Source organism: Virgibacillus sp. GM2-2, from assembly GCF_055329585.1.
In genome coordinates this window covers 1-57,671 of record NZ_JBUZWC010000012.1, presented here as the reverse complement: position 1 = coordinate 57,671, position 57,671 = coordinate 1, and the positions used below count along the sequence as shown (strand labels likewise).

Below are 57,671 nucleotides of genomic sequence, written 5' to 3'. Positions count from 1 at the left end.
GATTTAAAAATTTGAAGCCTGGTAACCGTTATCTTCATTTATATGATGCTGCCGTTGCACGGTCTGAAGCGGATTGGTATGTAGGATTGAATGCGACACGAGCACTTACAACGAAATTCAACGCACAGCTTTCTGGTGGACGTGTTCAGACTCCAACACTTGCGATGGTTCAGGCACGTGAAGAAGAAATTAAAGCATTTAAACCGCAAAAGTTTTATGGAATACAAGCGACAATTGCAAATGGAGTCCGATTTACATGGCAAGATAGCAAAAACAATGCACGTATCTTTGATAAAGGTAAAGCAGATGCGATTTTACAAAACGTTAACAATCAGACGGCAACTATCGTATCTGTTGAAACGGCACATAAGAAAAAATACCCAGCACAGCTTTATGATTTAACCGAATTACAACGTGATGCTAACCGTATTTTCAACTTTTCTGGAAAACAAACATTGTCGATTATGCAAAAACTATATGAGCAGCACAAAGTGTTAACCTACCCACGAACTGACTCACGTGTTATTTCAACCGACATTGTTCCAACGCTAAAAGATCGAGTCAAAGCATGCGGTGTGGACCAATATGCACGAACTGCAAACAAGGTTTTAAACCGGGAATGGAAACTATCCAAAGCAGTGGTTGATAACGCAAAAGTTTCGGATCACCATGCTATTATTCCGACTGAACAATCGGTTGTGTTAGAGGATTTAGATGATAGGGAACGAAAAATTTATGACTTAGTCGTGAAGCGGTTCCTTGCTGTTTTATCCGATCCGCATGAATTCGAACAAACGACGGTTGAAGCAAAAATCGGCGATGAACGCTTTAATGCAAAAGGGAAGCGTGTCCTTAAACAAGGTTGGAAGGATATCTATGATAACCGATTTGACGACGATGATGATAAGTCTGATCAAACGTTGCCGAAATTTACAAAGGGGAATTCGTTCCAGAATGTCCGTGTTTCGTTAACGAATGGCGAAACAAAGCCACCGGAGCGTTTCACAGAAGGTGGACTATTACAAGCAATGGAAAACCCAGTCCGATATATGAGTTCCGATGAAAAGCATTTGGCTGGAAGTTTGACGAAAACAGGTGGTCTAGGTACTGTGGCAACCCGAGCTGACATCATCGAAAAGCTGTTCAACAGCCAGTATATGGACAAAAAAGGGAAACACATCTTCTTGACATCAAAAGGCAAGCAATTGCTTGAACTCGTGCCCGAAGACTTGCGTTCACCAGCATTGACCGCTGAGTGGGAACAAAAGCTTGGACTAATCGCTGAGGGTAAACTAAAGAAAAATGCGTTTATTTCTGAAATGAAAGGCTATACAAAAGAAGTCGTCCAAGTAATCAAGGGAAGCGATGAAACATTCAAGCATGATAATATGACAGGAACAAAATGTCCATCCTGCGGGAAATTAATGCTTGAAATTGATAATAAAAATGGTCGCATGCTAGTTTGTCAGGACCGTTCTTGTGGCCAGAAAAAAAATATCGCAAAACGAACCAACGCGAGATGTCCTAACTGCTATAAGCGACTTGAATTACGTGGAGAAGGCGAGGGACAAATGTTCACATGTAAATGTGGGCACCGTGAAAAGCTTTCAACATTTAATAAACGGAAACAACAAGAGAAAAAGCATAAAGTTTCTAAAAAAGATGTAAATAAGTATTTAAAGAAACAGGATGATGGGTTTAAAAATAATGCACTCGCGGATGCATTGGCGAAATTGAAGAAGTAGTTCGATGGAAGATTCTCTGTGTAGGCAGGGAATCTTTTTTTGCACAGATAATATGGAAACGTGACACGTTTGAACCTCATCCGGTGGTGTTAGAGAACTTTGGGTTGGTTGTTACGTAAAATAAGAGAGAGAACCTCTTTCCAAGTTTAGTAGGTTTTTCTGTAGATTTAATGTTGTAGAAATATGCGGAACTAAATGTGGTAAAAAACTATTAACTGTTTACTAGCCATGCCGTTGCCCCTTTAACTTAGCAATCTCTCTTTCGTTACGTACAACTTTAGCGGACGTGTAGTCTTGATCTGCTTCACTATTGTTAAATTTCCGCATGAAAGTTTCATAATGTCGTTCATTATCGGCGCGCATATTTTGTTGATCTTCTTTAATCGTAGTAATTTCAGAACGCATGATTTGTTGATCTTCTTTAATAGAAGCAATTTCACTGCGCATTGTTTTCATTTCAGAGCGCATGTCTTTCATTTCTTGACTAATAGAATCCACTTTTTCATTATTTTTTGCGACCATCCCGACCAACTGCGTAAGCATGTCTTCCATTCGTGTGAATTGTTGTTGTTGTTGTTCATTCATTTTGTCTCACCTCCTATCATAAATTATAACCATTTTTATAGAGGTAGTCTATTGTAGTTATAATAAATTTCAACTTCTCGTTGCGTGTAAAAATGAATTTCACCTTTTGGCAATATTGTGTTAAATTATATCTTAGGTTTGATAGATTCCCAGAGGGGTTGTTTAACATTATGAGGTATGTAAGCTTGCAGACGAAAATAATGGGACTAATTATTGCACTTATTTTATTGGTAACCATTTTTCTTACTGGAATTATAGCCTATCTGGAATCGAAAGAAACGAAAGAAAATATAGGTCAACGTGCATTACAGGTTGCAACTACTGTATCCTTTATGCCATCCATAAGGGAAGCATTTAAATTAGACAGACCGGAAGAAGTCATCCAACCAATTGCGGAAAAGATTAGAAAAAAAGTTGGAGCGGAATTCGTTGTTGTAGGAAATGCGAAGAGCATTCGATACTCACATCCAGATGAATGGAAATTAGGCAAACATATGGTAGGCGGTGATAACACAAGAGCGCTTTTTTACGGAAAATACTATACCTCACAGGCTGTTGGAAGCCTAGGTCCTTCTCTAAGAGGAAAAGCCCCAATTTTTGATGAGTATGGTAATATTATAGGAATTGTTTCGGTCGGTTTTTTAGTAGAGGATATTAAATCAATTGTTGTTGATAAACTAGTAAAAATTAGTAGTTTTTCTTTCATTATATTGATTTTTGGAATAATTGGTAGTGTTCTTTTGGCGCGAAATATTAGGAAAGATACATTAGGGCTGGAACCTTATGAAATCGCTTCTTTATACCGTGATCGAAATGCCATTTTACTTTCTATCAAGGAAGGTATCGTTGCTATCGATAAACAGGGAAATATCACCATGATGAATCCTTCAGCTCAAAATATATTAGGACTTTCCAATGATTATCGTCTGAAAAAGATAGAAGACGTGGTTCCAAATACAAAAATGTATGACGTATTCAATAGTGGTAGTGGTAATAAAAATGAAGAGATGGTCTTAAGAAATCGGACAGTCATTGTGAATCGGACAGCTATAACAGAAAACGATGAGGTTGTTGGGGTTGTAGCAAGTTTTCGTGATAAAACAGAAGTAAATGAAATGTTGAACGCATTGTCTGAGGTAAGAAGGTATTCTGAGGATCTGCGCGCACAAACACACGAATTTACCAATAAATTGTATGTATTATCTGGGTTGCTACAATTACAACACTACGATGAAGCAATTGAATTAATTCAAAAGGAATCTGCTTTTCATTTGAATCAGAATAAAGTAGTTTTTGAACGGATTAAAGACAAAACGGTACAAGCAATTTTGTTAGGAAAAATAAGCAAAGCATCTGAAAAGAAGGTAGACTTTCAAATTGATGAGAATACTTCATTAGATGTAGTTCCGAAACATATTGATATGACTAAACTGATCACTATATTAGGAAATCTAATTGATAATGCATTTGAAGCAGTTGAAAATAACAACGTAAAACAGGTTACTTTTTTTGCAACAGATTTAGGAACAGATATTATTTTTGACATTTCGGATAATGGGACTGGAATTAAAGAAGAATATATTGCTCATTTATTTGAAACAGGTTTTTCTACTAAACAGGCCATTGATCGTGGGTATGGATTGGCTTCTGTTAAAGATATTGTGGATGAGTTAAACGGTGGGATTGAAGTTTATAATCAAGATAGTGGTGGAGCCATTTTTTCTGTTTTTATTCCTAAACAGTTAATAGAGTAATAGGGGTGGTGAGCAAATGATTCATATTTTAATCGCAGAAGATGATTTCCGAGTTGGCAATATCCATGAAGAATTTTTAACTAAGATAACTGATGTGAAAGTAGTAGGTAAGGCATTGAATGGGAAAGAGACATTGAAATTAATAGAAAGTCTTTCAGTTGATTTAATACTACTAGATATTTTTATGCCAGATATATTGGGCACCGAACTAATTGGTAAAATTCGAGATATCAACCCAAATATAGACATGATCATGATCTCCGCCGCAACAGAAAAGTCGATGGTTGAAGATGCAATCAGAAACGGTGTATTTGACTATATCATTAAACCAGTTAAAATGGATCGTTTTATTGAGACAATTGAAAAGTATAAACGTACACGAAAAGCGTTGGATAACAAATTAGAGATTGATCAATCATTTTTAGATAATTATTTTGGACATCATAAGCAAGAAATTTCAACTAATAAGGATACGCCAAAGGGAATTGATCCGTTAACGTTAGAAAAGGTGCAAGAAATTATGGAAAGCAATCGATTGGGAATCACGGCGGAAGAAATGGGTGTAAAAATCGGTGCTTCACGAACAACAGCTAGGCGGTACCTAGAATATCTCATATCAATTGGAGTTTGTACGGCACAATTAGAATACGGTATTGTTGGCAGGCCAGAACGAAAATACCTGTTGGTAACAAAAACATCTTGATCGAGAATCTTGATGTTTTTTTATTTTCGTCTTGCCAGTTTCTTTTCTTTTTCTATGTTCTAGCCCACGCCCTTTTCTATCTGTGAACAAAATGAACAAAATACGCACAATAATCATTTTTCCCTTTATTTTGAAAACGGTTACATATCAGAAAAATTACATTACAGTGAAAATAGAATACCAATGATGATTGTCGTTGGAAAAACAAAGGGGGAATTTTGAAGTGAAGAAATTATTACCTGTATTAGTTTTTGCTCTTTTAATGATCTTTACAGTTGCATGTTCAGACAGTACAGAAACAAGCGGTAGCTCAGGCGGTGAATGGAAACCTGAGAAACCAATAGAAATCGTATCACCATCAGGGGCAGGTGGTGGTTGGGATACCACGGCAAGAATGGTTGGTAAAACATTTAACGATACCGGAATTATCGAACAAGATATCGGTGTTGTAAACAAGCCTGGTGGCGGTGGCGCTGTCGGATGGGCGTATGTTCATGGGAAAGAGGGAAGTGGAACAAACTTATTTGTTTCATCACCTCCAATCTTATTAGTGCCATTAAATGGTCAATCCAAATTCGGACATGAAGATTTCACACCTCTTGCAAATATGATTGCCGACTATGCAGCATTCGCTGTTGCAGCAGATGCAAAATGGGATAATTTGAATGATTTGTTTGCGGATATGAAAAAAGATCCTTCTAGTATTACCGTGATTGGAGCCTCTTCACCGGGTAGTATGGACCACATTCAGTTTGTTAAAATTGCTAAAGCAGCTGGCGTAGATGTAACGAAAATTAAGTATGTATCTGACCAAGATGGAGGAGCATTAACTGCATTGTTAAATGGAAGTGTAGATGTATTCTCCACTGGTGTTGCTGAAACGGTAGAACAAGTAAAAGCTGGAAAAATCAAGGTACTTGGTGTTACATCCGAAGAACGCTTAGAAGGTGAGGTCTTATCTACCTTCCCTACAGCAAAAGAACAAGGAATTGATGCTACATTTGTAAACTGGCGCGGATTCTTTGGTCCACCAAATATGGATGAAGCAGCAGTTAAATTCTACGAAGAAAAATTCAAAGCGTTAAGTGAATCAGAAGAATTCGCTGAAATCCGTAAGAAATATGGATGGAGTGAAATGTACATGAATAGTGAAGAATACAAAGCGTTTTTAGACAAAGAGAAGGAAGAAATTAAAGCCCTATTAGATGAATTAGGTCTTAGTAAATAAAGTTTTGAAAAGTGAGCCAATGATGATGGTCATTGGCTTTCCTTTTTATTTCATGAAGGTGGTGTACGTATGTTTCGAACGTTAAATAAAAAAATATCAATTCTATTTATCTTGTTAGCAGTTTTCTATCTTGTGCTTAGTTTTTCACTGCCGCCATATGCATATGTTCCGGTTGATGCAGATGTTGTTCCAATTTCACTTGGATTTATCTTGATAGGATTATCTGTGTTTCTGTATTTTACAAAAGATCAGGAGAAAAAAGAAAATGATGATCGTATTTCAAAAAGTGAGTTGCCGGTTATCTTTGGAATAATCGGTTTTATTATTCTTTATATCTTTCTTCTTGAAATAATTGGTTTTATTATTACGACCGTTTTATTTCTCTTTATTTGCTCACTATTTCTTGGATATAAAAGACACGTTGTTAATTCAATCGTATCGCTCAGTATTCCAATTTTAATCTATTTATTATTTGATTCATTTTTACAAATCAAACTACCTTCAGGAATACTACCATTTTAATAGGTTGGTTTGATACGCAAGATCAGAGGAGGTAACAACATGGATGTATTTAACGGACTCGCGCAGGGGTTTCAAGTTGCCCTTAGCTTTGATGGATTACTGTTTGTATTAATTGGCGTTATTGTTGGGACAGTTATTGGAATGATCCCAGGACTTGGACCGATTACTGCAATTGCTGTCATGATCCCAATTACGTATGGAATGGATCCGGCTATTGCATTGTTATTAATGGCTGGTGTATATTATGGTGCTGCATACGGAGGAGCAGCTTCATCCATTTTATTAAATGCTCCAGGGGTATCAGAAGCTGTTGCTACAACATTTGACGGGTATCCAATGGCAAAGCAAGGTAAAGCAGGAAAAGCACTTGCGATCGCCGCAATTGGATCGTTCGTCGGTGGAACGATCAGTATTATTTTTCTATCCTTTTTAGCACCTTTGCTTTCAAAAGTGGCTGTATCCTTTGGTCCACCGGAATATTTTGCGCTGATGCTAATGGGATTAACGGCCATAGCAAGTCTTTCAGAGGGATCAACTGTAAAGGCCTTAATTTCTGGAACAATTGGTTTAATTATTGCCACAATAGGGATCGATGCACAGACGGGGACAGCACGCTTTACATTTGGGAATCCCCACCTTTTAGAAGGAATTGACTTTCTTGTTATCGCTCTAGGTTTATTCGCACTAGCTGAAGTAACATCACTTATTAAAAACAGAAAAGAAAAAATGGATAATATGCATAGTGTGGGCAGCTTGAAGCTTTCCAAAAAAGACTATAAAGAACTAGTTCCTACGATGGGAAGGCAGTCTGTGCTTGGCTTTTTAGTAGGTATATTGCCAGGGGCAGGTGGTACAATTTCTTCGTTTCTTGGTTATATAAGTGAAAAAAAGTTCTCTAAAAACCAAGAGGAATTTGGTAAAGGAGCAATCAGAGGTGTTGCTGCTCCAGAAACAGCAAATAATGCCGCATCTACCGGTGCGTTTGTTCCGTTATTAAGCCTAGGAATTCCTGGTTCAGGAACCACGGCGGTAATGCTCGGAGCGTTAATTGTTCTTGGAATTCAGCCAGGTCCATTGTTAATGACCGATCACCCAGATGTTTTCTATGGTGTTATTGCAAGTATGTATATTGGGAACATTTTATTGCTAATTTTAAACTTACCGCTTATCCCGTACCTTGCTAAAATTTTGCTTGTACCGAGACAGTTACTAATTTCGTTGGTCATTGTGTTTTGTATAATCGGTGTTTATGCAATCAGTTTTAGCACGTTTGATTTATATCTTCTTTTAGCATTCGGTATCATCGGTTACTTAATGAGAATTATACAGTTTCCAGCAGCACCACTTTTACTTGCTTTTATTTTAGGTGGAATGATGGAACAAGCATTCAGACAATCACTAACTATTTCAAATGGAAATCTATCTATCTTTGTAACAAGTCCAATTGCGGCTGTCATGTTAGCTATTGCTTTTCTATCCTTTTTAGTTCCTCTCATTAAGGGGCGTAAAATGAATAAGCAAGAACAAGCTGAAAATAAAAGTGCTTAAGGGATCCGATTAAATGAAAGTAAAAATCTTTTACATTGTTCTATTTGTTACTATATCCATCTATGTAAAGGAAATGTTTTTAACTGATTTTAACACCGAACAGCAGTTAACATTAGCATTGTTGGCACTTGCTGTTTACTTATGGGTAGCAGCACCTATCCCAACTGGGGCTACGAGTATTCTGCTTTTGGCATCTATGATTATTTTAGGTTTGGTTGATGGTGTAGAAGAAGCTGTAGTGGGATTTTTATCTCCCGCCCTGTATTTTATTTTGATGCTATCATTAATTAGTTCCTCACTCGTTAAGGTTGGGGTAGACAAAATCATTGCACGATTTTTAATTAAAATGAGTAAGGGTGGACCAATTTTTGTTGTCATCACCCTTCCATTTTTTATCTTATTTCTCCCGATCATTCTACCGTCTGCTATCGCGCGCTTTAAGATGCTGTTACCTATTATAAAAAAATTAAATCAATATTATGGATTTCCAGAAAGAAGTTTATTTGAAAAATATTGCTTATATGCTATAGGTGTGCTCAACCAAAAAGCAACGATGATTATCTTTACCGGTGGTGGCTTTCCAATTCTAGCATCACAATTGTTAAGAGACTACAACGTTACTGAGATTGGATGGCTAGATTGGTTTTTGCATATTGGACCACCACTTTGGGTTAGTTCCATTATCGTTGCGATTTTTGTTTGGCTGTTTTTAAAGAAGATGTCTCCTAATGATGAATGGTTTAGCGAACCGAATCCAATTGATCTATCAAACGAGCAAATAGAACACATGCCACCAGCTTTCTGGGTAGTGATTGGTAGTTTTTTACTAATGATCGTGACGTGGATTGTAACCGATCAAAATAGTGTACCACTAGTCTTACCACCAATGATGTTAGTAGTATTCTATTCACTCCCAAAACATGGATTGATTACGAATAAAGAAATTCGTATGTATGATTGGGAAAATTTTTTATTACTTGGTTCATCTTTTTCATTAGGATTGTTAATGGCAGAGAATGGAACAGCTACCGAATTGGCAAAGCAATTTATAAGTCTCGTGTCTCCTGATGAGAGTATGATAGTAAAAATATTTGCTATTAGCGTACTAATCTTTTTGTTACGGTTTTTATTTGTCGTACCATCTTCGGCCATGATTGTTATTTTTCCAATTGTTCTTTCTTATTCAGCGTTAATCGGAATAGAACCTGAAAAACTAGCTTTTCTCGTTATTATGATTATTGGTGGAGTGGTGGTGCTACCAATCCACTCACCAACCGTATATATGGCTTATGAAACGGGTATTTTTACAAAAAAAGAACAATATATAATCGGAGTCTTTTCGAGTTTTACTATTATGGTCGCAGCAATCTTTGCATCGCTTTATTACTGGTAATAAGTATTTTCTTAAAGTTGTTGTTTGACCCAATTTACGTATACTGCGAACTAGTGAAAATTCAAGCAGCATCGACCGCTACGGAAAAACACTGCGCTTTCCGTGGGCAGCTGATGAGCCTCCTCGAGCTTACGCTCTGCGGGGTCTCATCTAGGCTTCTGCTCCCACAGGAGTCTCCGCGTTTTTCCTCCGCTAGATTTGTGCTGCATAACACATTATTATTAATCCTTGATGGAAAAAACATTCTATTTTGGCAATTGATTGGAGCGGAGGGCAGTCGACTCCTGCGGGAACAGCGCGAGCTGAAGACCCCGCAGAGTGATTTTCTCGAGGAGGCTGAAGCCGTGCCCGCGGAAAGCGACTGTCCGCAGCGGAAATCAACGTTTCTGTTACCATAGACTTAAATTTTCATAAGTTCGCACTTTACATCAATTACGCAAAACATTGTTATGAAGTTGGGTTTAGTTTTAAAGACATAACAAGGGAGGAAGAGCAATGGTAACAACTAAAACAAATACTGATCAACTACTTGAAGAAATAGCGGACTATGTAGTTGACGTAAAGATTGAAAGTGAAGTGGCGATGAAGACAGCGTCGCATGTATTGATGGACACCCTTGGATGTGGATTTTTGGCACTTCGATATCCTGCATGTACAAAGCATCTAGGACCTATAGTTCCTGGTACAGTCGTTCCAAATGGAAGTAGAGTTCCAGGAACACAATTTGAATTAGATCCTGTCCAAGCAGCTTTTAATATTGGAACAATGATTCGCTGGTTGGATTACAATGATACATGGCTAGCCGCTGAATGGGGGCATCCTTCCGATAATTTAGGTGGAATTTTAGCTGTAGCAGATTATGTCAGTCGGAAAAATATTGCGAATGGTGGTAAGCCTCTTCAAATGGAAGAAGTGCTAGACGCAATGGTAAAAGCTCATGAAATTCAAGGAATTTTAGCATTGGAAAATAGTTTAAACCGACAAGGCTTGGATCACGTACTATATGTAAAAGTAGCTACTACAGCTGTTGTGACAAAAATGCTTGGTGGAACAAAAGAAGAAGTTATTAATGCACTTTCAAATGCTTGGATTGATAATGCTAGCTTACGAACGTATCGCCATTTTCCTAATGCAGGCTCGCGAAAGTCTTGGGCTGCTGGTGATGCGACAAGCCGCGGCGTACGATTAGCTATGATGGCGATAAAAGGAGAAATGGGTTATAAAACTGCCCTATCCGCTAAGGGATGGGGATTTGAAGATGTGTTATTCTGCGGTAAGAAACTAGTATTAGCACAGCCACTTGGATCTTATGTAATGGAAAACATTCTCTTTAAGATTTCATATCCAGCAGAGTTCCATGCTCAAACCGCTGCAGAATGTGCGGTTACATTACACCAAAGTGTCAAAGACCGAGTGGATGAAATCGAAAAAATTGTCATCACAACCCATGAATCAGCTATTCGTATTATTGATAAAACAGGTCCCTTACACAATCCAGCTGACCGTGACCACTGTATCCAATACATTACAGCAATTGGGCTACTTTTTGGCGATATTACAGCTGATCATTATGAAGAAGAAACGGCATCGGACCCGCGTGTTGACCTATTGCGTGCTAAGATGAACGTAGTAGAAAATGAACAATATACGAATGATTACCTAGATCCCGAAAAACGATCGATTGCTAACGCTATTCAAGTATTTTTCAAGGACGGTTCTTCCACTGACCTAGTTGTAATGGAATATCCGCTAGGTCATCGGTTCCGTAGAGATGAAGGGATACCTAAGCTGTTAACAAAATTTAAAACAAATCTTGATACTAGATTCCCAGAAAAACAAGCAACAGAGATATTTTCTATGTTCCAAAGATATTCAAGACTAAAGGATATGGATGTTCACGAATTTATGAATAAGCTGATCATATAGAAAGGAAGACGTTATATGAGTTGGTTAACACAAGAACATGCTTCACAGAAAGAGTTAGCTACCAAATTTTTGAGATTGGTAGAAAGCAAATCTATTTTAAAAGTTCCTGGTGTACATGATGGGATGGCAGCATTAATCGCTAAACAAGTTGGATTTAAGGCATTGTATTTATCAGGCGCGGCTTATACAGCGAGTAAAGGATTGCCTGATTTAGGAATTGTAAATTCCGAAGAGATGGCATACAGGGCAAAGGAAATTATCCGAGCATCCAACCTGCCATTATTGGTAGACATTGATACAGGTTATGGCGGTGTTTTAAATACTGTGAAAACCGCCAAAGAAATGATGGAGGTAAATGTAGCTGCAGTGCAAATCGAGGATCAAGATTTGCCAAAAAAATGTGGGCATTTGAATGGGAAAAAATTAGTACCAAGTGAGACAATGGTGCAGAAGATTAAAGCGATTAAAGAGGTTGCGCCGTCGTTAGTTGTTGTAGCAAGAACCGACGCGCTCAGCGTAGAAGGACTAGACTGTGCAATTAACCGAGCGAATGACTACGTTAGAGCTGGTGCCGATGTGATTTTTTCTGAAGCACTGACGAAGAAAGAAGAGTTTCAACATTTTAAACAGAACGTTCAGGTGCCTTTACTTGCAAATATGACAGAGTTTGGAAAAACTCCTTATTATAATGCTTCGGAATTTGAAGCTTTTGGGTATAGTATGGTAATTTATCCTGTCACATCGTTACGCGTTGCTGCAAAAGCGTATGGGAATGTTTTTACCGAAATAGTAGAAAAAGGTACACAAAAGGATTACTTGCAACACATGCAAACCCGTGAAGAGTTATACGAGACGATCGATTACTATCGATACGAAGAACTTGATAATAAAATAGCCAAAACAGAATTGTGATAAAAGGAGGTTCTCTTGTAATGGAGAATCTCCTTTTTGTTTTCAGGGAAGACTGCTAAGCTGTCCTTGGAAAATTATCCTATTATTTCTGCAAATCTGTATTACACATTTTTACCATAATAAGATAAACTAGCATTATAATTTAAATAAGGAGAAGTATGCTTATGATCTGGTTTCTGACGAGAGTTTATCCAAAGCTAAACCAAGCAAATAATATAAGATTATTCATTTTAGTTATTTTTGTGTTGGTATTCAGTTCTTTTTTTATCCATTTTTTAGAACCTGAGACGTTTCCTACTGCATACGAAGGATTGTGGTGGGTGATGACGACGGTTACGACTGTCGGGTATGGCGATGTTTCACCAACGACAACTGCAGGAAAGTTTTTCGCTATGATTCTATTTGTAGTAGGTATTGGTCTGATGGGTGTTGTGATTGGGAAAATAGTAGAGATGTTCTCGCTATATCGTATATTGAAGGAGGAAGGTAAATTGCCGTTTACAAAAAGTGGTCATTATGTATTACTTGGTTGGAGCGAAAAAGCGAAAAGTACGTTAAAAGAGCTATTAAACGATGATGAAAAAAGAGATGTGGTGATCATAGCGGATTTACCTCAAACTCCTTTTAAACATGAATTAGTCACCTTTATACAAGGTCAGCCTGATAACCAAGAGTCGTTAGTTGATGCGAACGTTGCTAAAGCATCGTCTGTCCTCATTTTTTCCGATGATAGAATACAAGATTCTTCCTTATCAGATGGGAAAAGTTTGTTAATTGCTTCATCAATCGAAAAATTATCACTCGAGCTTGGAGTAGATATATATACCATCGTTGAAATTCAGAAGGAAAAACATATCGATAATTTTGTGCACTCAAAAGTTGATGAGTTTGTCATTTCAGACGAAACTTTTTCACGTATCATGGCAAAAGCTTCTCGTTACCATGGTTCAAGTACCATTTACACAAAGCTTACGAGTGACACGGAGGGCGAAAACATTTATAAAATTAAAATTGACCCAGCGTGGCGTACATACCGTGATGCATTTATTTCATTGTTAGACAAAGGTGCAACATTACTTGCTGATCGTAACGACATGGCGATTAATCAGCGATTAGATGAGCCCATTCCAAATGACGCAGAATTATTTGTTGTTTGTAGTGCGGAGACATATTCAAGAAATTGGAAATGAGTCAATAATTAAACATCCCCGAATGTTGATGAATTAACATAGAGGGGATGTTTTTAGTTTTGGGAAAATCATCCTCGTGAAGCATGTTTCGAAGTTTTTTAAATACCGTATTGATTTTTGAATTTAGCAAATTCGCGTTCATTGGTTACAGCCTTTTTCCAGATGTAATCCTGGTCAGCTGCCAATGAACTAAATCTTTCCATGATTTCTTTGTGCTGTTTGTCACTTTCCTCATTCATCTTAGCTTGTTCTAATTTGATATCTGTAATAGTGTCTTTCATCTCTGTTTGCTCTAACTTGATATCTGTAATAGTGTCTTTAATCTCTGTTTGCTCTTCACTCATTTTACCAATTGTATTTATTAATTGTGACAACATGTTCTCCATGCGTTCTAATCGTTTTTCACTCATTTTAACACCTCCCTTTGAAACTATTATAAGTTAACTTGTCTATATTTGCTAACATAAAAAACAAGAGATTCGAGAAAAGAATCCCTTGTTTTTTCTATAGATTATGCTTTTGTTGCTTTAACGTAGCCTTTTATCATATGTGTGTGTCCGTCATTCTGAGTGGTTTCAACCTCGACATAATGAGTATGGTAGCCACCAGGTAATGGAATTGGCGTACTCGTATAGGCTTCATAATAATGAATGTGTTCGTCATCAAAGGACGTATTGCCGAAGAAAATATGGACATGTCCCTCTGGGGTTTCGATTGGTGTGGTTGTTACTGCTGGATGTGTATGCGTGTGACCATCCACACACGTTGTTGCACCAATATGTCCATGTGTATGACCAGTATTTCTTTCCATTTCATCAGCGCCCGTTTGATCGTATTCCGAATGGGGATGTTGATTAGAATACATTTACACAACTCCTTTTCAATTTTTCCGTTTCTTCATAACCTATGTAAACGTATGCCTATAGTGTGCATGGACAATGTTAGAAAACTTGGTTTATCGCTAGGCTTTAGTTACCCTTATACTGATATCCATATGTGGGTTTCTTTTCCTTCCCCACTGAATGGTAGTTGAACAGAATCGGACCTTTACGGGAAGTTGTTCACCCTATTATCTTTCGTATTCTTTGTAATTTTGAAGGAGGATTTTTACTGCTCGTTAAGGCGGGATAAAACTTAGGTTCCTAGCAGTGTAAAAAAATAGAGCATCACTTGTCGTGACGCTCCGTTTCATTTTCCACTTTTATTGCTATTTTGCTTGCTAACCAGCGTTTGGCAACTTCTTCTTCAACATCATACTCTTTGCCAGCCCGAAGGATTTCTCCGTGATAAGCTGTTTGCACATTCATTCGCACTTTAGTCATTCTTGTCTACCCCTCTCAGCATAGGTCTTCTTTGCTCTATTTTACCGCAGTTTGACGGGCAGTAATACCCCCACTGAATGAAATTTCACTTTATCATCTCTGAAAAACTCTTTCACCTTTACTCCATGTTTCGATTACGTTTAGGGAATTTAATTCACTTGGTTGAATTTCCTTCGGATGTTCAGATAACAAAATTATATCTGCTTGTTGACCTACTTGGATTCTACCTTTCTCTGATTCACGAAACTCCAATTCTGCTGCGCTTTGGGAATACCCTTGAAAGCTTCGGTCGATGGATAATTTCTCATTTGGTATCCACCCTCCACTAGGGTTATGGTCGGTGTCTGTACGATTTACTGCAGCGAAAATTCCTGTTATCGGAGAGAGGGGACCAATTGGCGTGTCTGAGCTTAACGTAAAAGGAATCGCCATTTGGTCGACTGTGTTCCACGGGTTACAGAATCTTTCTTGTTCTTCGCCAACCCAATTAACCGTTTGATCGTATTCATTCATAATAAAACCGGGTTGCGTCTCAATATACGGTTTTACCTCTTGAAGTCGTTCTAATAAGTCTGGTGCTAAAACTTGTGCATGGATGATACGATGCCTAAGCGCGGTAGTGTCCACTTTTTCAAGTGCATTTAACGCTTGTTCCACTGTTCTGTCTCCAATTGCATGCATAGCTACTTGCATACCATTCTCGTGAGCGGTCTGGACAATAGTGTCAAGCTCATCTTGAGAATAAATTAACGTTCCACTTGTATCTGGTTTATCGTGATAGGCTTGGCGTAATGCAGATGTATGCAACCGTTGTGTGCCATCTAAGAAAATTTTAATTGCACCAATTTTTACTCGTTCACTACCGTTACCGGTTCGTTTGTCTGTTGCGCGAAGGAAATAATTTAGATCATCGATGTTAAAAATATAGTGGTGTAATCTTACATCAATCTTCAAATGCCCATCCTTTTCCAAATCGAGATAGGTTTTCCATAGTCGATCAAAATTTCCGACGAAGTTTAAATCATCGGTATGAACGGAAGTTATGCCTTGCTCTAGTAAATGTGGAACTGCATCTTGAACCGCTTCATAAATTTCTTCCTCATTTTTTTGGCGAAAATTAAACTTAATAAAGTGAACAGCAGTATCCTTAAAGCGTCCAGTCCAGTCCCCGTTCTCATTCATCTCAATAAATTGTTCATGATTTTTAAGTAGGGCAGGTTCTCGCTTTAAAATTTTCAATGCTTCATGATTCACCACGCATTCATGTCCATCATCATGAAGAAAAAAAGCAGGTTTGTCGTATTCCAATTCCTCGAGGTCATCAGCAGTTAATGGATGATCGATATCCGTAAGCTGGCTATCGATTAATCCTCTGCCGACAACCCACTCATGTTCCATCATTTTTTCTTCGTTGTATCGGTTTGATAGGAGTGATTTTATTTCACTGAAGGTAGTTACGCTGCGGAAATCAAGTTCTTTTTTCATTAATCCAAAACGAAGCAGGTGCATGTGCGAATCGTTAAAACTTGCCGTAGCAACGCGTTGATCACAATTAATTACATGCGATCCTGTTTCAGAAGTAAGTCCTTTATGAATTGAAGCAATTTTTTCTCCTTCAAGGACGATGTGAAATACCTCATCAGTTCCAGCGTTTTCAAATGGTCGATATAGTCGGACGTTGTTTAAAATTTTCATTCCTAATGCCTCCATTAAATAGTTTCCATAGTTTGTATACCCGTAACTGATAGGAAAAAACTTCTTGGTCTGTCTGATTGTCACAATAATGTCATACAACGAAACTACGGATAGCTTAATCATTGAATATAAATATTGGTTTCCATTACACTATATATAGGTATTTGTGCTAGTGACACGGAGGTAGTAAGTGATGAGCAAAATTTTAATGATGTATGCGAGTATTACAGGGAATACAGAAGAGATTGCAGTAGCGATTGCGGAAATGCTACAAGCCTATAATCATGAAGTTACGATAAAGACCTTTGATATGGATGCGATAGATGTTGAAGAATTAAACGCGTATGATGCGGTTCTGGTCGGAACGTATTCATGGGATGATGGGGCAATGCCGTACGAAGTTGAGGACTTTTACGAGGAACTAGAGGACGTTGATATAACTGGAAAATTGGTTGGAATCTTTGGTTCTGGTGACACATTTTATGCCACATTCGGTGGAGCGATTGACCTTATTGGAAAGCGGTTTGAAGAATTAGGTGCAGATGTCATGCCAGACTGGATTAAGGTAGATTTAGAACCTGATGCGAAGGATTTTGAACGATGCCAGAAATTAGTCGATGATTTAAATAAGAAGCTTCAGGAAAAGATTGAATCTGAGTAAGATAGGGGGGATTACATGGTAATGGGCGTTAATAAAATTTCGTTACATAAATTAAAAATGCGGCTAAGATTCCCCTTTCGAACGAGTTTTGGTACATTACAAGATAAAGAATTTTTTATTATAGAAGCGAAGGATGACGCTGGAAACAGTGGTTTTGGCGAATCAGTTGCATTTCCCAGTCCATGGTATACCGAAGAAACCACTGCTGCAAACGAGCATGTAATAAAAGATTTTCTGATTCCATTATTGCGAAAATCATCAATCAATCATCCCGATGAGATTTCCACCATATTTAAGCCAATCAAACGAAACAAAATGGCGAAAGCTGCGATTGAGGGAGCGATTTGGGATTTGTATGCAAAACAGCAAGGTATCACTCTATCGCAAGCCTTGGGTGGAACAGCAACGGAAATCAATGTTGGTGTCAGTTTGGGCATACAACCTACAATTGATGACTTACTTAATGACATTCATCAGCATGTAAAACAAGGCTTCAAACGAATAAAATTGAAGATTAAACCCGGCTGGGATGTGGATGTTTTAAAAGAAGTACGCCGCCAATTTCCAGATACTCCTTTCATGGCAGATGCGAATTCTGCTTATACATTACAGGATATCGGTCATTTAAAAAAGCTTGATGAGCTTCATTTAATGATGATTGAGCAGCCGCTTGCACATGATGATATTATTGATCATGCTAAACTTCAGCGCGAAATAAAAACACCCATTTGCTTGGACGAAAGTATTACCTCATTTGATGATGCCAGGTATGCAATTGAACTAGGTAGTTGCCAAATAATAAATGTGAAAATTGGCCGCGTTGGCGGATTAACAGAAGCGAAAAGGATTCATGATTTTTGTGAAGAAAAGGAGATTCCAGTATGGTGTGGTGGAATGCTCGAATCAGGTGTCGGGCGTGCACACAACATGGCAATAGCCACATTAGCTAATTTCAGCCTTCCAGGAGATATAGCAGGATCTGAGCGTTACTGGAATAAAGACATTATTAAGCCTGAAGTGGAAGTGAACGATGGGAAAATACGAATTCCGGATCAGCCCGGTATTGGATATGATATCGACTGGAATTCGCTTGAGAAATTTCGTGTTGGATATGAAGAATTTGAGGTGTTATAAATGTCAAAAAGGAGTCCAGGTACTCCTTTCTTTTCGTTAGCAGACAAAAAGAAATGGATTGTATGGCTGTTGATTCTGTTGATCACCATCATATGGGGATATGCGTGGGTTCTCATGAAAGCATCACTTGACTACATGGGGCCGTTCACGTTCTCGGCATTTAGGTTTGGCACGGGGACAGTAGTGCTTTTGCTCGTTGTATTCCTAATGAAGATGAAAGCTCCCCCGAAAGAAAAATGGGTGCATCTGATTATATTAGGTATTTTACAAACCGCCATTGTCTTTCTATTGGTCATGTACGGTCTTTCATTTGTAGGGGCAGGAAAGTCATCTGTTTTGCTCTACTCAATGCCAATATGGAGTAGTATGTTAGCTGTACAGTTTTTGAAAGAAAAAATCACGAAGGTTAAATTACTCGGACTTAGTTTAGGTATGGTAGGATTACTACTAATTCTAGGCTGGGATCTATGGGTTGGTCAAAATCCTAAAGCTATATTAGGGGAAATGTTAATAGTCATTGCGGCCATATCATGGGCAGCATCAAATGTTTATTATCGAATAAAATTTCCTGATATGCCAAAATTACAAGTTAATGCCTATCAAATGTTATTCGGTACGCTTGCCATCATTATATTTTCATTTTTTACCGAATGGGGAGAACCGATTAATCTAACTCCAGTTAGTATTTATTATATTTTATTTACGGGAGTACTAGCTTCGGCATTATGTTTTACCGTATGGTTTATCATTCTTAGTATGATCGACACTGTAACAGCAACTTTATCTACTTTACTCGTACCTGTATTTGGTCTGTTTTTAAGCTGGTTAATACTTGATGAAGCGTTGTCAATTGGTATCGTTTCAGGATCTGCTTGTATTATTGTTGGTATTGTTATTGCGCAGATAACGAAAAAATAGATTCCTCGCAATTTTAGTGGAGGAATCTATTTTTCTAAAAGGCTATTTTCTAAGTGATTGGTGTTTTTGACTCAAAATACGTAAACTGCGAACTGAGTAGGGGGCTAGCGACTGCTTGGTAACGGACTGAGGATTCCTTATTCACCTTTTTTGCCTTTATTTTGAGGGTTAACGGACACACGATCCCTTATTCAGCTAAAAAACATGATTTTCAACTGTTTTTTCCCAAATAAGGAATACTGAGTCCGATAACCACCGCATTTATCCTTATTTTACCCAAATAAGGGATCGTGTGTCCGCTAGCTGACTCCCTGCATGCAATTTTTCCAGTATGCTAGAAAATGTTCCTTCAATAGACTTGCCCGCAGCGGAAATCAACATCGCTATTACCCTTAGTATGAATTTTCACTAGTTCGCAGTTTACATTAACTAAGAAAAAATAAGGAGCAACGATTCCTTAAAAGAATAATAGACCAATGGATATTGGAATAAAGCTCCAAAGTAAGATGACGACACAGAATCCCATAATATCTCGTACTTTTAAACCTGCAATAGCAAGTAACGGCAGTGCCCAGAAAGGTTGAATCATGTTTGTCCATGCATCACCCCATGCGACTGCCATAGCGGTTTTGGCCGTACTAGCACTTAGCTCGAGTGCTGCTGGAATCATAATTGGACCTTGGATAGCCCATTGACCGCCACCAGATGGCACGAAGAAATTCACGATTCCTGCACTAATGAAGGTGAAAAATGGTAGTGTAAAGTCATTCGATACGTTGACGAACCATAATGACATCTGCTCGGATAAACCGGATGTTACCATCATACCCATAATCCCTGCATAGAACGGAAACTGAATGATGATACCGCCAACGTTTTTAACCGCATTCGATACACTGTTCAAAAATCTCCTCGGTGTCCGATGAAAAATGATTCCTAAGAAAAGGAAAATAAAGTTTACGATATTAATATTTAAGTCAAATCCATTTGTAGCAAAGTGATAAATGATATAGGCAAGTCCAAATGCCCCAATAATGAGTGAGATAATTTGGCTATTTTCCAAACGATCTGCTGGCGTATTGGATGCTTCCGTCTGCTCGCCCTCTTTTTCTTCTAATGAATCGGTTTCCCATAATGAAGCATCCGTGTTTTGTAATGGATCTCTTGAGTTCATTAAGAATCTATTGAGAATGGGTAGTGATACGAGCAATGCGAATACGATAAATAGATTAAAACTACTAAATAATGTTTCGGTTACTGGTATGATCCCCATCGTGTCTTCAAGGAAATGCCCGTCCGTTGCAATCAGGAGCGGAATTGAGCCAGAAAGACCGCCATGCCACAGTAAAAATCCACTATACGCACTTGCCATTAATAAACGATAATCAACACTAGGCACACGTTTTGCTACATGAATTGCAAGTAAAGCACCGACAACTAACCCAAATCCGTAGTTGATCAAACAAGCAATGGCAGCAACAAACGTTACAAGCATAATCGCTTGTCCTGGAGTTTTTGCTAGTTTACTTATCTTAGTTAATACATTTTTTACAATAGGTGTGCTCGCCAGTATGTAACCGGTTACAACAATGAGCGACATTTGCATGGCAAAGGCAAGCAAGTCCCAAAATCCCGCGCCCCAATATTCGACCATCTGGATAGGACTACTATCTGTTAACCCGATGCCTAGTAGAAACACAACAATTGTCAAAATGATTGCAAATAAAAAAGCATCTGGTAGATAGCGTTGAACCATACGATCACAAAACGCTGTTAATGATTTTAACATTTTTTTCTCCTCCTTTTTAATCATTTATATTTTTTCGATGGACAAAGTATGAATTCCTGCTTTGGTTCGACAATTTACTCATGGTGGTATTATAAGTTATTGCGCTTTATTATTATTTTTTGTATAGTAGAAAAAAATGAAAGGAAGTGCTAAATAATAGATAATCAGCGTGATAAATTAGCTTACATAGCGCAGCTTGAAGCATTGAACAAAAGGTTAAGTCAGCCCCATAAAATAAAGGAATCTATTCAAGAAACACTTAAAAAGGAATTAAGCGGAATTAAGGGCGAGAATTCACTTCGATACTACCTCAACTTTTTACCCCCTGAAGAATACAGGATCCTCCACAATCTTCGAATAAACGATTCAAATGGATATTTTGAAATGGATACAATCCTTATATGCGAATGTTACATCCTAATCATTGAAAGCAAAAACTGGTACGGGTCAATATACTTTGACGGCGAAAAGCAAGTAATCCGTGTAGGTGATAATGGAGTAGAAGAAGGTTTGCCAAATCCAATTCCACAAGTGAAAACACAGCGTTTTCGTTTACAAAATTGGTTAAATCAAAATGATTTTCCCCAGATTCCAATACATTATTTTGTAGTGTTTAGTTCGCCGCGTACGATATTAAAACCTCTTTATCCAGACGAACCCATTCCAAAAGAAGTTATCCATGGAAACCGATTGTTATTTCAAATTGAAGAACTTGATAAGCAAATAAAATCGTCCTATCGTCAAAAAGATCTGCCCGAGATTATTTCCACTGCATTAAACAAGGCGCATTCCCCATCGAAGGTTAATATATTGGAAAAGTTCAGTCTTGACAAGAACGAGTTAACTGGTGGTGTGCAATGTACAAAGTGCATTGTCTTTCCGATGAGGCGGGTTTATGGAACGTGGCATTGCGGTGCATGTAATCATAAAGATAAATATGCGCATATTCCAGCCCTACAAGATTTTGGTTTGTTGTTTGGCAATGAAATATCGAATGAACAAGCGCGCGCTTGGTTGGAAATCGCCTCTCAGCACATCACGAAGGAATTATTGATTAAATACTGTCAATATAGAGGTAGTCACAAAGGCAGAAAGTACAAAATCCCGATAAAATACTGAAATTCACTGATATATTGTCAAACTTACTCGATAAAACGCAAAAGTTCCTGATAAAAGTGCGAAACTTCCTGATAAATTACCAAACCCACTGATAAATTCCACCCCTAGACAGACGACCCCACAATTCAAACACAAAAAAAGACCTTGACAGCTCATAAGGGGAGGTCAAGGTTAAGATGTTCCCGATACTGGTGAATGATATTCGGGGAGGGAACCCATTCACCGGGTAATTTATTGCTTACTCCCACTATAACGGTGAAGCAATATAGAAGTCTATACCACTTAAGTCACAAAAAACTTGGGAAACCTTGTAAAACTATGTCAAAAGTTGGAGGTAGGAAGTAGCCGCTTCCTGTTATAACGTCATAAAGTATAAAATAGGATAGACCCTATAAGCATTCACTATTATGGTCGAGGCGAATGCTGAGTTTCTCTAAAATTTAATTTTAAAAATTATTTGTTTGATTCGAAATAGTGGTATAGAATGTATTAAAAATAGACCAAGGACTGATTGGAAATGAGATATGTTATCGGAATCGATGGTGGGGGTACGAAAACGGAATGTCTATTAGCGGATGAAGAGGGTAATGTTGCTGCCAGTGCAATCGGTGGTCCAACAAATCCGAATGTTGTAAAACCCAATGTGATTCGCACTACGTTAGAGGCACTGTTACGTGATGTAAACAACCAAGCGATTACTGCCTTTTCAAAGGTGACCAACCTTTTTGCCGGGATGTCAGGAGCTGGTGAGGAAACGAATCAAAATGTAATAAAACAAATCCTTGTAGGGCTACTACCCCAAACTGTTACCGTAGACGTATATCCAGATCCGGTAAATGCACTTTATTCGGGAACCTTTGGGAAAACTGGAATTGTTCAAATATCTGGAACAGGTTCCATTACATATGGTGTGAACAATGAGCGTATGCACGATCGTGTTGGTGGCTGGGGTTTTTTATTTGGAGATGAAGGAAGCGGCTATGCTATTGGTAGGCAAGGAGTAACAGAGGCTTTGAAAGCTTTCGATGGACGTGGTCGGCAAACGATCATATTGGAAATGCTCTATGATCACTTCAATGTATCGACAGGACATGAACTCATTCGTACTATATATGCAGCTGATCAACCGAAAGAAAAAATAGCCCCGCTAAGTAAAATTGTGCTACAAGCCTATAAAAAACAGGATCCTGTCGCACAGAAAATAATTGCAGGTGTAGTCGACGACATCCAGACTAGCATCATAACGTTACATCGCAAACTCTTTCAACCGAACGAATCTGTAGAACTAGTCCTTTGCGGTGGCGTATTTCATGATAAACATATATTGCCTCCCTTAATTGAGAAGGCGATTGACCAGGAGATGATCACACTTGTTTTACCAGAAGTTTCGCCTGCAAAGGGATCACTCGTTGGGGCGTATTTATCCATGGGAAAAGAAGTCGATAATAATAGTATAGAAAATTTGAAAGCTAGGTGAGTAGTCGTGTCCCATAGTAAAGGTGGATTAGTGATTTTAAATGAAATGAAAAATAACCTGCCGCCATCTGAGCAGAAAATTGCACAATATATTTTAAATCATCCTGAGGAATCGATTCATTTAACTGCAGTGGCACTCGGTGAACAAAGTAAAACGAGTAGTGCGGCAGTAATACGGTTGTGTAAGTCGTTAGGTTTTAAAGGATTTCAGGAATTGAAAATTCGCGTGGCTGGTGATTTACAGGACGAAGCAACCCCGGGCTACCGTGACATTCAACCGAAGGAACCGTATAAAGCAATTATTGAAAAGGTTACCTCAAATACGGTCCAAACCTTAAAAGAGACGGTTGACATCATGAATATGGAAGATTTGAAACAAGCAGTCAATGCCCTATCTAGTGCGAGTTCCATTTCATTTATTGGTTTTGGCGCATCGCATATTGCTGCAAAAGATGCGGAACAAAAATTTCAACGGATTGGAAAGCATGCATTAGCTTTTTCAGACGTACATATGGCTGCAACTTTTATTGCAAATAAAGGACCAGCGGATGTTGTCGTAGGCATTTCTTTTTCAGGAAAAACTTCCGAAGTGGTCAAGTTACTAGAACTTGCTAAGAAAAAAAATACACGAACAATCAGCATAACGAAATACGGTAATACACCGCTAACCAATTTTTCTGACATTCAATTAAATACATCTGCTGCCAGGGAAGCTACGTTCAGAAGTGGGGCAACATCTTCTCGTATTGCGCAACTCCATGTAATTGATATTTTATTTATGTGTTTAGCTTCGGATGAATACGATAAAACAGTTAGTCACTTGGATGAAACGAGAGATGCGATTGCTTTTTTACGGGAAACGAAGAAAAAGTAACATGCTATTCATTTTGTGGAATATACTTTAGTGAAATGTAATTTTGTATATACTGAAATTTTATTACTAATATTTTAATGTTTCATTGACAAAATAATTCAATATGATTATAATAAAGCCAACTTCATAAAATTAAGATTATTTTAATTTTTGAAAGCGCTTAATTAATCAAAGGAGATAAAAATGCCAATGAAATTATCTGCTTTAACTACAGAACAACGAAATGAAAAGAGTCGGACACTCGATCAAATGTCCACAATGGATATTTTAAAAACGATTAATCAAGAGGATCGGAAAGTTGCGCATGCCGTCGAAAACGTTTTGCCACAGGTTGAAGTAGCAATAGAGCAAATTTGCCAAGCATTATCGAAGGGTGGGAGGCTGTTTTATGTAGGGGCAGGGACAAGCGGGAGACTTGGTGTCATTGATGCTTCTGAATGTCCGCCAACTTTTATGACACCACCAACGATGGTTCAGGCAATTATGGCAGGTGGATCTAGTGCATTTATTAACGCAGCTGAAGGTTCTGAAGACGATGAACTTCAAGGGGCAGAAGCTTTAAAAGAACGAAACGTCTCAAATAAAGACGTCGTTATTGGAATAACAGCGAGTGGACGAACTCCTTATCCAATCGGTGCACTGAAATATGCGAAAGGTGCTGGTGCCTATACCATCGGATTATCGTGTAATGAACATTCGATTATAAGTGATTATGCGGAGTGTGCTATTGAGGTCATTGTTGGACCAGAGGTTTTGACAGGGTCAACTAGGATGAAGGCCGCTACAGCCCACAAAATGATTCTCAATATGATTAGTACAACGACAATGGTGAAGCTTGGTAAGGTGTATGAAAATTTAATGGTCGACGTTCATGCAAGTAATTACAAATTATTGGAACGTGCCAAGCACACGTTAATGGAAATCACAGATGTATCATACGCGGAAGCAGAAAAAGTCTTGAATCAGACGAATCATGAAGTGAAACCAGCAATTGTCATGCTACAAGGTAAGGTTTCATACGAAGCAGCGAAACAAGCAATTAAAGAAAGTAATGGCTATGTTCGAGATGCAATTGATTTTGTTCATAAGCAACCTTAAGTTAGAAGCAGCATTGATAGTCTAGGAAACTATTAATGCGTTTCCTATAAATTTTATAAAATCAAAGGGGGAGAACAGTTTTGAAGAAGTTAGTTAAGGGACCTTTGTTTGTATTTATGGCATTTCTCATGCTTGCCTTTGTAGTTGGCTGTAACAATGATGAAGGGGACAGTGACTCCAATGCAAAGAGCAATGATGGGAAAATCAATGGTAAGCTTGAAATCCAGTATTTTGTTGGTGGATACGGAGATGCCTGGTGGAAGGAAGTAATTAAAGGCTTTAAGGAAAAATATCCTGATGTAGAAGTAGTGGAACATGCAGGGCCAAATATTAACGAAGAAATGAAAACGCGCTGGATTTCTGGAAATCCACCAGATGTGGTTTACATTGATGGGGCAGGTTCAAGTGAAACGCAAATGGTTGAAGATGGACAGTTGATGGATTTAACCGAATGGATTAAATCAGTGGAACTAGAAGATGGAACACCGCTAATGGATAGTTTCATTGTTCCACCAAGTGACTATGATGGAAAGATTTATAGTCTACCACTTGTTTTCGATACATGGGGAACTTGGTATGACAAAGCGATGTTTGAAGAAAACGGATATGAAGTACCAACTGATTTCGCAAGTTGGATGGAATCAATGGGAACCATTAAGGAAGAACAAGGTATGGCACCATTTACAACGACTGGTCAGTATCCATACTACTTCTTGCGAGGCGTGTTATATCCAGCATTCGCGTCAGTCGGTGGCGATGAATTATTAGCTGCTGTTATTGATGGAGAAGAAGGAGCTTGGACAAGTGACGAAGTTTTAGGTGTGATGAAGAAGGTTGAGGAAATGCAAAAAGCAGGCTACATTGATCCTGGATTTGCAGCACTTAGCCATACACAGTCACAAATGAATTTTATCCTTGGTAAAAATGCTTACATTCCAGTAGGATTCTGGTTGCCAAATGAAATGGCGAAAGATGTACCAGAAGACTTCGAATTTGGATTCATCCCTTCACCAATGAACGAAAAAGGTGAACCAATGGTGGTTGTTCCAGACTTACGACCGCTAGCAATTGCTAAGGAAGCAAATAATCCAGAAGCAGCAAAAGCATTCGTTGAATTTGCTTTCCAAAAAGAATACGCATCTAAGTTTGCTGAGTTAACTGGTGCATTGATGAATATGAAGGGTGTAGACATTGCTAGCAATGAAAATGTACCTGGATATTTAAAAGATGCTAACCAAATGATCAATAATCCGGAAAAAGTATCGATTCACCATAAGCCGCATCCAATGAGTGCTGATTTAGAAACACCAATCAGCGATGCATTAGTTGCACTGATGCTAGGTGAAATAAGTGCGGAAGAGTTTACTGAAAAAGCAGAAGCTGCAGCAGCAGAATATCGAAGTAATCAGTAATTAAACCAGGGATGTAATGGCAGGTTCCTGCCGTTACATCCTTTTCTATCATAGTATGGGAAACCTGATAGAAACGCTTTAAATATTGGGGTTGTACTTTATAACAGCAACGTTGATTTTCGCTGTGAGTAGTCAAACGCTGAAGCATTTGCCGACGTGCAGGCGGAATTGCAGTTAGCGGACTCACAATCCCTTATTTGTGAAAAATACGGGCAAATGATGCAGCTATCGGACTGAGGGTTCCTTATTTGGGTGAAAACGAGTAAATCTCATGCTTTCTTACCTGAATAAGGCATCCTGTGTCCGTTAAATCATAAAAACACGTCAAAAAAGGAAGATAAGGCATCCTCAGTCCGCTATGAAGAGTTAATAGACATTATATTCTAGAAAAAACTTCGGCATTCAGTTTTTTAAATCTTTTATTTTTGAAATGAGGGACTCAAATGGTTCAGTCCAAAAGTAAAAAAATTACGTTTCTCTTGTTCTGTTTGCTCCCTACACTGGTCGTTTTTGGGGTATTTACGGTTTATCCGTTGCTAAATGGTTTGTATTTATCATTTTTTGAATGGTCAGGAGCAGGCGGTGAAAAAGAATTCATCGGTTTGGAAAACTATAAAACATTATTGAATGACCCAATCATACCTAAAGCAATTTGGCATGATTATTTTTTGGTTATAACCAAAGTGATTGGAATTATGATTCTTGCTACATATTTTGCAGTTGCATTAACCCAGCTTCGAGTTAAGGAATCACCATTTTATCGAATTATTTTCTTTTTCCCAAATATCATGTCAGTAGTTGTTATCGGGATTTTATGGACATTTATTTTTAATCCAGATTTAGGATTAATTAACTCTGGATTACGAGCAATTGGATTAGAAAGTTGGACACGGCCTTGGCTTGGAGATATGGACTGGGCGCTGTCAGCACTTGTATTACCGTCTGTTTGGGCAGGTATTGGACTGTTCATGTTGCTACTGATGGGTGGTATCGCAAATGTTCCAAAAAGCATGTACGAATCTGCTGATATTGACGGTGCGAACAGCTGGCAGCAATTTTGGAAAATAACCGTTCCACTCGTTTGGCCGCAAATTAAGACGTCCATTTTGTACATCGTTATCACAACATTAAACGGTTCATTTATCATTGTTCAAATTATGACACGAGGTGGCCCGAACAACGCCACGCAAGTAATGGGTTCTTATCTGTATCAGGAAGCATTTAATGAATTTAACTTTGGCTATGGTGCAACAATTGGTGTCATGATCTTAATCTTGTCTTTAATTACTGTGCTAGTTTTACAGTTTTTATTGAAAAGAGATAAGGTTGAATATTAGGGGGGATAGCATGGCAAAGATAAGTAGTTTTTTATTGAAATCGGTCGTACGAATACCGCTAATATTGTGGTCTTTGGTTGTGCTATATCCAATTATTTGGATGTTTCTTGGGGCATTTAAATCAAACGGTGAAATTTTTGCTTCACCATGGAGCTTACCCGATTCATTCGATTTTGGAAATTTTGTAACTGCTTGGACAGATTACAATATTGGTTCTAGTTTTGTTAATAGTATTTTCGTTACCGTTTTAGGTACCACTTTATGTTTGGTGTTTGCGATTCCTACGTCGTACGCAATTGAACGAATTCGCTTTCGTTATAGCAAGGTGATGTTTAATACATTTTTATCGGCAATGATGATTCCGATGGTATTAGGCTGGATCCCATTGTTTTTCCTTTTGCTAGAGTTACAAATGCTAGATAACTTATGGGCGTTGTCGCTTGTTTATGCAGTAACACAAATCCCGTTTAGTATTTTTATTTTAACTAGTTTTATGAGTAGCATTCCGAAAGAGTTAGAGGAAGCGGCTGCCATCGATGGGATGTCACAGTACGGGATTTTATTGAAGGTTGTCACACCACTTTTGACAACAGGAATTATTACCGTTTCCATTATGAACGCAGTAACGTTTTGGAATGAATACTTTATGGCATTAATTTTCCTTCAAACGGAAGGTACCTACACGCTCGGACTTGCAATGGACCTGATGAACAGAGAAGCGCAATATACAAATGCTTGGGGCGCACTGTTTGCAGGATTATCGATTGCAATTATCCCAGTTATTATCGTTTACGCGATTTTCCAACGCTGGATTATTAAAGGAATGATGGAAGGCGCGTTGAAAGGGTAGAACTAAGTTCCACTGAGAAGGACCTCGCTACTGTGCGGGGTCCTTTGGTTTTTCTAACACTCTAGTGGTGTTTTTTGCGGACTCAGGATACCTTATTTGGGCAAATTCACTTGATTTCTTGAACTTATAGGACACAGGATCCTCTATTTGATGAGAAAAGGACAATTTTCCTTGGATTTACATGAAATAAGGTACCTGGTGTCCGATAACCTGTTCAAAATGCCTAAAAAAGGTAAAATAGCGGTACGTGAGTCCGCATAGAAAAATACGAGGCACTATTATTAAGTAGCCTCGTATTTTTTCATTTTAATAGAGTAAATACTGTTCGCGTACTTCTTTAAATTCTTCTAAATCTGCCTGCCATCTTTCTTTCATGGATGCTACTGAGTCACCATTCTCGATTGCTTCACGTACCCAGCCATTTCCGATAAGGTTATCAAAGAATGAAATACCTGCATTATTTTCTGCGCGGAACGCGAAATCTTCTGGGTACAAGTCATGGATGGACTTTACAATGTGGAGTCCAGTTACGACCGGTTCAAATGCATCTCGATCAGTAACGTGTATTTGAATACCATGACTTAGTGTGCCACGATGTTTCGAATATAATGGGGTAAAGGACGCTGCACGGAATGTTACACCTGGTAATTCCAATTCATTTAATGTCGCAGCTAGTTCCGTACTATTGATAAACGGTGCACCTATTAATTCAAATGGTCTTGTCGTACCGCGACCTTCTGAAACATTTGTCCCTTCAATTAACGCTGCTCCAGGATATACCAATGCAGTATTAAGTGTTGGCATATTTGGTGACGGCATTACAAATTCTAGTGGTAGATCCTCGTAATACATCCAGCGCTCCCAACTAGCCATTTCAACTACAGTTAAATCAGCCCCGATTCCAAATTCATTATTAAATAATTTTGCTAGCTCTCCTACAGTCATCCCATGTCGCAGTGGAATTGGATACTTTCCAATAAAAGAAGCGTATTCAGGCTCCAAAACTGGACCTTCCACTTTCACACCACCCAATGGATTCGGGCGATCTAGGACGATAAATGGTATATCATTTTCCTCAGCCGCTTCCATCGCTAAAGCCATTGTGTAAATGTAGGTGTAAAACCGAGTACCAACATCCTGTATATCAAATAAAAGTACATCGACATTTTCTAGCATTTCAGGTGTTGGTTTACGCGTTTCTCCATATAAACTGTAAACTGGTAAGCCTGTGTTTGGATCAATGTAGTATTCTACATAATCCCCAGCCTGCGCACTGCCACGCACACCATGTTCTGGACCATATAGTGCTGTTAAATTAATATCTGGATCATTGTGTAAAAGATCAACAATACTATTCATGTCTTGGTCCACACCAGTTGGATTGGTAATTAAGCCAACGCGTTTACCTTCGAGTAAATCTTTTTGCTCATCGAGTAAAACTTCCACACCTAGCTTAAACTTTTTAAACTGCCCTTTGTGTTTTCCATTATCATGAGCCGCTACCCCAGACATCGTGCTCAGTGCTAAAATAGCTATGATCGCTACCATTATAAATTTTTTCAAGATACGTTTCCCCTCTCCATTTTTGGTAAGCTACGGCTACTTGGAGCCGTAGCCTGGTACTATCTAATAACTCAATCCATGGCCATATTCGTATAAAACATCTCCGCTTAAGCCTGGGATTGTAACTGGTAATAAGCCAGTCGGGTCATTTTCTCCAAAGATGGTTGCTGCAGTTGCTTCAAAACTTGCGTCCCTAAAACCGTATTGCGCAATATACGAATCGATTATTGGATATGCCATGATGTCGTATGGATTTCGGATTCCCACACCGATTACCGGACTAGTTGTATTTTCAATGATTTGATTGACCATTTGCATTTGTGCACTGTCAGGGGATCTTCCACTCACGTTGTATGTGTACGTCCCGACGATTACGGTATCTGCGTTTTCAATTTTGTTAAGTTGCTCCTCATTTAATACACCGCTCGAACGGATAACTTCTGTATTTGCATGATGTGCTAAAATCGCTTCATGCAACGAGCTAACAAATGAATTTCCGACTACGACTACACGTTGATCTTCATCTAAATTTAATGGCAACGCGTTATCATTTTTCACAAGTGTGATCGATTTTTCTGCCGCTTCCTCTTCAATTTGTTTGTGTGCTTCAGATCCAACAACTTCTTTCGCGTTTGCCACTACCTCATTAATTGGAGTAGGATTTTCTTCCTTTATAATGCCGCGATTTACTTTCAACGTTAAAATTCGTTCAACAGAAGCTTCAATTCGTTCCATTGAAATTTCTCCAGATTCAACCGCATCATATAGACCATGTGCAACTTCTTCCAAGCCAACAGGCATTAATACGATGTCTGTCCCAGCTTTTACTGCACGAATTGCAGCATCAACGGAGCCGAAATGGTCCTGAATTGCTCCCATGTTCATGGCATCGGTAATAATGACACCTTCAAACCCCATATCGTCACGCATTAAGCCAGTCAACACCTTATGGGAAAGTGTAGCTGGTAATGAGATAAGTGTTCCGTCTTTTTTGGAAACAACTTTTGTATTATCAATCTTTGGAAACGTTACATGTGCAGTCATGATTGCATCAATTCCAGCGTCCATTGCTTGTTGGAACGGATACAATTCTACCTGTTTTAAGCGCTCCAGATCGTACGGAACTTCCGGAAGTCCAATATGGGAATCTACCGCAGTATCGCCATGACCAGGAAAGTGCTTGGCAGTTGCCGCAACTCCTGCACTTTGTAAGCCTTTTGTATAGGCAATTCCGAGCTTGGCAACCAATTCTGGTGATTCGCCAAATGAACGAACGCCGATTACTGGGTTATCCGGATTGTTATTTACATCCAAAACCGGTGCTAAGTTCATGTTAATACCTAAAGCTTGAAGCTCTTCACCAATTGCTTGTCCAACGTCGCCAGCAAGTTCGGCTGAACGAGTAGCTCCAAGCGCCATATTACCTGGCATGTCTGTTCCCGATTGTAGACGTGTTACGATTCCACCTTCTTGGTCAATTGTCATCAGTAAGCCATATTTTTCCGTCGCTTCTTGGTAGGCTGCGACTAATTTGGCTGTTTGTTCTGTCGTTACAACATTTTCCCTGAAAAGAATCACGCCGCCAAGATGATATTCTTTTACTAACTGTTCAATCTCTGGAAGCATTTCCGTAACGTTTTCACCTTCCCATTTACGGAAATCAGGCATTAGCATTTGCCCAACTTTTTCTTCCATCGTCATCCCTTCAATTGCATTTTCGATTATGTTATATTTGTCGCCTTGCTGTTTAACAACCTTCCCACTGAATGTAGGTTTACCCTTATCAGAAGATTTGTCAGGTTTATGGTCAACAGCGATCCGATCTTGAAGTTCACCGTTCGAAACAGTAATGAAGGAGCGGCCATTTTGCCCTGTGAACGTCACGGTTCCATCATCACTAACGGTTGCTACATTTTTGTTCGTGGCGTTCCATGTAAGGTCTTGGGAGGTCTTGGTAAAATGTCCGTCTTCATAAACATGGAGTGCTTGAAGTGTAACTTGGTTATTCTCCACATTTACCTTTGCTTCAGGAACGTTTTGAAAAATAATGAGATCCTTTACCTGATTTGTTTCGGCAGCAAATACAGCGCTCATGGAACCGCTAAGCTGACTACCGAGCATAGTAACGACGATAATCAAAAGCAGGGTCAATCGTTTGATAAGTTTCATAGTCATCCCTCCATTTAATAGTTTCGTTCCGTCCATTGATCTTTTTTGTCAAAATGTACAGGTGTAACTTTTCCACTAGCATCCTCGAGCTTTACGTTCGTTACATACCAGCCTCGTCCATTTGTCGATGAATCGGTTTGGTAACGGAAGCGAATGTAATTGGTACCTTCTGGAATTTGAACTTCTTTGGATACAAATTCTACACTGCTTCCAGTAAGTGCTTCACTTGCAAGTGACCAATTTACACCGTCCTCTGAAACCTCGACTAATCCTTGGTCATAGCCTTGTTCGATTCTATACCATGAATCAAAGGATAATGTAGTATTTGATTCAACCGATACCGTTGCTGTAAGTGAACTATTTAGTTTGTCCCCATATCCGGAAAACCATGCGTCTTGCCCCTTTGGTATGGCAACTGGAATAGCATCAGCAACTTGCCGAGCAAACTGTCGTCTAGCAGGGTTTGTCGAAACACCTTCACGAGTTGGATGAACAGTATTCGTAAGCAAAATAGCAATCGTGTCGTTGTTCAAATTAACGGCAATCGATGTACCGGTGTAACCCGTATGACCAATTGTAGAAGCCTCTGATAAGGCGTCCATATACCAGCCTTGCGCGAGCTCCCACCCTAATCCGTGCTCATCACCAGGGAATTGTGGAATTTGATTCTCAACAAGCAATTGGATGGTCTCGGGTTGTAAAATTTGTTTTCCGGCATATCTACCATCATTGACAAACATGTGCGCTAACTTTGCGAGATCACTTGCCGTTGAGAATACACCAGCATGACCTGCAACTCCACCAAGTGACCAGGCATTTTCGTCGTGTACTTCACCCCAGACGAGACCACGGTTTGTCCATGGTTGATATTCAGTTGCTGCGATTCGATCTTTTAATGATTTAGGTGGGTTATACATGGTGTCCGTCATATTGAGTGGTTCTAGAAGTGTGTCTTGTACGTATTGATCTAAGCGTTTACCAGATAGTCGCTCAATTAGTGCGCCTAGTGTAATCATGTTCAAATCACTGTACGTGTATGTTGTTCCTGGAGGATTGTCTAATGGATATTGAAATACATAGTCCAAACGATCTTCTCGAGTCTCACCAATTGTATAAAGTGGAACCCAAGCCTTAAAGCCTGATGTATGTGTCATAAGCTGTTTAATTGTTACATCCTCTTTGCCATTCTGCGCAAATTCTGGAATGTATGTTGCGACTGGATCATCTAATTCAAAGTAACCTTCCTCATATAATTTCATTGCAGCAGTTGTCGTAAAAATTTTGCTGAGTGAAGCAAGGTCAAAAATCGTGTCCTTCTGCATTTCAATTGGCTGATCTACCAGTTCACCACTGGGATTTTTGTACAAAAGTGCATGACCATAAGCTTCGTGCTGCACAATATGTCCACGTCTCGCAACAAATGTTACTGCCCCTGGCATCGCACCTTCCTCGATCAATCCGTTCATGAGTGGATCAATTTTGTCGAGCGGCGCTTGTCTTATCCCCGCACCTCGTGCTGAACCAGGATGAAGTACAGGAGACGTTGGTCCAGGTGTTCCCCAAGAAAAAACTGGATGAACCCTTTCTTGTACATTCTTCTTTTGCTGCTTTTCCATCGTTGGTGATTTTTCAGCATGTGCAGGCATTGTACTTGGAATAAGCATAGCCGACACAAGTATTGCTGAAAGTGAAATCGAAAACATTCTACCACGCATAGATTTCCTCCTTTACTAGATTTAATGTAAGGGCTTTCATTTAACATAATGATTCATAGTTATATAGATGTCTATACCACTTTTGGCATAAAAAACTTGGGAAACATTGTAGAAGTGTGTCTATTGATGGGGGTAATTGGTAGGAAAAGTCTTGAAACTATTTTTGTGTTCATACGTATTATTTTTAAAGGAGTGGTTTAAATGGGTAAGTCAGAAAAAGATTATTCGGAATTGGAAAAAAATAAATCAAAGAGAAGCCGAGTGGCAGAATGGATTGTAGATGGATTTGATTTGTTGATTCAGTTGGCAGGGGTTTTGTTAAAATAAATTGATTTACTAACTGGTCTCTGTAGGCATTCCATCGGCGAAATTCACACGACCATCGGCTAAATCTGGTGAATCATCGGCGAATGCAATCTAACCTACGGCGAAATTCACCAAACAACGGCGGAAAATGGGATTTCATCGGCATTTACGTTATATGTAAACCATTTAAAAGTGCCCCAGCCATCTCTGGTAATCTACTCTTTCAAGGTCATTTTCATTAATCAAATCCAATTCTCTCTTTGCTTGAAAAATTAATAGTTCTCGATCCAAGCTATTAAACATAGAAAAAATTTGTTGGTTTTTCTTGTGAAATTCATGAATTAATTCCGTAAGTTCATAATAAGGCAACTCACCAGACTCCCATTGCTTAAAAGACGCGTACAGCGGTTTAAGCTCCTTTTCTGTTACGTGCTTATGGTACATGTCCAATATTTCACGATCTCTTTTTCGTTCTGATTTTGACTTTTTCAAACAAATCACCCTTTCGATTAAAATGGAAGTTCTTCATCAATTATCTGTTTATTGGTCTTATCTTTGTTTTCAATATTATTATCTTCATCCTCTTTTTCCTCAATCTCATTCCACTGTTCCCATGTGATGCCAAACGGGACACCACTATTAGTATAGCCAGCAATGAATGCATATATATCATTACTATCTTCATCTATGTACCCTTCAGTTTCTAATTCTTTCTCAAGCTTTTGTTGTTCATTCTTTTCTTTTTTACGATACTGTTGTTCCTTTAACTTTTTCTTGTATTCTTTACTAATCTTGTACCCCAACGTTTCTAACTCCTTCACCGCTTTTGGTTTACCAACACCAAATTGTTTACTGTATCCTTTTACAAGATAGGTTGATAGCCAATCATTTGCCGCAATTAATCGTTCTTTTCGAGTAAGACCGTGCTGTTTTGAACTAGTTTTATGTTTTTTGCGTTTTTTCCCCATGATAATCACTTCTTTGTAAGGTAATTTTAAAGGTAATTCTTTGTATATTCAACGTCTATCTTAGAATGATAGATGGGTATGTTTATTTTTTTTGAAAAAATTTTTATCGAAAATAGTTAAACTTTCCAAAACGGTGCCGATATAAGTAATACATCATCAGGGAGGATGATAAGCTTGGCCTTAACGTTAGGGAGAAAGCCCGGAGAAAAACTCTATATCATTGATCCAAATGGCGAAAAGATTGAAATTGAGATTGTCAAAAGCGATCGAAATAGTCTAGAGGATTATATGCGATTACGAGTAAAAGCTCCACAGAATTACAAGGTTCTCAGAGGAGAGCTGTACACAGAATTTGATAATAACTCAAATTAAGAGTTGTTATAGATGCGAGCCATAAGGATGTGACTCGCAAAAAAAACACTTACATGGAGGTAAGGAAAAATGAGAATTAATCACAATATTGCAGCACTTAACACGTACAACCAGTTAACAAAAAACCAAGGTGCAGCTTCAAATTCATTAGAAAAGTTGTCTTCAGGACTTCGTATCAACAGTGCAGCTGACGATGCAGCAGGTCTAGCAATTTCTGAAAAAATGCGTGGACAAATCCGCGGATTAGAGATGGCTAGTAAGAACGCTCAAGACGGTAGACTAGAAATGCCGCTCTAAGTAGTAATGCTTAGATGAAAACTCCGTGAATTCGGTGGAACCCCAAACCAAACTTAGCAGTGTGGATGGTGGGCAATACCGAGCCAAGCCTAATGAATTGGTTAAAAGTAATTAGGAAGGTGTAACGATCAGGTGGTGAGGATCCATACCGATAACCCACCCACGAGCGCGGGGCATCCTAACCAGGGATGAAGATATGATCTGAACTTTATGGAAACATAGAGAAGCAACGGATAAACAACCATTGCGATAACAAATTTGATTTCTTTAATTCAAACTGCTGAAGGTGCATTAAATGAATCACATGCAATTTTACAGCGTATGCGTGAATTGGCTGTACAAAGTGCCAACGATACAAATACTGATTCAGATCGTGCTGAGTTGCAGAAAGAAGTAGATCAACTAGCACAAGAGCTATCACGTATTGGGAACAACACAGAATTCAACACTCAGAATCTTTTGGACGGTTCGTTCTCAGGAACATTCCACATTGGTGCAAATGAAGGACAAAACCTTTCAATAGATATTTCTGATATGAGATCCACTTCATTAGGTGTTACTGGCGCAAATGTATCCGTTACGGAAACTGCTACAACAGTTACAAATACAAATGGTTCATTTTCAGATGGTTCATATACTGTAGAAACACGTGATGTAAGTGGTACTGAGACTTATTTCTTGGTCGATGGTGCAGGTAAAGATGTAGCAAAAGGAACTGATGGTTTAACATTTACAGCAATTGAAGACACAACTAGTACTGATTTAATAACTTTCTCTGATAAAGTTACTTCAGGTTCAGTGACTGTTTCTGGTTCTGAAGCTACTGCAACAACTCTAGCAACTAATAATGGACTAGCAGCAGGGACTTATACCTATGATTCTTCTAACAGTGCACTTTTAGACGCTAACGGTAATGTAGTTGCAACTGATTCAGCAACAGCAGGAACTTTTGTTGCAATGGACGGTACAACTGAACTGTTTAAAGTTTCAGATGCTTTGGCTGATGGGGACACTGTAAAAGTAGGCGGAACTAATATCTCTACACAATCTGCAGCTGACAACGCAATTACAACCATTCAAAATGCAATTGATACTGTATCAGCAGAACGTGCTAAACTTGGTGCATACCAAAACCGTTTAGATCACACTATCAATAACCTAGGAACTTCTGCAGAGAACTTAACTGCTGCAGAATCACGTATCCGTGACGTTGATTATGACTTAGCTGCTGCATAAGCGGTAACAGTCACAGTCGTCCTAACTGGTAACGGTTAGCGATTACGATCGGGTGAATTGCTGGAAACCCCTTAAGCTTTCTTCTCCACAACGTAGCTGGAAACGGCAAGCGTGATGGATTGAAAAGAAGAGAGATTGGGCAATCAAGCAGCCAAGCGCCTGTGGCGAAAGCCTGGCGAAGGTTCAACGACTAGAATAGACCACCTAACGTGAAAACTATGGTGATGAAATTCGTAGGTGAAAGAAGTACTGTAAGAGCTTCTGAATCCGAAGTGCCCGACCCCTACTAAAAAACTAGAGGGTGAAGATATAGTCTAGTCATTTGTGAAAGCAAATGTTCGCACGATGGCGAAAGAAATGATGGCGTTCACTAAGAATAACATCCTTACTCAAGCAGCACAAGCAATGCTAGCTCAAGCGAATAGCGCACCGAACGGAGTTTTACAACTTCTAAGGTAATATTCGCAGGGCGTCTGACTTGGTAACGAGTTAGAGGATAACTGGGTGAATTGCTGGAACTTCCTAAAGTGTTTTGTACCACAACGTAGCTGGAAACAGCAACCGTGAGGGTTTGAAAAACAAAACAATGTACCAATGGATAATCAGCAGCCAAGCGCCTTTGATGAAAATCTGGCGAAGGTCCAACGACTAGAATGTACTGCCTAACGGGAATCCTATGGCAATGAGATTCGTAGGGTGATAAACTATCATTCGAAGTGCCCAGCCCCTTTGAAATGAAGGGTGAAGATATAGTCTATTCTATGATCGAAAGACATAGCGGCAAAGCAAGCCAACCAACAACCACAAGGAGTTTTACAACTTCTACGTTAATCTTATTATTCAAAGAGGACTTCAACTACTTGGAGTCCTCTTTAATAAATTGAAAGGACAATATTTTATGCCCACCATGCAAAAAAATGATTATTTTACCATTAGAACCACAATCGATAAATCTACTTTTGATATTTCATCTCCTTTTTATGCTTTAGTAAGTAAAAATTTAAATTCCTTAACTATGAATCTTAAATGTTTGGAGATTAACACTTACATGAGAGATGTATATAAGTTGGGTGAATATTATTTTAATCAGATTACAAAGGCGATTTCAAATGGTAATTCATATACGAATTATATTTCAGTCCACAATGATCTAATACATCTGCTATTTCCTTTTATTAAAAAACTAAGAGGGCATATAAACCCCTATTGCCCTATACTAAATCAGTCACCTTTATCTGTTGTGGGGAATGGTTTAAAAGGGAATGAAAGTTTAATTAGAGCTTGTACACCTGAAAGAAAAAAGGATATTTCATCATCATATGGAGAGGGATTAGGATATTCGTTATTTTTAGAATTACCAAATGTATCACATCTAGGTATTTTTAAAATCTCAAATGGAAAAAGGAAGACTCCAGACTTTCTTGTTGTAAATAACATGAAGAAAGTGTTAATGGCATCGGAAATAAAATCTACTATAAATGAAAAAGCTAGCGATCCAAAAATGCAATTAAATCATCTAAAACCTGATATTATTGGATTGGGTGTACAAGTTGTATTTAACAAAGGCCAAAAACCTATTGATATTATCTTAAAAGACCCGGAATATGAAATGAGAGGCTCCATTTTCCCAGCAATTTACGTAAAAGTTGCAATTATGGAGAGTATAATAAAGCAAGGTGAGATTGACATCCCTTTATTTCAAAAAGAACTTGAACAGGAAAATGAAATAATTGACAGACTAAAATCTCTAATAAAGTATAATAAAATCAAACAATTCGACATTAATCATATTGTTAATGACAACCAACTGATAAGTAAGGATAATGAAATAAACAGTTTTCTAGATCATTATTTTTCTTATGATATAGATAATCTAAAATGGCGGATCTTGGATATATTGAACTGACAATAAAGGAATCAAAAATGTTTATATAAAAATAACATGCATTTGTAATTCAAAAGTATTATAATATTTGTATTAATTGTTACCAAAAGTTGGTACGCATAAGTTGAATTGTTAGGGTGGGTAAAGAATGCTTGATGTTTCACATTGGGAATTTGTTGGACATGGTGAATTTAGTACCCTAAAAAAAGAGGAATTGTACTCCCCTGATTATGTTAGATATTTGATGAAATACCCTAGAGAATTTGTAGATAGGGTTAATTGGGAGGATCTTAATGAAATAATCGCTACAAAGGTAGCTAATCTGTTAAATATGGAATCTGTTACTGCTCAAATTGCAGTTCGTAATGGAAATAGGGGTTGCCTGATGCGGAATTTTGTTGATGAACATGGAGCGCATTTTGGAGAAGTCGGTGCCGCTTTACTCAAATCTGAACTGGAATCAGAGTATAATGAACTCCAACAATCCAATGGTAATTCTGCTGCATTAATAAGTATGGCCTTTGATATACTTAATGAGTTTAGTTATTTTCCAAAAATTAAAGAAAAGTTCATTGATATGCTAATCTTTGACATATTAATTGGTAATCAAGATCGTCACCCGCATAATTGGCAAATACTTTTTAAAAATGATACATATTCCTTTGCACCTATTTATGATAATGGCGCATCACTTGGATGGCAATTGGATGATAGCTTACTTGAAATATACATAAAAAATGAATCAAAAATGAATCAGTTCTTCAAAAAGACACGAGTAAAAGCTGGTATGTTAAGTAACACAACACCGAAGATAAAAATTAAAGATTTAATAATGGCGCTACATTCTTCATATCCTGATGAACTGTTTCGCTCAATAAAAAAGCTTGAAGAATTCGATTTTAGGGAATACAATCGATATATAAATGATGTACCTTTAATATCTGATGTTAGAAAAGAATTCTTAATTAAATATGTTTTATTTAGAAGGAATAAAATTCTTGAACTTATACGAAAGGAGGATGAAATAGAATGACCATTTTTAAATCACTTATAGTCATGTGGCAAAATCCATCAACGACAGCTTACTATCATATTGGTACCTTGACATTCGATGGAGAAAAGTATCAATTTTATTATACACATCACAAGGACGCCCCCCGTAAAGTAGGTGATGCTTTAAGAAATGGTTATATTCTGCATCCTGCCTTTGGGGAAATGAAGAAAACATATCAGTCCAATGAATTATTTGACGCATTTAATCGTCGTATTCCATCAAATAAACGGGAGGATTATGCTGAAATACTTGAGAATCTAAACCTTGATTCGAATGCTGATCGAATGGATATCTTGAAAGCTACTAGAGGAAAACTACTTGGTGATGCCTATTCTTTTGAAGAACCATTAGTACTTTCGGATAATCAACTGTTAACTTCGACCTTCTATGTTAACGGTATGCGTCACCGAAATTTAAATAGTAATTGGTTTGAAAAACTTAAAATTAATGAAGGATTAACGTTACAATTAGAAGAAGATAATGAAAAGGATTCTAAGGCTGTAAAAGTTTTATCTGTTAATGGTGTACACTTAGGTTATGTACCTGGCGTTTATGCTGATGCGATAAGTTCATTAATCAATCAAAATCTTAAACCGATGGTTACGATAAAGAAAGTCCGTCCCAAAGCCCCACCTCAATGGTGGTTACAAGTTCATTTTGAATGCTTAATTCCGACTGTAACTGAAGATTTTAAAAACGATTTTGATAGTCTTTTTATTCAAGTTGCATAATGATGAAGGAGATCCATAATTGGATCTCCTTTTAACGTCACTAATCGGACATATGGTTTTTGTATTATAAGTAATGCATTTCTTTTGGTTTCTCCGTAGTAGGTTTTGCATCTTCACGCACACAACAACTACTTTTAGGATAATCGAAAAGGGGCGCTATAGAAAGGAGTAGGCGAAAAAATGAGCGAAAATGAAACTAGTCTAGTATACAGAATATTGAAAAGCATAACTGCAGGAAGGAATCAAGATGAATTATCAATAGAAGCGGATAATACCCCATTAAGCAATGACGAGAAACGTGCTCTAGCAGAAGTAATTAAGGAGGATACGGTAGACTGGGAGGAATTAAAGCGTGAGATTGACTTTTAAAAAAAGAAGCGTAAACGCAAGAAATAAAACATAAAGATGAAATCTACATAACCTTTCCACAATTTTGAAGAAAAAGGACTCTCACCATTATAATATATAGACACAACCCAATAAAAACCCCAAAAAGGAAGTGGTCCCATGGATAAAAAGAATAAGCACGGCAAAGTGCATGAGCAACCGCTAACCTATTCCGATTACGCAAACCTTCCAGACGATGGCACAAGATACGAACTCGCTAATGGCGTTTTACAAGCAATGTCACCAGCACCACATCCGATACATCAGCTGGTCAGCCAAAATATAGTTAATTCTATAACACAAGGTTGTCAAGATGATTACATCCTTTTCTACGCCCCAATCGATGTTATTCTGTCTGAAGTTGAGGTCCGTCAACCAGATATCGTTATGCTTCACAAAAGTAAATTTGATTTAGTCACAAATCGTGGTATTGAAGGCAGTCCTAATCTAGTTGTTGAAATTCTATCCCCTTCTTCTATCAAGCGTGATAGAAAAGATAAATCTGTTACCTATGCAAAATTTGGTATTACCGAATATTGGTTAGTTGATCCATACCAAAAAGCGTTAGAACAATATCTTTTAGTTGATGGTAGCTATGAATTGAATGAGGTTTATACAAATAACCTACCTATTCGTTCATCACATGTTCCTTGTGCTTCCTTTTCAATGGAAGCTATTTTTGCCGACATCCCCAATTTTCCAAACATAAACTAACCACCCTAACAACAAAGTTAAGGTGGTTACAAATAACATCTTTATCCTAAAAAAACCCAACAACCAAAAACAACACACCTGCAATCCCTGCACCAACCAGTGCGTACGGTAACTGCGTATTAATATGCTCCATATGATCGCTTCCTGCACCAATCGAAGACATCAAGCTGGTGTCGGAAATTGGTGAGGTGTGGTCACCAAATGCTCCACCAGAAAGTACTGCAGCTGCGGCTAATATTGGGTCTCCGCCTGTTGCAGTCATCAACGACACTGCAATTGGCATCATGATTGCCCATGTACCGAAAGATGTTCCCATCGAGAATGAAACAAATGCCGAAATAGCAAATACTGCGAATGGGATGATTGCAGATGGGATGACACCGCCAGCGGTTTCACCAATAAAGATTGCTGCGCCAGTTCCTTCTGGTGCTGCCGCTCGCATTACATCTCCTAGTGTTACGGCTAAAATAATAATGACGCCACCTAGAATAACGCTTTTACTTCCTTCGAATAATTCGTTGGAAAACTCTTTCGCCGACATAAGTTTTTTACTCGTATATTTGAAGAATGCAATGATAATTCCAATTGAGAAACTGATAATAAGCATCATGTTTCCGCCAAACGGTAAGGCAGGTAAATCAGTAAAATATGGGAACGTGTAACTCCACAATCCTAATACAATAAGAATGAGAACAGAAATTCCAAGTGGTACTACCATATCAGATGCTGTGCCGTTTTTTACATTTTCTACTTCTTCAACCGTGTCTTGTGCTTCACCGGTTGCTGCAATTTCTTCCCGTGTTGTTTCCTGTAGTTTTTGAGCCTTTAATTCAGATTTTTTCATCGGTCCAAAATCCTTTAGCTTCCCTGAAGCAAAAAGGAATACCATAATCAAGATAACGATATTGTAAAAATTATATGGAATGGTTTGGACAAGCCCAGCGATTGGATCGTCCACACTTTCGATGTTATCAACCATTAATGCCCCCATGAACGCAACCCAACCAGATATAGGTACGATCGTATTAATTGGTGAAGCGGTTGAATCTAAGAAAAAGGCTAGTTTTGCCCGTGATACGCGCATTTTATCGTAAATTGGGCGAAAGACTGTTCCTGTAGCAAGTGAACTGAAATATGCACTGGTAAATAGCGAACTTCCCATTAATGCGGTTGATACTTGTGCACCTTCCTTTGATTTAACCTTACTAGCAAGCCATTGACCAAACGCATAGGCTCCACCAGATTTATTCAGTACGCCTATGAAGGCACCAAGTAATAAAACAATAATGACAAGTTCAGCCCGACCAGCATCTTTGACAAGACCCATGCCATAGACGCCTTCTTTCGGATTTGCTGGATGTCCAGTAATCGCTCCAAATAAATTTACAATCGAAAATACGATGGAATGAATGACTCCGTTTACGCGTGCATCCACCATGATTGTGCCGATTAGAATCCCGGCCATCAGTGATGGAACAACTCGCTTCGAAGTAATCGCGAGTGTCAATGCAACGACAGATGGTAATAAAGACCAAATTCCAAAGTGATCCATTGTTTCTCCTCCCCTGTGAATGAATTGTAAGATTTCTCTAAATTCTTATTTCACAGTATAGGAGAAAAAGTCGTTCGAACCTACAGAAAAAAAAGAGAAAAAAGCTTGCAATCTAATTCGTATACCATTGATAAAGCATTTTTGGTCGGCCAATCTTCTGATAGCTTGTAATTTGTTTTGCCTTACCGGTGTCGAGTAAATGCATGACATAGCGGTAAACTGTCGGATAAGCGAGGCCAACTTCTTTAGCAATATGATCAACAGACGCAGGCTTACTCATTGTTTGCATGTAATCCGCAATATGCTGTAAGGTTTTTTTACTAATTCCTTTCGTCGTAAAAACTTCTTCGTGCCTGTTTTGAGCACCCTGCATATTAGCTAAACGGATGTGCAGTTGAATCCGAGCAATGATATCTGGTGCTTTTACTGGTTTTAACGCAAAATCAGTAGCACCTTCTTGTAAAAATTGATCGGCAATCTCTTGTCGTTCATCGACAGTTAAAATAATTACTGGAACATGGTGGTCTACCTTTCGAATTGCAATCAACGTCTGATAGCCGTCCATTTCCGGCATATGATAATCAATTAATAGGACATCCGGTTTTTCTTCTTGAAAAAGTTCTAGCCCTTGTTTACCATTTTCAGCGGTTATAAAATCCCAACCAGCATATTTACATATTTCACCAAGCATGTAGCGTAATGATTGATCATCATCAATGATTAATATTTTCATCGCGTAGCACCTCCCTAGGAAACTTAATCCAAAAAGTAGTTCCTTTACCGTAAGCAGTATCTATATCAAGTAAAGCATTGTGATTTTCGACTACTGTTTGAACAAACGTTAAACCCACCCCTGGATGTGATTTTGTACTAAATCCAGGCTGATAGATTTTTTTCAGCTGCTTCTGTGAAATACCAATTCCGTTATCCTTTACACCTAGCCACAGTTCATTATTTACAAGTTTTGTGATAATCATTATTTTTCCACCACCGTTTTCGTTAATAGCGTCTCCTGCGTTATCAATGAGATTAACGATGGCTCGGGTTACCCGAATTTTATTAATATATAATTCAATATTTTCATCTGCCTGTAGAGAAAATTCATAGGTGATGGTTTTATCAGCTAATTTATTGGCGCGAACGTACTCGATTAGGTTTTTCAACGAGCACCAATTCTTTTTTTCGACATATAAAATTTCGGAGACCATATCACTTGTTGATTGGATAGCATCGGCAATGTTATCGGAGTATTCGGTGATGTCTTTTTCACTTGTTTTCAGGCGAATGAGTGAATTCAATCCATCTATGAGTGAAAGTGGTGTTTTCAAATCATGGACCAGATGTAGGGCTTCCCGTCCATTTCGTGATTCGATCATTTCGCCACGAGCAATATCCAGGTCACGGCTAATACGCCATTTTTGTTCAGAGACAGTAAGGTAAACAGCAAGAACAATGGCATTTACCACAAAAATACTGCAAAGCGTGACACTGTAAATGGACAAGGTATACCCATAATCAATAGTCAGCGCAATTGATTTTAACTCACTAGAAATTGGACCTCCACCAAAGTCGTAGGCTGAGAGGAGAGTCACCGTATCAAGCCATTGAATGCCAAACAAGATTTGCGTTAATACAAAAGATTTTAAGACAGGACGAAGACGGCCTTTTCCTAATATGTGTAATAACGTAATGGAAACGAGTAAGATCAACGCCGGTCCACCGAAGTGATAATTAAGTGGATTGTAAATATTAATGGTTAGGTAGACAAGTGGAATAATGACGAGTGGCACGATCATTTTTAGTATCGGTTTATTAAACCGGTACGCTAATTCATCGCCAAGTAAAAGTGCGCCAATATAATGGGGAATTGCGCGAACGGTATTCAACATGACGAGTACGAACGCAGTAAGCATAAGCGTATTCCCACTTGGATCATTTCGAAGCTGATCCATTAAATAGGCAAGTCCAACCGTGTCAACACCTAACCATAAAGGCATGGTAATCCCAATGATAATGAGGCTAATATGAATAATGATTCGAGTATTGGAATGCATGTTAGAAAACATTGCTTGCCCCCTTAGATGAGATAGAGAAAAAAAAGAAAAGAAATTGTTCCCCTTTACTTTATATGAAATAATTTTATTAATTCATTGTAGTATAAATCATACAAATTTGCACTTTAGAAAATAGATCATCGGGGTGATTGTCATGCAACTACTAGATAAGGCAAAACAATTCGGGAATCAATTAACGGAATGGAGAAGAAAACTTCATCAGAATCCAGAGCTTGGGTTTGAAGAACATGATACGTCAGCTTTTGTAATGGATACGTTACGTGAGATGGGTTATGTGGATGTTGAGCAGGTAGCTAAAACTGGTGTGGTTGCTTTGCTACACGGTAAAGAGCCTGGGCAAACGGTAGCTTTGCGGGCTGATATGGATGCATTACCGATTCCAGATGAAAAGGACGTTACGTATAAATCTACGAAGAATGGTATAGCACATTTATGCGGGCATGATGGACATACAACTATGCTATTAGGTGCGGCAAAACTACTAATCTCTAATCCTCCCAAAAAAGGGTCCATCAAATTGATTTTTCAGCCAGCTGAAGAAGGATTATTTGGTGCGGAAACATTAATAAAGCACGGTGTCTTGCAAAATCCAGATGTTTCGGCAATCGCAGGATTACATGTAAATCCCGACGTACCAACTGGGCATGTAACATGTGCACAGCGCGAAGTATGTGCAGCAGCTGATTTTTTCAAGCTAGAAATTATTGGTGAAGGTGGGCACGCAGCACATCCACATCGGGCAAAAGATTCGATTACCATTGCGGCTGAAGTGGTAAGTAGCTTACAGCAATTGATTAGTCGTGAAATTGATCCACTTGCACCGACAGTAATGACAATTGGACAGATCCATGGTGGTACCGCAGATAATGCGATTGCACCACGAGTAAAAATGGGAGGGACCGTTCGTACGTTAGACAATGATGTAAGATATACAATTGAAGAGAAGATGAATCGCTTAGTTAAAGGAATGACAGAAGCATTCGGCGCAACGTATTCGCTTGAGTATAATTATTTCTATCCTGCTTTGTTGAATGAGCGTACATTGGTGCCAACTGTAAAAGAAGCGGTAACGAAAACACTTGGCGCGGACCGTTTTCAAATAGCGAAGCCATCGATGGGTGGCGAAGATTTTTCTTTCTATGCCAATGAGATTCCAGGAGTATTTTTCCGGTTAGGTGTTAGAGATGAAGAAAAAGATGCGATTTATCCGCTTCATCATCCCAAATTTGATTTAGATGAGGATGCATTACCAAATGGAGCAGCAATATTAGCGCAGTGGGCATTGGATCAGTTGGGGTAGGGAGTTACTCCTTTTCTTCTGGCAATGTCTTTTGATTGGTTCTACGATATAGATCGTATTCCCTTGGGAAATATGTATTATTATGCTTGTCAACTCTTATACCAATTGTTAACAAGAATAGGCAATTCTTCTCCTCAATATATTTAAATATCAATCTGAAATCTGGTGTTGCATCTGGGGTTTGTTGTAAAGCCTTTGAGGAGAAGAACTTAATTTTACGATAACCATAAGTTGATAATTTTGGTTTTAAAAGTGTCTTAGAATTAGTTTTCCAATCTTTTTCTAAATGCTTCAGACAAATTGTAAATTGATTAAGAAACTGTTCAAACTTACTTTCATTCTCTCCAAATATTTTTTCATAAATAAATAGCAATTCATCATTAAAGCGATCATCAGCTATAAAGGAATATTGAGTACTTTGATAAAATTGTTTGTCCATAGTTAAGATATCCTCACTAATTGTCCGTTTCTTTTTTATTTGATTTTGTATAAACTACTTTTTTTAACTTTGAGGTAATATCCTCTGGAGATGATCCCACTATTAAATCAGAATTGCCATCTTCAAACCTTTCTGCCCGACTAGAATATTGTAGAGCAGCTTCGGCATCTTCAAGTAATTCTTCTAATTCTGTATTCCGTTCTTTTAATCTTTTCATTACTTCAATCATTTCTTTATATTTTGACCAATTCATTAATGCTAATTGTAGTTCATTATTGACAATTAACCCAACTTTGTCATGTTTTAATGTTTTTTCTACCCATTGTGATTGAGAAAGTTTTCTTAATTGGTTTCCAGGAATTAAGGTTTCCTCTTCCAAATAATCACTATACGTCACACCATTCTCTTTGATAATCATATAACCCCTCATTTCGTTATTTGTACATTTAAATGTACAAATATTTGTATATTATAATGTATTATAATTATAACATATTTGTGCTCGTATTATACAAATATATCGAACAACTATATCTTCCTAAAAATTTATATTGTGAACCTTATACATTTTTAATGAAATGTATTACAATAATGACATATTGACTATATGCAATAATAATGGAGGTACATACATGAACGGATTAATGAATGGAAAAAATATCGTTGTTATGGGTGTAGCAAATAACCGTAGCATCGCATGGGGCATTGCAAAGTCTCTACATAACGCAGGAGCAAACCTCATTTTTACTAACCGTCAAGAGCGCTCGAAAAAGAAATTGGAAAAGCTATTAGCTGATAATGACATGGAAGCAAAACAATTAGTTGCCTGTGATGTTTCAGATGACGAAAGTATTGCGAAAGCGTTCCAAGAAATTGGTGAAAAAGTTGGTGTCATTCACGGTATCGTGCATTCTGTAGCATTTGCTGATCGGGATGATTTAAACGGAGAGTTTGTAAACACATCACGTAGTGGTTACTTGATGGCACAAGACATTAGCTCTTATTCACTCGTTGCAGTTGCTCGTGAAGCACGTAAGTACATGACGGAAGGCGGAAGTATTGTTACGCAATCGTATCTAGGTGCAGAAAAAGTTGTGAAAAATTACAATGTGATGGGTGTCGCGAAAGCAGCACTTGAAGCAAGTGTCCGTTATTTAGCCGAGGATGTTGGACCTGCTGGAATTCGTGTAAATGCAGTATCTGCCGGCCCAGTCCGCACGCTATCTGCAAAAGGTGTATCTGGCTTCAATGATAAACTATCTATTATCGAAGAAAAAGCACCATTACGTAGACACATTGATCATGACCAAGTCGGCGATGCGACATTGTTTTTATTAAGTGAAATGGCTCGCGGTGTTACTGGAGAAGTATTGCATGTAGATTCTGGATTCCACATCATTGCAGGATCCTAATATTAAAAACAGCATGTTGATGAACATGCTGTTTTTTGTTCTTACAAAACGTATGTAAGTTTTCACGCATTGACATAAGAAAAATGCGCAATATTAATGGATTAACGCGCGTTAATTAATAAAAATCGCGCAACATACGAGCTGTTGAGCGATTACGCCTTGATACTGCGCGTATTCGCATAGACTACGCGATTTCAACTGATTGCTGCGCGAATTCTTCAACAACAACTAGGTTTTTGTCAAATGCAAGCTAAACAGTTTTCCCAAAGGTATGCGATTTTATGCATACCTTTTTTTCTGTGTCAAAAAGCTTAGCAAAGATTTGTACTTAGAATTACACGCAAACATTTGTTCGTATTTTGTGGTTTATTTGCCGATTTTTGTGCTATAATAGCAATTAGATAAGGTTCTTTTAGGCTTGGTCGGCTAACCCTACTAATGAAAAAGGGGGTGACGCCTTTGAGCATTTACGAGGTATTTATGATTCTCTTTGGGTTTGGAACGTTTTTAACTGCTTTGTTGACCCTCGTAGAAAAAATGATCAATAAAAAATAGACCTCCCTATTAACCCTCATTACAGTTGATTGGGAAAGGTCTATTCAGATTGGATAGCTGATCCCCTGGGGGAACGCTTATCGATAGGCCACAGTTGCAGCTGTGGTCTAATTATTATATGCACATTTCTACCTATAGTATACCACAAACTAACCAGTTGAAAAGAATATTAAGTCGAAATTTTACGTTAACCTGTCCTAAATAACTATTTTTGACAAAAATGTCACAAAATGTTCAAATTTATACACTGTTCTTGAAATTGTATGAAAATCAAAGAAAACTCCTACACCGTTCGACATTATAAGAACCGAATCGACATAATTCATCGCTGAAAGTAACCCGCTAAACGAACTTTCGACACTATTTGCTAACCTGCATCTATATTGACTTACATGAGATAATAAATATAGGTATATAGTATGATGTTTTGATTGGAATAGCTAGTGTCAGGAAAGCAGGGGGAAATGAAGAACTTGAATTTCAACGAGGTTGCTAAGGAATATAAAGATATGATTTATTACCATATCCATCGTTTAAACCTTAAGCGGCCACATGAAGATTATTTCCAGGAGGGATTGTTTGCCCTATGGAAGGCACATCAATCATTTGACGCCAAAAAGGGAAAATTCCCACGGTATGCTAATTATATGATTAAAAACAGGCTTTTGGATATGAAGCGAAAAGAGCGAGTACATATCTATCGAGATATGTACGTGAGACAAACACTTGTAAAGCAAGGAGCAAGTTATATGATGAAACCAGTTCAAGATCCATACTTATGGGAGTCGATTCAATCCAAAATGACAGTAAATCAATGGAAGTGGATTTATCAGCATATTATTCTTGATCAACCAATTAAATCAATTGCAAAAGGTGAAAACACTTCTATTGATGCTGTGAAAAGCTGGGGCAGACAATCCATGAAAAAGTTACGCAGGGATAGAGACATTTTACTATAAAATACTATTAATATGACGCTAGCTGTTAGTCACAATTACCTAAAACTATATACTGCATTACAACATAGATGCGCAAAAATCGTATATTTCCTGGGAAATACTACAAAGTTCCCAAAAATAAGGGCTATGGTACTTACTCTTGTTTCCTCGCTTTTTTGATTAAAATCCCATCTAAAAGGTAAAACAGTGTATATTCACTGGAGACTCCATTCCCCCTGAAGACGTTCGTAATCGATGCGAACGTCTTTTTTCTATACCGGTAGATTTCCCTATTACAGCTTGGCGATGTGCCATGTTGTCTAATAACATCAGAAATTATAAATGATGGTAGACCTATAAAAAAACTTCGACATTCGCTATTAATGACGAGGCGAATACCGGGGTTTTCTAATCTTTTCGAATAATTCTAGGTATTAACTAGTATGTTCAACTATAGAGTTAACTTGCTTGAAGCCATAGTGTTAATAATTTTGTTTAACTTGCCTGATTTGTTATACTATTTAGGACAATAGTAATATTTAAAAAATAGGGAGGGTGAAAGTATGGACTCGTTGCCTTTTGTATCATGGTTTTGGCTGTATGTTCCAATCGCAGCACTAATGATCATTGGAGTTATTACTTTTTTGATTGAAAGGAGACGTGATTAAACAGTGGAAGCTATTATTACTTTTTCTCTTTATTGTATTGGTATGTTAATCATTGGATTGTGGACATATAGTAAAACAAACTCACTTTCCGATTACATACTTGGTGGCAGAAGTTTAAATCCATGGGTAGCAGCACTATCCGCTCAAGCTAGTGACTTTAGTGGTTGGTTATTACTCGGTTTACCTGGTGCAGTTTATGCTTCAGGAATTAATGGTATGTGGATCGGTGTTGGACTTGCGGTAGGTGCTTATCTGAATTGGCAGTTCATCGCGGCACGATTACGTCGGTATACGAAAGTTTCAAAGGACTCTGAAACGTTACCGGAATTCTTTGAAAACCGATTTCGTGATAAAACACACTCCATACGTGTAGTTTCAGCGCTATTTATTCTTATTTTTTACATGATTTATGTAGCATCTGGACTTGTTGCTAGTGGTAAGTTATTTGTATCCATATTTGATGGAATGACGTTCACAACTGGATTGCTGATAGGAGCAATCGTGGTAATTGCTTATACGTTCTTAGGAGGATTTCTTGCAGCAAGTATTACAGACTTTATTCAAGGAACGCTTATGTTCCTAGCATTAGTTATTGCTCCAGTATATGTGATTTGGGGGAAATTAGGAGGTCTTACTGGACTTTGGGAAAAGCTCTCAGCGATTAATCCGGATTTACTCTATGCAACAAGGAGTGTTACCTCTGACTTTGCAAACGGTATTTACTGGGAAAGTGCCGGTGCAGCAGGATTTATTGTGATCATATCATTGCTTGCCTGGGGACTAGGGTATCCTGGACAGCCACATATTGTTGCTCGCTTCATGGGTATTCGCAGTGCAAAAGATGTTCCTAAAGCAAAAATGATTGCTATGATCTGGATTGGTATTTCCTTATGGGGTGCAATTTTTGTGGCACTTGCAGGTATTGTTTACTTCGGAAGTGGAACACCACTTGCTGACCCTGAACAGGTCTTTATACAGCTAATTCCTGCTATATTTGATCCATGGACAGCTGGTTTCTTATTAGCAGCAGTTCTAGCAGCAATTATGAGTACGATGGATTCGCAATTAGTAGTGGCATGTAGTGCTTTGGCGGAAGATTTTTATAAACCGTTTATTCGTAAGAAAGCTTCAGGGAAAGAATTAGTATGGGTTGGAAGGATCGCAACAGTCGTAATTGCATTAATAGCACTAGCAATAGCTTTCTCTGGAAGTCAAAGTGTTCTTGGTATTGTTTCTTACGCTTGGGCTGGATTTGGTGCAGTATTTGGGCCACCTGTTATTTTTGCACTTTGGTGGAGACGTACAACCGGATTAGGCGTATTGTTAGGAATGATTGTTGGTGGCGTTACAGTTATCCTTTGGGAGGTCTATCCAGCAATTGCAACCGCACTTGGTGTGGGTGGATTGTACTCACTTGTACCAGGATTCTTCCTAGCTTGTCTTGTAATCTGGGTCGTAAGTCTTGCGGGCAAACCGCATCCTGAGGTAGAAGAAGAGTTTAATCAAGTCTTAGCTGATTAATTTTGGGAAATATCCAAAGGTAGTATAGTTTACCTTTGGATATTTTTTTCAATACGTTAAAAAATAATAAGGTGTTAGCATAAAAATTGTATCGAGTAATGATCTTTGCGAGAATAGTACTAGAGATTAGATTATGGTTATAGGAGTGAATATAAATGAGAGAAGAAATGATTTATGGTAATACACCATGTTATTTAGGTGGTAAAAAAGTATCACTTGAAGATGGAAGTGCAAATGACCGTGATGTACTAGTTTATGGTGTCCCGTGGGAAGGTTCAGTAACATGGGGTGACTATACTGGGTGTGAGCTTGGCCCAAAAGTGATTCGACTTAACTCAGCACGGTATTCTGGTTATTTACCGGAATTGAATCATATTGATGTAAAAGAACATTATTCATTTGGTGATTTAGGTGATGTGGACGTTGTTCCTGCAGATACGCGTGAAACGATGCGTCGAATTGAACAATTTGCAAGTAAAGTGTGGCAAACGGATAAATTCCCTGTTGCTTTTGGTGGTGACCATGGGATTACATATCCAATCGTTAAAGCATTAAGCGAAGAAGTAGACGGTCAAGTTGGAATTATCCATTTGGATGCACATTACGATAACCATCCAGACTATGAAGGTGATCTTTACGCAAGAAGTACACCGTTCCATCGAATTTATGAAAGCGAAAGCGTACGAAATGAAAGTATTGTTCATATGGGGATCCACGGACCACGCAATAAGCCAGAAACAGGACGTTATGCAGATGAAGTTGGCGCAACAACGATTTCTGCTCGTCAAGTGAGACAGGCAAAAAGCTTGGTTGATTTAGCGCGTGATGCGTATAAAATTGCGAGTGAAGGTACAGAAGCTGTTTATTTAAGTATCTGTAGCGACGTGTTGGATTTCGCTTTCAATCCAGGTGGACCAGTTGATGGAAATGGTTTAACGTCATATGAATTGGTTGAGCTTGTCCATGAATTTGCGAAGCTAGGAATTCGTGGAATGGATTATGTAGAAGTATATCCGCAACAGGATGCAAACGATAATTCATCCCACTTTGTCTCAACAGTCGTTCTTTACGCATTAGCTGGAAAAATTTTAAACGAACAAAAGTAGTAAAATTAATGGACAATCTCCTAGTTGGTGGAGGTTGTCCGTTTTTTTATGAATATCGTCGAGATTCCCGAATACGATCCGAATTTCGTTAAAACGATCGAGATTCATGGAAATACGATCCAGATTACAAAAATACGGTCCGAATCTAGATAAATACGATCCAAATTCCAAAAACATGATCCTCACGACAAATTATGCTAACGAAAATTCAACAGCCTTTTGAACGTGGATATCCAATGTATTGTATATCGGAAGAGGGCTGTCAGCTTGCTTGATAATTAGAGGGATTTCTGTGCATCCAAGGACGATTGCCTGTGCGTCTGCTCTCCGAAGCCCTTCGATCATCGTAACTATTTTTCTTTTAGACGCATCCAAAAACTTTCCCTGGCATAATTCATTAAATATAATTTGATTAAGTTCACTTCGTCCGGTTGCATCAGGAGTTAAAACCTCAATCCCGCGCCTAATCAGTTTTTCCTGATAGAAATTTTCTTCCATCGTATAGCGAGTACCAAGTAGGCCGATTTTTGTAATATGATCCTTATTGATAGCTTCAGCTGTCGCGTCGCCAATATGTATCAACGGTATGTGGATCGACTGTTGCACACGATCCGCAACTTTATGCATTGTGTTCGTACAAATCAACATACAGTCAGCTCCAGCGACCTCTAAATCATTTGCAATATCCTGCAACATATTAGCTGCTTTATCCCACTGACCGGTTCGTTGAAAACTTTCCATTTCATTAAAATTCACGCTATACATCAAGCACTTTGCCGAGTTGAGCCCACCCATTTCCGATGCAATCCTTTGGTTAATTTTTCGGTAGTATTCCAATGATGATTCCCAACTCATTCCACCAATTAGTCCAATTGTTTTCACAGCTCATTCCCCCTTGTAATTCTATTAAGTTTAAATCTCAACATGTAAGCTGTCTAATAGAAAGCCTTAGCTGCACGTATGCTGATACTCATGTCTATATAACAAAAAAATACCATGCGTAGTTTCCACCTACACATGGCATAATTGTTATTTCTCAATCTTAAACTTGTTTACTTGTTCTTGCATTTGCATCGAATAATTTTCCAGTTCTTCCGCAAGATGGTTTAATTGTTCCATTGATGCCGTTTGTTGTTCAACAGAGGCAGAAATTTCTTCCGTTCCAGCTGCTGTCTCTTGGCTTATGGAAGCAATATTTTGCGTATTAGTTGAAATTATTTTTTCTTGTTCAACAATTGTTTTCATCGTGTTTATGACTTTTTCAATTAATTCATTATTCGTTCTGATTGTTTCTTGAATGTTAGTAAATGCTAATTCTGTTTGATCAACTGATTCAGACTGACTTTGGATAACGTTATTCGTTTTACTTACAAGTGATACCGTGTTTTTTGTTTCGTTTTGCATTTCTTCAATTAAGGTAGCGATATCGCCTAATGCACTTTCCGACTGCTCGGCAAGTTTTCGAACTTCATCTGCAACTACCGCAAAACCGCGGCCATTTTCACCAGCACGGGCCGCCTCGATAGCAGCGTTCAATGCAAGTAAGTTTGTTTGACTAGCAATATCCGCTATTTTCGTTACGATATCGTTTATATTTGTTGACTTCGTATCAAGGGATTTAATTGCTTTCACAACTTCAGCTGTCATTTCACCGGTTTCTTTTGATTGTGCGTGAAGCTGTTGAACAGTCTCTGATCCTTTTTCAGATACCTCATTCATGACTTTTGCCTCATCGTAAACTTTTTGGTTATACGTCTCGATTGTTTTGATAAGACTAGAAAGTTTCTCAGTCGCTACCGCATTTTGTTCCATCATTTCAGATTGTTCCCCAGCGCCAGTGGCGATTTGTTCCATCGTAGTCGATACTTCATTAGACGATGCAGTATTTTCTTCTGCACTCGCAACTAATGTTTGCGATGCCTCCGAAACATTGAATGAAACCTTCTTTACATTAACCAACATACTCCGCATCTGCGCTAACATATTTTCAAAGCTACGGGCAAGACTTCCGATCTCATTTTTCGTCTTTATGGAAGATATAGCAATCAGGTTCCCATTTTCAACTTCTTTCATCGTGCTTTCAAGCTGCTTGATCGGTTTGGTAATTCGTTTCGTAGTAAAGTAAGACACGATAACTGCAAGAATGATGATGATGAAAAGTGTTATCCCGATAGGAAGCAAAATGGATTGCGCTTCCTTTTCGAAATCTTTTTCAAATACAGTTTCACCGATTACCCAGCCGGTTTTCGAATTTGTTGTATATCCTAATACACGATTACCGCCATTAGCCTGATAGTTTATAACTCCACTCTCACCGTTTTCTTGAAGCTTTTTGTGAAAAGGCATTTGCTCTGAGCTCGTGCCTAAGAGTTTCTCATCAGGATGGGCGATGAAATTACCACTTTGGTCAAGGATAATCGCATATCCTGATTCACCGACTTTTATTTTACTTGTCATTTCGATTAATGTATCGACATAAATATCAGCACCTGCAACGCCGACTAGCTGACCATTATTATAAAAAGCTTTTGCAGCCGTAACGATCAATTTTTTCGTTGCAGTATCGATATATGGCTTGGTCCATATTACTTCGCCTTTTGCGTCAGCTGCTTTTTTGTACCAAGAGCTAGAACGAGGATCAAAATCGTTTCCCAATTCAACTACGGGATAAATAATTGTTTCACCAGTCTCTCGTATTCCAGCGTATAGGTTAGCAACTGTTGGATTTGCTTCTTTTGTTTCGCCTAAATAATCAATAAGTGCCACACGGTTTTCTGGTTTATAGGAAGTGAACAACTCATTTTCGACGAAACGGTTAATAATGCTTTCTGTATTGGAAAAAAATACATTGAACGTATCATTCAAATTTTCTGTTTGACTCTTAACACTACTAGCCATTTGGTCAACCATTGCGTTTGTACTAAATTTATAGCTCGTATAGGAAATGACCGCACCTGCGATAATTAATAATAATAAAAATGGCAGTAAAATTTGACGTTGCAATGAGCCTTTGGCTTTCTGTTTTACTTTCTTTTTATCTTTGGCTATTTTCAACTTCTGTTGCTTGCTCGCATTCTTGTTCATCTAATTCACCCTTCAATTCTGTCTAGTAAATAAAGTCCCTACATTATTATCGGAAAAAATGTCGAAACCTGTATAGTGCATGCACTGTTTTTTACAACTGGAGGGTAGCTAGCGGACACAGGATTCTTTATTTGTGCAAAATAAGGGTAAATGTGGTTGTTATCGGACTTAGGGTTCCTTATTCGGGTAAAAACAGTTGAAAATCATGTTATTTAGCTGAATAAGGCATCCTGTGTCCGTTAATCCTCAAAACAACCGTAAATAAGGTGAATAAGGCATCCTCAGTCCGATACCAAATAGTGTACTTGAGTTCACAGGTGAAGGAAATTGCGAACTAATGAAAATTCATGTTTATGGTAACAGCAACGTTGATTTCCACTGCGGGCAGTCGCGCACCTTAGGGCGGCTGGTGAGCCTCCTTGCCCCGGCAAGG

At 38.3% G+C, this 57,671-nt stretch carries 53 protein-coding genes and 1 pseudogene (1 of these 54 running past the window's edge); 36 read left to right on the top strand and 18 right to left on the bottom strand.

All coding sequences use genetic code 11. The features are described 5' to 3' along the window. Positions 1–1,745, top strand: partial view of a DNA topoisomerase III gene (locus tag ACY9Z2_RS13815; protein WP_463610235.1) — the 3' portion only. It extends 427 nt beyond the left edge of the window; 1,745 of the gene's 2,172 nt are visible here — the last part of the coding sequence; the start codon falls outside the window, past its left edge; the stop codon is at positions 1,743–1,745. A 222-nt stretch (positions 1,746–1,967) separates the two neighbouring features. Here ACY9Z2_RS13815 and ACY9Z2_RS13810 read toward each other — a convergent pair whose 3' ends face one another. Continuing rightward, on the bottom strand, positions 1,968–2,330 hold the full coding sequence (locus ACY9Z2_RS13810) for a hypothetical protein (RefSeq protein WP_463610234.1): 363 nt from the start codon (positions 2,328–2,330) through the stop codon (positions 1,968–1,970). A gap of 170 nt (positions 2,331–2,500) precedes the next feature. Here ACY9Z2_RS13810 and ACY9Z2_RS13805 point away from each other — a divergent pair, with 170 nt between their 5' ends. From ACY9Z2_RS13805 to ACY9Z2_RS13765, 9 genes are all read left to right on the top strand, one after another. Then, the gene (locus tag ACY9Z2_RS13805; protein ID WP_463610233.1) at positions 2,501–4,084 is read left to right on the top strand and encodes an ATP-binding protein; all 1,584 of its coding nucleotides are present in this window, start codon (positions 2,501–2,503) and stop codon (positions 4,082–4,084) included. Positions 4,085–4,100: 16 nt separating this feature from the next. Beyond that, positions 4,101–4,787: a response regulator gene (locus tag ACY9Z2_RS13800; protein WP_463610232.1), complete on the top strand. Its 687-nt coding sequence runs from the start codon at positions 4,101–4,103 to the stop codon at positions 4,785–4,787. Between the two features lie 223 nt (positions 4,788–5,010). Next, complete coding sequence (locus ACY9Z2_RS13795; RefSeq protein ID WP_463610231.1) at positions 5,011–6,015, top strand: tripartite tricarboxylate transporter substrate binding protein; 1,005 nt, start codon at positions 5,011–5,013, stop codon at positions 6,013–6,015. Positions 6,016–6,084: 69 nt separating this feature from the next. Beyond that, on the top strand, positions 6,085–6,537 hold the full coding sequence (locus tag ACY9Z2_RS13790) for a tripartite tricarboxylate transporter TctB family protein (protein ID WP_463610230.1): 453 nt from the start codon (positions 6,085–6,087) through the stop codon (positions 6,535–6,537). A gap of 39 nt (positions 6,538–6,576) precedes the next feature. Then, positions 6,577–8,085, top strand: a complete 1,509-nt coding sequence (locus ACY9Z2_RS13785) for a tripartite tricarboxylate transporter permease (RefSeq protein WP_463610229.1) — start codon at positions 6,577–6,579, stop codon at positions 8,083–8,085. 13 nt (positions 8,086–8,098) lie between these two features. Continuing rightward, a complete protein-coding gene (locus ACY9Z2_RS13780; RefSeq protein ID WP_463610228.1) occupies positions 8,099–9,478 on the top strand; it encodes an SLC13 family permease in 1,380 nt (459 codons plus the stop codon). Between the two features lie 495 nt (positions 9,479–9,973). Continuing rightward, positions 9,974–11,404 (top strand): bifunctional 2-methylcitrate dehydratase/aconitate hydratase, encoded by a 1,431-nt coding sequence (locus tag ACY9Z2_RS13775; protein WP_463610227.1) that lies wholly within the window; start codon positions 9,974–9,976, stop codon positions 11,402–11,404. A gap of 15 nt (positions 11,405–11,419) precedes the next feature. After that, the gene (gene prpB / locus ACY9Z2_RS13770; RefSeq protein WP_463610226.1) at positions 11,420–12,316 is read left to right on the top strand and encodes a methylisocitrate lyase; all 897 of its coding nucleotides are present in this window, start codon (positions 11,420–11,422) and stop codon (positions 12,314–12,316) included. 164 nt (positions 12,317–12,480) lie between these two features. After that, positions 12,481–13,506 (top strand): potassium channel family protein, encoded by a 1,026-nt coding sequence (locus ACY9Z2_RS13765; RefSeq protein ID WP_463610225.1) that lies wholly within the window; start codon positions 12,481–12,483, stop codon positions 13,504–13,506. A gap of 98 nt (positions 13,507–13,604) precedes the next feature. Here ACY9Z2_RS13765 and ACY9Z2_RS13760 read toward each other — a convergent pair whose 3' ends face one another. From ACY9Z2_RS13760 to ACY9Z2_RS13745, 4 genes are all read right to left on the bottom strand, one after another. Next, a complete protein-coding gene (locus ACY9Z2_RS13760) occupies positions 13,605–13,916 on the bottom strand; it encodes a hypothetical protein (RefSeq protein WP_463610224.1) in 312 nt (103 codons plus the stop codon). Positions 13,917–14,017: 101 nt separating this feature from the next. Next, positions 14,018–14,371, bottom strand: a complete 354-nt coding sequence (locus tag ACY9Z2_RS13755) for a YmaF family protein (protein WP_463610223.1) — start codon at positions 14,369–14,371, stop codon at positions 14,018–14,020. Between the two features lie 301 nt (positions 14,372–14,672). After that, a complete protein-coding gene (locus ACY9Z2_RS13750) occupies positions 14,673–14,828 on the bottom strand; it encodes a hypothetical protein (protein WP_463610222.1) in 156 nt (51 codons plus the stop codon). Between the two features lie 93 nt (positions 14,829–14,921). Beyond that, a complete protein-coding gene (locus tag ACY9Z2_RS13745; protein ID WP_463610221.1) occupies positions 14,922–16,523 on the bottom strand; it encodes an amidohydrolase in 1,602 nt (533 codons plus the stop codon). Between the two features lie 193 nt (positions 16,524–16,716). On the opposite strand from ACY9Z2_RS13745, the gene ACY9Z2_RS13740 reads away from it, so the two are divergent. From ACY9Z2_RS13740 to ACY9Z2_RS13730, 3 genes are read left to right on the top strand one after another with little or no spacing between them, the layout of a single operon-like run. Beyond that, positions 16,717–17,184: a flavodoxin gene (locus ACY9Z2_RS13740; RefSeq protein ID WP_463610220.1), complete on the top strand. Its 468-nt coding sequence runs from the start codon at positions 16,717–16,719 to the stop codon at positions 17,182–17,184. 21 nt (positions 17,185–17,205) lie between these two features. Further along, positions 17,206–18,318, top strand: a complete 1,113-nt coding sequence (menC, locus tag ACY9Z2_RS13735) for an o-succinylbenzoate synthase (protein ID WP_463610284.1) — start codon at positions 17,206–17,208, stop codon at positions 18,316–18,318. Next, on the top strand, positions 18,319–19,236 hold the full coding sequence (locus ACY9Z2_RS13730) for a DMT family transporter (RefSeq protein WP_463610219.1): 918 nt from the start codon (positions 18,319–18,321) through the stop codon (positions 19,234–19,236). It abuts the gene before it with no gap. A gap of 457 nt (positions 19,237–19,693) precedes the next feature. Here ACY9Z2_RS13730 and ACY9Z2_RS13725 read toward each other — a convergent pair whose 3' ends face one another. Continuing rightward, a complete protein-coding gene (locus ACY9Z2_RS13725) occupies positions 19,694–21,025 on the bottom strand; it encodes a short-chain fatty acid transporter (protein ID WP_463610218.1) in 1,332 nt (443 codons plus the stop codon). A gap of 204 nt (positions 21,026–21,229) precedes the next feature. Between ACY9Z2_RS13725 and ACY9Z2_RS13720 the strand changes: the two genes are divergently transcribed. The 7 genes from ACY9Z2_RS13720 to ACY9Z2_RS13690 all read left to right on the top strand — a co-directional run bounded on the left by ACY9Z2_RS13720 (position 21,230) and on the right by ACY9Z2_RS13690 (position 29,191). After that, positions 21,230–22,144 carry a nuclease-related domain-containing protein gene (locus tag ACY9Z2_RS13720; RefSeq protein WP_463610217.1) on the top strand — a complete coding sequence of 305 codons (915 nt, stop codon included), beginning with the start codon at positions 21,230–21,232 and terminating at the stop codon, positions 22,142–22,144. A 517-nt stretch (positions 22,145–22,661) separates the two neighbouring features. Beyond that, on the top strand, positions 22,662–23,621 hold the full coding sequence (locus ACY9Z2_RS13715) for an N-acetylglucosamine kinase (RefSeq protein ID WP_463610216.1): 960 nt from the start codon (positions 22,662–22,664) through the stop codon (positions 23,619–23,621). Positions 23,622–23,627: 6 nt separating this feature from the next. Continuing rightward, entirely contained in the window at positions 23,628–24,494 is an 867-nt protein-coding gene (locus tag ACY9Z2_RS13710; protein ID WP_463610215.1) for a MurR/RpiR family transcriptional regulator, read from the top strand. A 189-nt stretch (positions 24,495–24,683) separates the two neighbouring features. Further along, positions 24,684–25,592 (top strand): N-acetylmuramic acid 6-phosphate etherase, encoded by a 909-nt coding sequence (gene murQ, locus ACY9Z2_RS13705; protein WP_463610283.1) that lies wholly within the window; start codon positions 24,684–24,686, stop codon positions 25,590–25,592. Positions 25,593–25,672: 80 nt separating this feature from the next. Then, complete coding sequence (locus ACY9Z2_RS13700; protein ID WP_463610214.1) at positions 25,673–27,004, top strand: ABC transporter substrate-binding protein; 1,332 nt, start codon at positions 25,673–25,675, stop codon at positions 27,002–27,004. 443 nt (positions 27,005–27,447) lie between these two features. Beyond that, entirely contained in the window at positions 27,448–28,341 is an 894-nt protein-coding gene (locus ACY9Z2_RS13695; RefSeq protein ID WP_463610213.1) for a carbohydrate ABC transporter permease, read from the top strand. Positions 28,342–28,351: 10 nt separating this feature from the next. Then, positions 28,352–29,191, top strand: coding sequence for a carbohydrate ABC transporter permease (locus ACY9Z2_RS13690; protein ID WP_463610212.1), 840 nt, complete (start codon positions 28,352–28,354; stop codon positions 29,189–29,191). Between the two features lie 306 nt (positions 29,192–29,497). Here ACY9Z2_RS13690 and ACY9Z2_RS13685 read toward each other — a convergent pair whose 3' ends face one another. The 3 genes from ACY9Z2_RS13685 to ACY9Z2_RS13675 form a co-directional block, all read right to left on the bottom strand. After that, the gene (locus ACY9Z2_RS13685; RefSeq protein WP_463610211.1) at positions 29,498–30,754 is read right to left on the bottom strand and encodes an exo-beta-N-acetylmuramidase NamZ family protein; all 1,257 of its coding nucleotides are present in this window, start codon (positions 30,752–30,754) and stop codon (positions 29,498–29,500) included. Between the two features lie 63 nt (positions 30,755–30,817). Next, positions 30,818–32,923 carry a glycoside hydrolase family 3 protein gene (locus tag ACY9Z2_RS13680; RefSeq protein ID WP_463610210.1) on the bottom strand — a complete coding sequence of 702 codons (2,106 nt, stop codon included), beginning with the start codon at positions 32,921–32,923 and terminating at the stop codon, positions 30,818–30,820. 14 nt (positions 32,924–32,937) lie between these two features. Next, positions 32,938–34,638, bottom strand: coding sequence for a serine hydrolase domain-containing protein (locus tag ACY9Z2_RS13675; RefSeq protein ID WP_463610209.1), 1,701 nt, complete (start codon positions 34,636–34,638; stop codon positions 32,938–32,940). 201 nt (positions 34,639–34,839) lie between these two features. Between ACY9Z2_RS13675 and ACY9Z2_RS13670 the strand changes: the two genes are divergently transcribed. Continuing rightward, entirely contained in the window at positions 34,840–34,965 is a 126-nt protein-coding gene (locus tag ACY9Z2_RS13670) for a hypothetical protein (protein WP_463610208.1), read from the top strand. 165 nt (positions 34,966–35,130) lie between these two features. Here ACY9Z2_RS13670 and ACY9Z2_RS13665 read toward each other — a convergent pair whose 3' ends face one another. Next, on the bottom strand, positions 35,131–35,436 hold the full coding sequence (locus ACY9Z2_RS13665) for a hypothetical protein (protein WP_463610207.1): 306 nt from the start codon (positions 35,434–35,436) through the stop codon (positions 35,131–35,133). Between the two features lie 17 nt (positions 35,437–35,453). Continuing rightward, a complete protein-coding gene (locus ACY9Z2_RS13660) occupies positions 35,454–35,912 on the bottom strand; it encodes a hypothetical protein (protein WP_463610206.1) in 459 nt (152 codons plus the stop codon). 174 nt (positions 35,913–36,086) lie between these two features. Between ACY9Z2_RS13660 and ACY9Z2_RS13655 the strand changes: the two genes are divergently transcribed. From ACY9Z2_RS13655 to ACY9Z2_RS13615, 9 genes and pseudogenes are all read left to right on the top strand, one after another. After that, positions 36,087–36,284 (top strand): carbon storage regulator, encoded by a 198-nt coding sequence (locus ACY9Z2_RS13655; RefSeq protein ID WP_463610205.1) that lies wholly within the window; start codon positions 36,087–36,089, stop codon positions 36,282–36,284. Between the two features lie 69 nt (positions 36,285–36,353). Continuing rightward, a pseudogene (locus ACY9Z2_RS13650) lies at positions 36,354–36,560 on the top strand (flagellin N-terminal helical domain-containing protein); the annotation flags it as partial. Between the two features lie 279 nt (positions 36,561–36,839). Continuing rightward, a complete protein-coding gene (locus tag ACY9Z2_RS13645; RefSeq protein WP_463610204.1) occupies positions 36,840–37,817 on the top strand; it encodes a flagellin N-terminal helical domain-containing protein in 978 nt (325 codons plus the stop codon). 324 nt (positions 37,818–38,141) lie between these two features. Next, the gene (locus ACY9Z2_RS13640; protein WP_463610203.1) at positions 38,142–38,276 is read left to right on the top strand and encodes a flagellin; all 135 of its coding nucleotides are present in this window, start codon (positions 38,142–38,144) and stop codon (positions 38,274–38,276) included. A 448-nt stretch (positions 38,277–38,724) separates the two neighbouring features. Then, positions 38,725–39,723, top strand: coding sequence for a hypothetical protein (locus ACY9Z2_RS13635; protein WP_463610202.1), 999 nt, complete (start codon positions 38,725–38,727; stop codon positions 39,721–39,723). Positions 39,724–39,850: 127 nt separating this feature from the next. Beyond that, entirely contained in the window at positions 39,851–40,735 is an 885-nt protein-coding gene (locus ACY9Z2_RS13630; protein WP_463610201.1) for a HipA domain-containing protein, read from the top strand. Next, on the top strand, positions 40,732–41,487 hold the full coding sequence (locus ACY9Z2_RS13625; protein WP_463610200.1) for an HIRAN domain-containing protein: 756 nt from the start codon (positions 40,732–40,734) through the stop codon (positions 41,485–41,487). The genes ACY9Z2_RS13630 and ACY9Z2_RS13625 overlap by 4 nt, the downstream gene beginning before the upstream one ends. Positions 41,488–41,667: 180 nt before the next feature. Further along, a complete protein-coding gene (locus tag ACY9Z2_RS13620; RefSeq protein WP_463610199.1) occupies positions 41,668–41,856 on the top strand; it encodes a hypothetical protein in 189 nt (62 codons plus the stop codon). Between the two features lie 138 nt (positions 41,857–41,994). Beyond that, positions 41,995–42,588, top strand: a complete 594-nt coding sequence (locus ACY9Z2_RS13615) for a Uma2 family endonuclease (protein ID WP_463610198.1) — start codon at positions 41,995–41,997, stop codon at positions 42,586–42,588. Positions 42,589–42,634: 46 nt separating this feature from the next. Here the strand turns inward: ACY9Z2_RS13615 and ACY9Z2_RS13610 are convergent, their stop codons facing one another. The 3 genes from ACY9Z2_RS13610 to ACY9Z2_RS13600 form a co-directional block, all read right to left on the bottom strand. Beyond that, positions 42,635–44,140: a Na+/H+ antiporter NhaC family protein gene (locus ACY9Z2_RS13610; protein ID WP_463610197.1), complete on the bottom strand. Its 1,506-nt coding sequence runs from the start codon at positions 44,138–44,140 to the stop codon at positions 42,635–42,637. 112 nt (positions 44,141–44,252) lie between these two features. Continuing rightward, positions 44,253–44,873, bottom strand: a complete 621-nt coding sequence (locus ACY9Z2_RS13605; RefSeq protein ID WP_463610196.1) for a response regulator — start codon at positions 44,871–44,873, stop codon at positions 44,253–44,255. Continuing rightward, entirely contained in the window at positions 44,854–46,206 is a 1,353-nt protein-coding gene (locus ACY9Z2_RS13600) for a sensor histidine kinase (protein ID WP_463610195.1), read from the bottom strand. Before ACY9Z2_RS13600 ends, ACY9Z2_RS13605 begins: the two co-directional genes overlap by 20 nt. Positions 46,207–46,348: 142 nt before the next feature. Here ACY9Z2_RS13600 and ACY9Z2_RS13595 point away from each other — a divergent pair, with 142 nt between their 5' ends. Next, a complete protein-coding gene (locus tag ACY9Z2_RS13595) occupies positions 46,349–47,515 on the top strand; it encodes a M20 metallopeptidase family protein (protein ID WP_463610194.1) in 1,167 nt (388 codons plus the stop codon). A 4-nt stretch (positions 47,516–47,519) separates the two neighbouring features. Here ACY9Z2_RS13595 and ACY9Z2_RS13590 read toward each other — a convergent pair whose 3' ends face one another. Further along, positions 47,520–47,954 carry a hypothetical protein gene (locus ACY9Z2_RS13590; RefSeq protein WP_463610193.1) on the bottom strand — a complete coding sequence of 145 codons (435 nt, stop codon included), beginning with the start codon at positions 47,952–47,954 and terminating at the stop codon, positions 47,520–47,522. Between the two features lie 16 nt (positions 47,955–47,970). Then, positions 47,971–48,372 (bottom strand): hypothetical protein, encoded by a 402-nt coding sequence (locus tag ACY9Z2_RS13585; RefSeq protein ID WP_463610192.1) that lies wholly within the window; start codon positions 48,370–48,372, stop codon positions 47,971–47,973. A gap of 214 nt (positions 48,373–48,586) precedes the next feature. Between ACY9Z2_RS13585 and fabI the strand changes: the two genes are divergently transcribed. The 5 genes from fabI to ACY9Z2_RS13560 all read left to right on the top strand — a co-directional run bounded on the left by fabI (position 48,587) and on the right by ACY9Z2_RS13560 (position 54,154). Beyond that, positions 48,587–49,366: an enoyl-ACP reductase FabI gene (gene fabI, locus ACY9Z2_RS13580; RefSeq protein WP_463610191.1), complete on the top strand. Its 780-nt coding sequence runs from the start codon at positions 48,587–48,589 to the stop codon at positions 49,364–49,366. A 459-nt stretch (positions 49,367–49,825) separates the two neighbouring features. After that, complete coding sequence (locus ACY9Z2_RS13575) at positions 49,826–49,921, top strand: putative holin-like toxin (protein WP_463610190.1); 96 nt, start codon at positions 49,826–49,828, stop codon at positions 49,919–49,921. Between the two features lie 473 nt (positions 49,922–50,394). Continuing rightward, on the top strand, positions 50,395–50,880 hold the full coding sequence (locus tag ACY9Z2_RS13570; protein WP_463610189.1) for a sigma-70 family RNA polymerase sigma factor: 486 nt from the start codon (positions 50,395–50,397) through the stop codon (positions 50,878–50,880). A 650-nt stretch (positions 50,881–51,530) separates the two neighbouring features. Then, the gene (putP, locus tag ACY9Z2_RS13565; protein ID WP_463610188.1) at positions 51,531–53,048 is read left to right on the top strand and encodes a sodium/proline symporter PutP; all 1,518 of its coding nucleotides are present in this window, start codon (positions 51,531–51,533) and stop codon (positions 53,046–53,048) included. A 155-nt stretch (positions 53,049–53,203) separates the two neighbouring features. Beyond that, a complete protein-coding gene (locus ACY9Z2_RS13560) occupies positions 53,204–54,154 on the top strand; it encodes an agmatinase family protein (protein WP_463610187.1) in 951 nt (316 codons plus the stop codon). Between the two features lie 192 nt (positions 54,155–54,346). On the opposite strand, the gene ACY9Z2_RS13555 is transcribed toward ACY9Z2_RS13560, so the two are convergent. Next, on the bottom strand, positions 54,347–55,036 hold the full coding sequence (locus ACY9Z2_RS13555; protein ID WP_463610186.1) for an aspartate/glutamate racemase family protein: 690 nt from the start codon (positions 55,034–55,036) through the stop codon (positions 54,347–54,349). Between the two features lie 147 nt (positions 55,037–55,183). Continuing rightward, the gene (locus tag ACY9Z2_RS13550) at positions 55,184–57,238 is read right to left on the bottom strand and encodes a methyl-accepting chemotaxis protein (protein ID WP_463610185.1); all 2,055 of its coding nucleotides are present in this window, start codon (positions 57,236–57,238) and stop codon (positions 55,184–55,186) included. Positions 57,239–57,671 lie beyond the last annotated feature (433 nt).

Coding starts and splice junctions, on each gene's coding strand:
- ACY9Z2_RS13810 (WP_463610234.1), bottom strand. CDS start 2,330: ATGAATGAACAACAACAACAACAATTCACACGAATGGAAGACATGCTT.
- ACY9Z2_RS13805 (WP_463610233.1), top strand. CDS start 2,501: ATGAGGTATGTAAGCTTGCAGACGAAAATAATGGGACTAATTATTGCA.
- ACY9Z2_RS13800 (WP_463610232.1), top strand. CDS start 4,101: ATGATTCATATTTTAATCGCAGAAGATGATTTCCGAGTTGGCAATATC.
- ACY9Z2_RS13790 (WP_463610230.1), top strand. CDS start 6,085: ATGTTTCGAACGTTAAATAAAAAAATATCAATTCTATTTATCTTGTTA.
- ACY9Z2_RS13785 (WP_463610229.1), top strand. CDS start 6,577: ATGGATGTATTTAACGGACTCGCGCAGGGGTTTCAAGTTGCCCTTAGC.
- ACY9Z2_RS13780 (WP_463610228.1), top strand. CDS start 8,099: ATGAAAGTAAAAATCTTTTACATTGTTCTATTTGTTACTATATCCATC.
- ACY9Z2_RS13775 (WP_463610227.1), top strand. CDS start 9,974: ATGGTAACAACTAAAACAAATACTGATCAACTACTTGAAGAAATAGCG.
- prpB (WP_463610226.1), top strand. CDS start 11,420: ATGAGTTGGTTAACACAAGAACATGCTTCACAGAAAGAGTTAGCTACC.
- ACY9Z2_RS13765 (WP_463610225.1), top strand. CDS start 12,481: ATGATCTGGTTTCTGACGAGAGTTTATCCAAAGCTAAACCAAGCAAAT.
- ACY9Z2_RS13760 (WP_463610224.1), bottom strand. CDS start 13,916: ATGAGTGAAAAACGATTAGAACGCATGGAGAACATGTTGTCACAATTA.
- ACY9Z2_RS13755 (WP_463610223.1), bottom strand. CDS start 14,371: ATGTATTCTAATCAACATCCCCATTCGGAATACGATCAAACGGGCGCT.
- ACY9Z2_RS13750 (WP_463610222.1), bottom strand. CDS start 14,828: ATGACTAAAGTGCGAATGAATGTGCAAACAGCTTATCACGGAGAAATC.
- ACY9Z2_RS13745 (WP_463610221.1), bottom strand. CDS start 16,523: ATGAAAATTTTAAACAACGTCCGACTATATCGACCATTTGAAAACGCT.
- ACY9Z2_RS13740 (WP_463610220.1), top strand. CDS start 16,717: ATGAGCAAAATTTTAATGATGTATGCGAGTATTACAGGGAATACAGAA.
- menC (WP_463610284.1), top strand. CDS start 17,206: ATGGGCGTTAATAAAATTTCGTTACATAAATTAAAAATGCGGCTAAGA.
- ACY9Z2_RS13730 (WP_463610219.1), top strand. CDS start 18,319: ATGTCAAAAAGGAGTCCAGGTACTCCTTTCTTTTCGTTAGCAGACAAA.
- ACY9Z2_RS13725 (WP_463610218.1), bottom strand. CDS start 21,025: ATGTTAAAATCATTAACAGCGTTTTGTGATCGTATGGTTCAACGCTAT.
- ACY9Z2_RS13715 (WP_463610216.1), top strand. CDS start 22,662: ATGAGATATGTTATCGGAATCGATGGTGGGGGTACGAAAACGGAATGT.
- murQ (WP_463610283.1), top strand. CDS start 24,684: ATGAAATTATCTGCTTTAACTACAGAACAACGAAATGAAAAGAGTCGG.
- ACY9Z2_RS13695 (WP_463610213.1), top strand. CDS start 27,448: ATGGTTCAGTCCAAAAGTAAAAAAATTACGTTTCTCTTGTTCTGTTTG.
- ACY9Z2_RS13690 (WP_463610212.1), top strand. CDS start 28,352: ATGGCAAAGATAAGTAGTTTTTTATTGAAATCGGTCGTACGAATACCG.
- ACY9Z2_RS13680 (WP_463610210.1), bottom strand. CDS start 32,923: ATGAAACTTATCAAACGATTGACCCTGCTTTTGATTATCGTCGTTACT.
- ACY9Z2_RS13675 (WP_463610209.1), bottom strand. CDS start 34,638: ATGCGTGGTAGAATGTTTTCGATTTCACTTTCAGCAATACTTGTGTCG.
- ACY9Z2_RS13670 (WP_463610208.1), top strand. CDS start 34,840: ATGGGTAAGTCAGAAAAAGATTATTCGGAATTGGAAAAAAATAAATCA.
- ACY9Z2_RS13660 (WP_463610206.1), bottom strand. CDS start 35,912: ATGGGGAAAAAACGCAAAAAACATAAAACTAGTTCAAAACAGCACGGT.
- ACY9Z2_RS13635 (WP_463610202.1), top strand. CDS start 38,725: ATGCAAAAAAATGATTATTTTACCATTAGAACCACAATCGATAAATCT.
- ACY9Z2_RS13630 (WP_463610201.1), top strand. CDS start 39,851: ATGCTTGATGTTTCACATTGGGAATTTGTTGGACATGGTGAATTTAGT.
- ACY9Z2_RS13625 (WP_463610200.1), top strand. CDS start 40,732: ATGACCATTTTTAAATCACTTATAGTCATGTGGCAAAATCCATCAACG.
- ACY9Z2_RS13620 (WP_463610199.1), top strand. CDS start 41,668: ATGAGCGAAAATGAAACTAGTCTAGTATACAGAATATTGAAAAGCATA.
- ACY9Z2_RS13615 (WP_463610198.1), top strand. CDS start 41,995: ATGGATAAAAAGAATAAGCACGGCAAAGTGCATGAGCAACCGCTAACC.
- ACY9Z2_RS13610 (WP_463610197.1), bottom strand. CDS start 44,140: ATGGATCACTTTGGAATTTGGTCTTTATTACCATCTGTCGTTGCATTG.
- ACY9Z2_RS13605 (WP_463610196.1), bottom strand. CDS start 44,873: ATGAAAATATTAATCATTGATGATGATCAATCATTACGCTACATGCTT.
- ACY9Z2_RS13600 (WP_463610195.1), bottom strand. CDS start 46,206: ATGTTTTCTAACATGCATTCCAATACTCGAATCATTATTCATATTAGC.
- ACY9Z2_RS13595 (WP_463610194.1), top strand. CDS start 46,349: ATGCAACTACTAGATAAGGCAAAACAATTCGGGAATCAATTAACGGAA.
- ACY9Z2_RS13590 (WP_463610193.1), bottom strand. CDS start 47,954: ATGGACAAACAATTTTATCAAAGTACTCAATATTCCTTTATAGCTGAT.
- ACY9Z2_RS13585 (WP_463610192.1), bottom strand. CDS start 48,372: ATGATTATCAAAGAGAATGGTGTGACGTATAGTGATTATTTGGAAGAG.
- fabI (WP_463610191.1), top strand. CDS start 48,587: ATGAACGGATTAATGAATGGAAAAAATATCGTTGTTATGGGTGTAGCA.
- ACY9Z2_RS13560 (WP_463610187.1), top strand. CDS start 53,204: ATGAGAGAAGAAATGATTTATGGTAATACACCATGTTATTTAGGTGGT.
- ACY9Z2_RS13550 (WP_463610185.1), bottom strand. CDS start 57,238: ATGAACAAGAATGCGAGCAAGCAACAGAAGTTGAAAATAGCCAAAGAT.